Source organism: Microcoleus sp. PH2017_34_RAT_O_A (assembly GCF_020737885.1).
Taxonomy (GTDB): Bacteria; Cyanobacteriota; Cyanobacteriia; order Cyanobacteriales; family Microcoleaceae; genus Microcoleus.
Genome location: NZ_JAEQDD010000011.1, coordinates 1 through 57671 on the forward strand (window position 1 = coordinate 1; position 57671 = coordinate 57671).

A 57671-nucleotide genomic window follows, 5' to 3' on the forward strand; every position below is an offset into this window, starting at 1 on the left:
CTTGTAGGGCAGATAAGATTGTCAAACTCACCAATTATCGGGAAATTATCTGCGTCTATCAGTGTTTGTTTCAAAAGTATCTGCGGTTAGCCGATTCATAGATTTATGTAGCGCGATCGCCAATGGTTGGCATCAAAAGGTTTATCATGATTTTTGGGTTAGCACGGGAACTCTCCCAAAAATTCTATTGACTCTCTGACCACTTTTGTATATATGACCACATTTATTTCCATTATACAAATAATGCATACAAAAAGCAGAGTGTCAAGCAAAAAAACATGAAAATCATCGAATCTTCTAGGCGAGTTCTTGTTTGCCAAAACCGCACTTGTCGCAAGCAAAATGCAGCCAAGGTACTGACAACTTTTCAGCAATTGTCCGGTGCAGAAGTGGAAGTTGTCGCTAGTAGTTGTTTGGGACAGTGCGGTAACGGGCCGATGGTGTTGGTGCTACCAGAAGAGGTTTGGTATAGCGGTGTTTCTGCTGAAGAAGTTGCGGCAATTACCGATCGACATTTGCGGGGTGGAAAGCCGATAGAGGCGATGCTTTATCGTAAGTTTCACCGCCATTCTGTAGGGGCGGTACCCCCGAACCCGCCCGCCGATGTTTAAGCTTTTTTGCCGTGTACTTGAATGCGTTTGTCGGTTTTTTGTTTCTTCACCCAAGAGAGAAATTTCTGGAGTTGGGGGTCATTTTTGAGCTTTTCTAGGGTGTTGAGTTCTTGGGCGAGGTGTTTGTTGTCGAAGAGAGAGTGAATCTGGCGGTGACAGGCCGAGCAAATGTCGATCGTCGGACTGGGATCTTCGTTCTTCCGCTTGGTGTTTTGTTTGGGGATGAGGTGGTGGGCGGTTAATGCTTCCATTTGTCGATCGCACAATTCGCACTGCATAATTTCCTCAATGCTGGTGGATGGGAGAATTGCTTCTTTTAATTTAGCGTAATTTAGGGCGATCGGCTTTGAGATCGTGGCCGGGTTTGTAGTGAGGACTTTAGTCCTTCTTTTGATGAGGACTGAAGTCCTCACTACAAACTGTCGATCGCACTTCGCAAACAATAAAAAACCCCCAACCGGGGGTCTTAATTTCAGGTGGGACAGACCTCTTGCCTGCCCGCTAAGTACAAAAGCCTACGCTCAAATTATGTACAGCAGCACAAACAAAACAATCCAGATCACATCGACAAAGTGCCAATAAATCTCAGTCGCTTCGATGCCGAAGTGGTGTTCGCTGGAATAGTGATCTTGTACGCGCGATCGCCAAACGACCCCAGCCATCAGCACCACTCCAAACGTCACGTGCAAACCGTGAAAAGCAGTCAAAACGTAAAAGCAACTGGCATACAAATTAGTCGTCAACCCAAACTCTAAATGAGTATATTCGTAAACTTGACCGCACAAGAAAACGACGCCCATAGCGATAGTCACGAGCAACCAATTTCGCATACCCGTCGCATCATTCTTTTTGATCGCAGCATCCGCATTGTGAATCACAAAACTACTAGCAATCAGAATCACCGTGTTAATTCCCGGCAGCAATAACTCGCGATCGGGTGTACCTTCAGGCGGCCACATCGGGGCCATCGCCCGATAAATCAAATACGCGGCAAACATACCCATAAATATCATGCCTTCAGATCCCAAGAACACAAGTACGCCTAGCATTCTGTGGTCGGGATGCTCTTCGCCGTGCGCTTCTATTTCGGCGCTGTGGTGGTAATTTAGAGCCGTTTTTTCTGGATCGATCGCTGGAATTTGTTGCATAATAAATTGCTAGTTGGTAATGGATGTTGAAGGAAGAAGGAAGAAGGAAGAAGGAAGAAGGAAGAAGGAAGAAGGAAGAAGGAAGAAGGAAGAAGGAAGAAGGAAGAAGAAGGAAGAAGGAAGAAGGAAGAAGGAAGAAGGAAGAAGGAAGAAGAAGGAAGAAGGAAGAGAACATTCGTGCCAACAATTGTCTGAAAATCTTTGTATCTCTCGTTTATAGCGGAGGCTCGATCCCCCTAAATCCCCCTTAAGAAGGGGGACTTTGAGTGTGTCCGGTTCCTGCATTCTCAAGGGGGGCTTTGAGTATGTCCAATTCCTGCATTCTCAAGGGGGGTTTTGAGTATGTCCAATTCCTGCCTTCTCAAGGGGAGCTTTGATTGCTTCTTGTCCCCCCCGACCTAAGGGGGGCTAGGGGGGATCGAGAGCTTAATCGTCAGACAGCAGAGCGGTACTAGGTTTGACGTGTTTGTTGACTGATGACTGATGACGTTCGCGAGCGGGGACGCTCGCGCTAATCACTAATGACTAATTGCTATCTTGACTTTCATCACCAGGAGAATCAACGTTTATCTCTGATTCAGGCTCGACCAAAGTAGCAGTCCCGCCAAAGAAAGTGGAAACTTGAGCCTCCGCAATCGGAATACCCCGTTTCTGGGCGTTGCGTGTCGCATTTTCCCTCAACTTCAGCCTGAGACGTTCGCCAGTGTTCTGAATTTTTTCCATGCCGTAATCGTAAGGCCCGGTTGCCAATACCGGTATTCCTTCAAAATTTTCGATCGGCGGTGGCGAAGTCGTCATCCATTCCAAACTTAAAGCTTGCCAAGGATTGTCACCTGCTTTCGGGCCGTACCTCCAACTCCAAATCACGTTAACAATAAACGGGATTGTCGAGACTGCCAGCATATAAGCGCCCACAGTACAAATGACATTAATTGTCGTAAATTTCGGGTCGTACATTGCCACCCGCCTGGGCATTCCCTGCATCCCCAAAGCGTGCATCGGCAAGAAAGTTACAGTAAAGCCCACATAGGTTAAAACAAAGTGAACTCTACCCCAAAATTCGTTAAGCATCCGCCCCGTCATTTTGGGGAACCAGTGGTAAAAAGCCGCGTAAATTCCAAACACTGAGCCGCCAAACAGCACGTAGTGTAAGTGAGCGACGATAAAATAAGTATCGTGAACGTGAATGTCGAAAGGTACGGAAGCTACCATGATCCCGGTGATGCCACCGAGGAGGAATGTTGAGATAAAACCCATCCCAAATAACATCGCACTCACTAGGCGGAGTTTGCCGCCCCAAATAGTTGCCAACCAGCTAAATATTTTGATCCCAGTGGGTACGGCGATGATCATGGTGGTGATCATGAAAAACATCCGCAGCCAGCCGGGAGTACCGCTGGTAAACATATGGTGCGCCCACACGATTAAGCCCAAAAAGCTGATGGCGAGACTGGAATAGGCGATCGCCAAATAACCAAAAATTGGCTTGCGCGAGTGCACTGGCAACACTTCTGAAATCACCCCAAAAAAGGGCATGATCATAATGTAAACAGCCGGGTGCGAATAAAACCAGAATAAATGCTGGTAGACGACCGGATCGCCGTTACCAGTCGGGTTAAAAAATGCCGTTCCCGCTAACAAGTCAAAGGATAGCAAAATCAAGGCTGCTGCTAGCACTGGAGTAGCAACTAAAGTCAGCGCTGAAGTCGCAATCATTGCCCAGCAAAACAAAGGCATTTCATTGAGACTCATGCTCGGAACCCGCATCGTGAATATGGTAACGGCAAAATTTACCGCCCCCAAAATCGAAGAAGTTCCCAGGAACAAAACGCTGAGAATCCAAATTTCTTCCCCCATTTGAGCAGTAACTAAGCTCAAAGGCGGATAGGAAGTCCAACCAGCCTGGGGAGCTCCCACCAAAAAACTGCTCAACAGCAATACGCCGGCTACGGGAATCATCCAAAAAGCCAGGGCATTGAGCCGGGGAAATGCCATATCTTTTGCCCCAATCATCAGGGGAATCAAAAAGTTAGCAAATCCGGCGCCTGCGGGGACAATCCATAGGAAAATCATCACCGTGGCGTGAACAGTAAATAAACTGTTATAGAGTTCCGGGGCGACAAAATCGGAGTCGGGTGTGGCGAGTTCGGTTCGCACTAAGGTAGCCATCACGCCGCCGATTAGATAGAATCCAAAAGTTGTAACTAGGTATTGAATACCGATGACTTTGTGGTCGGTATTAAATGTGAAATAATCTCGCCAATGTCTATCGGCGGGTGCTGTTCCGCGAGCATCTATGTTGGCAGTTTCTTGGAACTGTGCTTGTGTCATAGTTATTAGTCATTAGTTATTAGTCATTAGTTATTTGCTCTGGATTAAATATCCATTGCCAGGAACTAATGACTATTTTTTGTGATGAGTTGGATGAAGTTGTTCTAGACTTTCGGGATTAATTTTTATTTCCCTGACGTAGGGAGCTAAGAATTCCCCGTCTGACATTTTTTCGGGATTGATGGCAACTGCTTGCTCTAAGTTTTGAGCGCTAGCAACTTGCTGTTCTTTCACCCAAAGGTCGAAGTCTTCGGGTGTGTGAACGAATGCTACAGCTTTCATTGCTCCGTGATATGCGCCGCACAATTCAGCACAAACAATTCGGTATTCGCCGACTTTGTTTGGTATAAATCTTAGTTCGCTTCCTCGCCCAGGAATTGCATCTTGTTTGAGCCGAAATTCGGGCATCCAAAATGCGTGCAGCACGTCTTGAGCTGCAAGATTTAGCTGTACGTCGCCGTTGAGTGGCATATGCAGTTCACCGGAACTAACGCCACTTTCTGGATAGCTAAAAATCCAGGCGTACTGCAAACCCATGACATTTACTACTAAGTCTGCTGGTTTTTCTTCGTTTTCTGGGGCAGCACCTACGCCTAGGGCAATTTGTTTTTCTGGCTGAATTTGAGGTGCTTTTTGTGGTGTATCTGACAGGGTGCCTGCGATCGCACTTCCGCGCATTTTAGAGTGCGATTGCATTGTACCGTGATCGTGATTACCCATCGGATCGAGGCCACCCATTGAGTTGTAAATCTCAAAACTGTAGACTCCGATACCTAAAATAATCACCGCTGGTAGGGCTGTCCATAGAATTTCTAAGGGAAAGTTATCATGCCAAGCTGGCCCGTCTGTATTGTCTCCTTCACGACGGCGATATTTAATTACAGCAACGACTATCACTCCGTGGACTAGGATAAATAATCCTATGGAAAGTGTCATCATTGTGTTGAATAGTCCGTCTATCTGCGATGCTTGAGCCGAGGCGGCGATCGGCATTAATCCATGATTCTGGCCGTACCAGAGACTGATCAGAGTCACTCCGATGCCGACGAGCATGGTGAGGATGGAACTTGGAATGTTCAAGCTAGTACCTTTTAGTAGCGACACTTCTTCGCTGGAATAATTAGGGAAGCGCCTCTGGGTTGTCAATTTTTAATTGTAGATTGACATTTTGAACACAATGCCTATCTTAAGGCTTACTTAATGCTTAGTATTTTTGGGCGATCGCTCCTTCGCATGAATACGGCTTATGTCCCTTGACAAAAATCAGAAAAAATGGTAACAAATTTGTTTTCTTTGCTACTAAATTTGAGATTGTTTTTCAAACACCATTAAATGCTGCTGGGGTAACATATCTTTTGTCTCTTTCCATACTAAACCGACGGCGGCCATTTCTTTTTTCACCTGTTTCTGGGTCATTTTGTGCAAACCTTTAATGGGAAGCAGCGGATTTTCGCCCCGATACTCGATCGATACTGTGCGGCCTCCTGGTTTCAGTGCTTTGACAATTCCTTGCATCATTTCTCTGGGATATGCGAATTCGTGATAGGCATCCACCATCACAACTAAATCGACGCTGTTTTCCGGCAAATTGGGATTGTCGATACTTCCCAAAACTGGCTCAACGTTAGCGATATTTTTTTCTTGTTTATTTAATTCAATAAAGTTGAGCATTTCCGGCTGTACGTCAACGGCGAAAACTTTTCCTTCGGGAACTAGGGGGGCGATACGAAAGCTAAAATATCCGGTTCCGGCTCCAATGTCTGCTACAATGTCGGTTGGTTTTAAATCTAGATTGTTGACTAATCGAGCTGATTTTTCTTCCATGCCACGAGATGGTCTTTCCAGCCAACTAGCGCCTTGATATCCCATGACTTGGGCAATTTCTCGACCCATGTAAAATTTGCCGGTGCCGTCGGGATTGTGGATTGTTCGCTGCTGATAGATTGTATCTTGGTTGGCGATTTTATTGGCTGCTGATGCGCCGAGATTGAGCGGAAATACGCAAACTATTGTCAGGATGATTGCTGTTAATAATTTAATTAATTGTGGGATTTTATTCACGGTATTTATGATTGTGTATTTGAATGGTTACTCGCGATCTGCCCATTGGTGACGACTTAATGTTAAACGTAATTAGGTACGTAGTTGCGCTTGGGCGCTCTTTATAATATAAGCTAAGAGCGCTGAAGCGCAACTACGTACCTTAGGAATATTGAGAATAGTTCAAGATTTAGCTGACGGCGGATGATAATAATTTGATTGTACCAGCAGTTGCGTCGATTTCGACTTCTTTGCCGATCGGCAAAGTGAACTTATCCCGAATGTGTCCCACCATCGAACCGTACCAGGCGGGAATATTCAAGGGGCGAATGCGATCCGTCAAGACTTGAGACAAGGTGAGGGACTCTTGCGGTTTTTCGGCCTCGCACTTGGTGCACTGTCCGAAAACAAAACCGGATATTTTATCAAGAATGCCTGCTAATTGGAGCTGCGTCAACATTCGATCGATACGATAAACCTCTTCGCTAACTTCCTCGACAAACAAAATACTGTTTTCCCAATCCGGCAAATAAGCTGAACCGATTAGTGTTGAGATTACTGATAAATTGCCGCCGATGAGTTTTCCCCTAGCTGTGCCGCGCCGGATGGTCTCTACAGGCATAGTTTTGGAGTTTTGCATGGTCACAGAACCTCCGTCAAACAAAACTTTTTTGACGTAATCTACTGTAAAGGGACTCCAACTTGAGACACCTAAAGGGCCGTGAAAAGTAACTATATTAGTTTTAGCATGAATTGCCAATAATAGGGCAGTAATATCGCTGAATCCCATAATAATTTTGGGATTGTTGCGGATTGTATTGTAATCCAAGAGCGGCAAGATGCGACCGCAGCCCCAGCCGCCCATCCCGGTAAAAATAGCTTGCACTGAGTCGTCGGCAAAGGCTGCGTTGACATCGGCGGCGCGATCGGCATCTTTGCCTGCTAAGTAGCCGTAGCGGTCGTAAAAATGCTCTCCTAGCTTAACTTTTAAGCCTAGGTTATCCAGCACTTTGAAAAATTGCTGCACTTCTTTTTCGTAGTTGAAAGCGGCAGGATTGATTAAGGCTACTGTATCGCCGACTTTGAGGCGGCGCGGCTCGATCGCACTTTTCGACAATAGGTTGTTTTGGGCGATGGGTAAAAGCTGAGTACCAATAGCAGTCAGCCCAAAAGTTCTGAGCAGGTAGCGGCGGGCGAAAGTCATAACTGTTAGGTAATTTGTGCTATAATTGTATAGCAAAATTTCTGCCAGCTCAGCTAAAAATTGCCAGTTGCGAATGAAAACAGACAGTAAAATCTCAGCTAAAAAATCCTGGGCCAAATCTTTAGCCCGTCCTGCTGCGGAGTTTCCGCTGACTCAGCTATCGGTTAAAAGTGGTAAAATTCCCGACGGATTGCGCGGCAGTCTCTACCGCAACGGGCCGGCACGTTTGGAACGCGGCGGTGTTGCTGCGGGACACTGGTTTGATGGCGACGGTGCAATTTTGGCAGTACATTTTACTGATGTCGGTGCTGCTGCTGTTTATCGCTACGTGCAAACAGCGGGATATCTAGCTGAAGAAAAAGCCGATCGATTTCTCTACAGTAATTACGGCATGACAGCGCCGGGCCCTGTGTGGTTGCGGTGGACGAAAACAGTTAAAAATGCTGCGAATACTTCTGTTTTAGCTTTGCCCGATCGCCTTTTGGCACTATGGGAAGGTGGGCCGCCTCATAGCCTTGATTTACAAACCCTAGAAACTCTGGGAACGGACGATTTAGGCAATTTAGATAAGGAATTTAGTTATTCCGCTCACTGCAAGTGCGATCCGATTACTGGGAATATTTTTAATTTTGGAATTACACCGGGTCTGAGTCCAAAATTGAATGTGTATAAAAGCGATTTTACTGGCAAAGTCGTACAAAAATCAACTGTTTCTTTAGATGGAATTTCCCCGATCCACGATTTTGTGTTTGCGGGAAAGTATTTGATATTTTTTATTCCGCCGGTGCAAGTCAATTTGTTGCCATTGTTAGCGGGAATTAGCAGTTATAGCGAGTCCTTTAAGTGGAAACCGGAATTAGGAACGCAGATATTAGTTTTTGAATCGGAAACTCTGTCTTTAGTTAGTCGCGGCGAAACCGATGCTTGGTTTCAGTGGCATTTTGCTAACGGTTTTGTCAAGGAAGATGGTTCGGTGGCGGTAGATTTTGTGCGCTTTGCTGATTTTACAACTAATCAGCGACTGAAAGAAGTAGCGACTGGTGAAACTCACACCGATGCGGAGGGTATTCTTTGCCGAGTGCATCTCAATCCTTTGACAGGGAAAGTGACAGGAATAGAAGAATTGTTGGATAAACCTTGTGAGTTTCCGGTTGTACCTGCTTCAGAAGTAGGACAAGACTCGCGGTATATTTATCTGGCAATGTATCGGCCTGATGTTGATATTGTAGCGGAACGTTACGGCGCGATCGCCCGTTTGGACACGCAAACCCGCAATCTCACAATTGCCGACTGCGGCGAAAATCGCTATCCCGCAGAACCCATCTACGTTCCAGATATTTCATCGGAGAAAGGTTGGATTTTGACAGTTATTTACGACGGCAATTCTGATAGCAGCGAAGTGTGGATATATGAGTGCGACGGACTTTCGCGCCCGCCTGTTTGTCAGCTAGAATTGCCTGGTGTCATACCTTTGGGCTTTCACGGTACTTGGAAATCGACCGTCTGAGAAGATTGTAAAGAAGTGTTGCGGAAGATTTATTAAAAATTGTTGCAGCTTTGAGGTGGAGTTGTTAACGTGTGTGTAGATAGGAGATTCTCATATCTAGGAGGTTTCATCAGTTGACAGTTGACAGTTGACAGTTGACAGCTACCTATAGCCGTCGATAGAAGAGGATTGGAGCAATGAATCATTTTGTTTGATTTTCCCCTAAATGGGGAAGCTTCAGACCCAATTTTAAGGTATGGAATTTATGCTCTGTATTGCTCAAAAATCCCGGCGAAGGTCATTCGCGACTACACAAACAAAGTCTGCCTTCGCAGACTAAAGAAAGAGGGAAATTAAGCCAAAGTCGGTATGATTTTCCACCTGGTTTTCCCATCTCAGGTTTGTCTGCTTGAATGAGGTTGAGTAGCCAGATTTACAACCAATTTCTGGCAAACCAAAAGTTTAGTTCAACTCACGCGCCCGTTGGCGATTCAAAAGTTTTGAGTTAACTCCACAAAATTCATAACTCGCAACTTATAACTTCGCGCGCGGTGAGTATCAAAATCAGAGGGTTTTATCTATGCAGCTTCAAGGAAAAACAGCTCTAGTTACAGGGGCTTCACGTGGAATTGGGCGATCGATCGCCCTGGAATTAGCCAGACAAGGAGTCAAACGCTTGCTGATTGTAGCGCGCAACCGCCACCAGTTGATCGAATTGGCAGAGGAAATCGATGTTTTTGGTACAGAAGTAGTGCCGTTAGCTTTAGATTTAACTCAGTCAGTGGCGGTGAATATTGCGATCGCCCAAGCTTGGCGAGATAACGGCCCGATTCACCTGCTAGTCAACTGTGCAGGCGTCGCGCACCAAGCATCATTCTTGCGATCGCCGCTACCGTTAATTGAGGAAGAAATCGCCTTAAATTTGCTCGGAACCTACACAATCACCCGGTTAATAGCGAGGCGAATGGCTGCCCAAAAAGACGGAACAATCGTCAATGTTTCGAGCTTGATGGGCAAAATTGCCGCTCCTACAATGGCAACTTATTCTGCTACTAAATTTGCCATTTTGGGCTTTACCCAAGCATTACGCAGCGAGTTAGCCGCCTACAATGTCCGAGTCACAGCTTTGCTACCATCTCTCACAGATACCGACATGGTGCGAGACTTAGAACAATTCCGCTGGGTAGTGCCCACAACTCCCGAAAAAGTTGCCCTAGCACTTGTCGCGGGATTGCACAAAGATGCGCCGGAAATCTTGGTAGGATATCAAAGTCATTTAGCAGTTTGGTGTCACAGAATTGCGCCTTGGTTGCTGGATTTGGTGTTGCGGATGGCAACTCCTGAACTTAGGGATAAATCCCAGCGCGATCGCAAATTGCGATCGGTTTTAGCTGGCGGGCGATAAATCTGTTTCGGCTACGTAGGGTGCGCTTCGGCGCACCTTACGGTTACTCGGCGGTTGAAACCGCGTCTACACAAACGATGTCCGCCTCCGCGGACTAAGAAATAAAGCGATCGCAGGGTGTACGTTTCTGTTAAAGTTAATATTATTCTAAATAATATTAAGCTTGCCAGAATGAACAATATAAAATCATTACTGAATTACAAGAGTAGCCAAAAACAAAAAATTTCAGTTCCTCCAAGTCCTCTGGTTGAATTTGCCTCAAGTTGGCGGATAGCTTGGGGGAAAATAGACGCGATCGCAGATGATGCAGCGTGGCGAGAAGGTCAAATTGCGATTATTTGCTCTAACCCAAGTGTTCAGCTAATTCTCAGTCCCTCTGAAAAATTTGTGATTGTAGGCGATATTTGGCTCAGCAATCGATCGCAATTGCTGGAAAAATTGGGCATTTCTGCGAGTAGTTGGCAGGGGTGCGATCGCCAATTAGTGGCTCAACTGTGGGAACGCTGGGGCCCTGAATGCTTGCCGCTGCTGGCGGGTATGTTTGCGTTTGCGGTTTGGGATCGTCAATCGCAGGTTTTGCGGCTGGCGCGCGATCGCACGGGCGCGCGCACTCTGTACTACACTACTGTTGGCGCGACTCGCTGGATTGCGCCTCAACTGCGGGCGATCGCAAAATACCACTCAAGGGCGATCGACCTCACAGCCCTGCGAGATTACCTCTGTTGTTCGTTCGTTCCAGGCGATCGTACCCTGTGGCAGCAAGTCCGAGAACTGCGCCCAGGAAGCATTTTAAGCATTCCTGACGAGACAATTTCGGCATACTGGGAACTGCGAGAACAAGTTGTCGAGGCGGAACAATCTTTAGAATGGCACGGCGCGAGATTGCGAACTCTTTTAGATGAAATTGTCCGGGAATATTTGCCAGCAAATCAACCTGTAGGCGTCTTTCTTTCCGGCGGGTTAGACTCTAGCTGCATCGCGGCTTTAGCTGCTCAATTTTGCGATCGACCAATTCACACTTACTCAATTCATTTTGGCGAAGAATGCGCCAACGAATTAGAGTTTTCCAGTTTAGTCGCCCAACACTGTCAAACTGAACACCACATTTTAGAAATTAGCTTTCGGGATATGTGGGAAAAGTTGCCAGAAACTATGGGTTACTTAGACGATCCGATCGGCGATCCGCTGACAGTGCCAAACTTGCTATTAGGAAGAATGGCGCGGGAATCAGTCGAAGTAATTCTGAACGGCGAAGGTGGCGATCCTTGTTTTGGTGGCCCCAAAAATCAACCAATGTTAATGAACAGCTTGTACAATTCTGTCACGAACTTGGATTCACTGCCAGCATATTTGCTTTCATTTCAAAAGTGCGCTGCGGATTTACCTCAACTGTTAAAACCGGAAATTTGGGCAGCGATGCAAGCAGAACCTTCGGTATTTAGTGCGGATTTGAATGCAAGCGGCAATTATCTGAATCGATTAATGGCATTAAATATCAAGTTTAAGGGGGCTGACCAGATTTTGACCAAAGTGAACAACTTGACTCAAGCTGCGGGCTTGCACGGGCGATCGCCTTTGTTCGATCGGCGAATCGTGGATTTGAGTATGACGATTCCGCCTGAGTACAAATTATCCGGGGTTGTGGAGAAAGCTGTGCTCAAACAAGCGGTGGCAAATTTGCTGCCGGCTCAAATTTTAGACAGGCCCAAAAGCGGGATGCTAGTTCCCGTACAGCAAGGGTTTAAGAGGTTTTGGCAGCGGGAGGCTAGGGGTTTGCTATTGTCAAGAAGAGCTGCTATTGCTCCTTATTGTAATCAATCTTTAATTGCTCAATGGTTAGATTATGAAGGAGATACTTGGGGGCGTTATGGCGTTAAGCTGTGGCTATTGACAAGTTTAGAGCTTTGGCTGCAAGGTAATAAGTAAGATCATGTCCGAGCGATTGCACATTATATTTGTAGGGACTTAGGCAGTGCCCATTAGTGTCAACTTAAGCCTGAAACCCCTGAGAATTCTCGCTTTTACCCCAGTCTAGATCCCCCTAAATCCCCCTTAATAAGGGGGACTTTGAGGATATTTCTTGTCCCCCCCTTATTAAGGGGGGTTAGGGGGGATCGAAACTTTGATACCAACAAGAGAGACGGCCGGTTTGACGTTAAGTTGACACCAATGGGCACTGCCGTGTCCTTTCCTCGTAACCCCACAAACCTCAACCAAAACTGTCAACAACATAGATAGAACTCTCCGTGCCACCTAGCAGAATCAAAGTGCTATCATCGCCACCTAAATCTCGACTACCCGCAATTCCTCGATTCAAAATTTGAATCAGTTTTTGAGGACTAAACGATTCCAATTCTACATAATTACCTAATTCCAACCACTGCAATTCCTCAGCAGATAAATCTTGGCGAATCTCTGGTCGCAATTTCACAGCATCTCGTGCATTTTTTTCGGAACTCAAAACAAACATACTGCTGCCACCCGCCAGAATTTGCTTTGGTAACAATCCAATATCAATAATTATCGCACTGTTATCTGGGAACCAATTAGGACTCGTGCGTAGCTGGTTAACTAAACCAATTCCTTTGGGACTGCAATCGTGCAAAGCGTACACTTTTAAGTCGGGATTGCGGCGCAGCATTTCCATCGTTGTATCGAAGATACTTTGAGGATATCCGGTAACACTGAGGACTGCACAGTTGTTTTCAAAGTGAAAATAGTTGGCGATTAAGAATTGGGCAATTTCCGGGCGATCGCACACCAGCAATCTATCGAAACTGTAAGCGCTGACATCAGGACTGACGGTGACATTTGCATTTGTATCGCGGGGAGGTGGTAGCATTTTAGTCATAGAATTAATGGTTGTCCAAGTATTAATCCAACCTTGAAACTGATTTGACTCAATCGTAAAGTCTTGACTATTTGCAGGTTTATTTTCATTTTTTAATCCACCCAAATAGATAGATGTTATTCCGATAATGCAGCTTGCTAAAAACAGCGAAAAGGAACTTGATAACAGATTAAAACCAATTCCGAATACCAGAACTATTACTCCCCTAATTTGCAAATTTTTTGCAAATTTCTGGCGTTGTTGATACAGATACTTGCTAGAACGGCTAGCAGTAAAAGTTTTTGCAATCAATAAACTATTAATCGCAAACATTATGAGACTCCAAGCTATACTCGATTCAGGAAATAGAATCAATGTGCAGAAAAGAGCCAAGATACCCGAAACTATATTAATAATTAGGTATCCGGGGATTGTGTGGGACATATCATCAATTATTGGTTTCGATCGCTTGTCTAAAAGGTAAAATAACTGTTTAGGGGTAAAAAACAGCGTATCGTTAACCGAAATATCTGCGATCGCCTTGGCAAACATCGGGTCAGTTATTTTGACACCAGTCATTGCAGTCGGTTCAAAAGCAAACTTATGGCCGCACTTGAGACAGCGGCCGCGCCACGCTGTGCGGTCTTTTAACTTGTTTTCAGTTCCACATTTGATGCACTTCATAAAAGTCTCCTATTGATTATTCAAAAAACTTGATTTGCTAGCAAAATGCTGTAATCTTCTCTTTGGCGAATTAGGCGATGTTGGCTATTTTCTAACAGCACTTCCGCAGGTTTTGGGCGGTGCAAAAAGTGCGACGACATGGCATAGCCGTAAGCTCCCACATCTAAAATACCAAGGATTTCGCCAATAGTCAAAGCCGGAAGTTGACAGTTTTTCCCCAAATAATCTCGCGAATAAGTCGTATTGCCACAAACATCAGTAAAATGTAGAGCATCCCGACAATTCCAGGTACAAATTTCTCGATAACCACCATGAACCGACGGTACTGAAAGATTAGCAACAGTCGTATCTACACCGACAATTTGTTTAGCTTCCTGCCATTTTGTGGAAACAACTTGAGCCAGCAAAGTAGCACATCCTGCTACAGCGGCTCTTCCAGGTTCAATTATTAATTCAATTGCGCGGTCTAATTGACTAATTCTACTGGTCAATTCTGCCCCAAATAGTTCCCAATCAAAGGCTGTACCGCCACTGTGGTAAGGATAGCCAAAGCCCCCGCCAAAGTCGAGATATTCCCAATCTGGCAATTGCTGGGCTGCGGCAATTATGGTATCAATTACTTGAGTAAAGGCTGCGGTAGAATTGGTGCCGGTACCGCGATAGAAATGTAAGCCACTCAGCTTTAATCCGGCTGTTTTGGCGATCGCAATTGCTGCGGGAAATTCGGGCGATCGCACTCCAATGCGACTTTCCCCCGTTAATTCGGGCAAATTCAGCCTCAAACCCAGACTGGGCGGTTCTAAAGCCTGCTGGTTTTCCCTGAGAGATTGGTACACTTCGCAGCACAACTGCAACTGGCTAAGACTGTCGAAATTCAGAGTTTTGACACCCCATTTGAGAACTTGTTCCATCTCATCTCGGTGCAAATTGCTGCCGCTGTAAACAATATTTTTGGGCGCAAAACCAGCCTGAATTCCCAAATAAATATCTCCCGGTGTATTGGCGTGCAATCCCCACCCGCTATCCCGAAAAATTTGCAGCAGGGCGATGCTACCATTGGTGACGCTGGCAAAACAAAATTGAGTTCGCGGATAGTCAATTGCCTTAGTAATGCGGGCAATGGTTCGACGCAAAATGTCGCTTTGATAAACGTACAGCGGCGAACCGTAGGTAGCTAATAACTCTTGGGCTAGGGCAAGAGTGAAAGGCGGTTGTTTGATGATTGATTTGCGATCGGTAATTGTTTGCATAAGTGTAAAGTATGTATTTAGTCTCGCGTTGCGCGGACTTGGTTTGTGTAGACGCGGTTTCAACCGCCGAGTAATCAAGGGAGTAGCTTTCATTCTCCCCACCGCTGACGGTAATTCCAAACCTGTCGAGGCAACCAAAAGGGATGATTCCAAGATTTATTTTTCACATTTTTACCTAAAATTTGCGATCGCCAATTTTGCCACATCACCAACAGCCAAATCATTTCCCCAATACGCCGCCCTTGAATTCCGGCTGCGAATTTGCCGGACATAATTTGAGCCGCTAAATCTGGTTTCCAGTGTTTCTCCGATCGCAACACGGCAGGATTCAACCAATCGCCGATGTCATGCCAAAATTCATTAAAACACCACGAAGTTAAGGGCACGCCCATACCGCGCTTTTCCCGCCACACTATGTCCGCAGGTAGCCAATTTTCTACCGCCCGTTTGAGGATGTATTTCTCGCAAGCACCTCGCAAACACAGTTCTCCCGACAGTTGAAATGTCCAGTCTGTGAGGGCAAAATCGCAAAAGGGCGATCGCACTTTCAGACCAAAAGCCAAAGCCAAATTAGCAGCCCGCGGATGGATGTTCTGCGCGCCTTTCAGCATCAAACCCGCGCGGCGGAGGCGGTGCAGCAAAGACGCGCCCACAGAAGGATTAAGAGCCTCTAACAGCCAATTTTGAGGCTGCAAATCCTGAATTTGAGTGTAAATTTCCGGCTGATAAACTTTAGATTCGTATCCCCAAAGGCGGTGAAAAGTTCGCAAATATTGCAAGGCAAAAGTTTGGTCTCCGGCGGGATTTGCTGCTTGATAAACAGCCGCTGCAATCAGGGGTTTATTCGTCCAGCCTGCAAATAACTGATCGCCACCTTCGCCGTTAAAAACGATCGCACATTCTTGACTCGCAGCCTCATTTAACAGGTACAGCGGGACTGTAACTCCGTCACCAAAGGGCAAATCTAAAGCTTTCACCGCAGAATGCAAGACTTGTTTAATCCGATGTGGCCTAGCATCTACTTTTACCAAGGGAATGTTCAGCGAATCGGCAACTTTTTGGGCCCAAGGATATTCAGGAATTCCGGCCTCGCCGAAGTCGAGAGTATAAGCGCGGACTTTGACTCCGGCTTTGACTAATAAGGCTGCGACTACTGAGGAATCTAAACCGCCTGATAGAAATACTCCGACATTTTCATTACTATTTATATCAGAAATTTGACGTTCTACAGCATTTTTAAGTAAGTTTTGTAATTGTGTTATTGCTTCTGCTTCGTCTTGTATTTTTTCTGAACTTTCTCGCCATTCTAACAAGCATTTGGATGGATTGTTCAGAATGACACCGCTCTCTCGATCGCACTCCCATGTCAATTCGGTTCCGGCGGGAACTGCGAACACATTTTCTACAGGAGTTAAGGGAGTTGGAACGTAGGAAAAACAGCTATAACCGTACAAACTTGGAATGCTGATATCTGGTTTTTTGCAAATATTTAACAGCAGTTGTAAACTCGATGCAAACCAAATACTCTGCCCGATTTGCGTCCAGTAAAGTGTTACTCGCCCAAAGGGTTCTCGTCCCAAAATTAGGCAATTTTTGCGGACGTTTGCCCAGGCATCAGGTAACAGCAAACCGTTGGATGATGGATAAGTCGATAGCCCAGATGCTGAGAGGGCAGCGATTTGCCAAGTTTTAGCGCTTTTTTGGGTTGGCAAGTGCTGCGGGCGATCCTCTTCGAGGGCTTCGCTAACGCACTCCGTACTGACAACATTCCAAATTGGGTAATTTTCGTCGCCTGTGGTGGCGAAACTGGACAAATTATCGACTTTTTGGACTGGGATTTCTGTTGCAGATTGGCTAACTATTTTGGCTAGCAGTGCTTCCAATTTATCGCGGGAATCGCTGCCCCAGTATCCTATAAATTGACGCTTTTTGTTTATTTTTACCATGTTAAAATGAATCCATAGGCGAGTTTTTGATGATTATTTAACTTCAAAGGATGTACTGCCGATCGCCCGACTTTCAAGAAACATTTTAACTTGCCACTTTCCGGTAGCAGTAGCACTACCAATTTTGTAACGACATTGAGTATTCCAAATGGATTTGTCGATTTCGCGAGTTTGATAGCGGTTTTGTTTGACAACTTGACCGCTGGGATCGATCCAATCGCAGGATATCGATAGTTTTTTGCCTAATGGTGCGTCTTTTAAGGTAGTACGGTAAAAGATTTCGGGATTGTTTTGGCGGGAAATAACAGTCAAATTGCCGCCATCATCCTGCACCGAAGTTATGCGATTTTGTTGCATTGAAACGCGGGCGATCGCTTGTTCATTTTGGTAAATGTAGAATCCGGTAATTGCGATCGGTACCACCCCAACTACCACCGCTAACAATCCAAAAATCCACCGATTGCGTTGCTGCTTTGCCAGTGCCTCCCGACGCTGTAACTGGATTAAAGCCTCATCTAGCAACTCAGTCGGCAAGCCCAATTCCTGCAAAACTTGTGTGACTTCTTCGGAACTAAGTTCAGCCTCCCGGACGTTAGAAAGGCGTTCTACTTCAGCTACTATTTGCGTTAATTGAATTTGAGTCAGTCGATTTTCCATATATTAAGAAGCTGTAGGATTTTTTCATGAATGTGGTTTACTAACACCTGTCAATTAACATTATGAAACAGGCTGAGCTTCAAGTCAATTCATAAACATCATAATTTTGAACTCATAAAAGTCATAATTAATCGTTGGCGCTGTTGAATTTTGTTCGGAATTTCCCCAACCAATTGCTAAACTGAGCTTGTAGTGCGATTAAGAGCCCGATAGCTACGCGCACGCGTACTTTTGCCTAAAATGAACAACAGCCTAATCGAGTCCAATCCGATAAACACCCACTGGGATTGCCCTGAGTGCGGTGGCACAGGTACTGTCAACGGAGAAACTTGCTCCGAATGTCTCGGAGCAAAATACATTGATATTGATGCGCTAACTAGCTGGATGCTCGATTTTATGGAATCTCGCGGCTGCAATCCTGATGAAATCGACCAATTGCGAACCGAAAACCCAGATGCGCTGACATTAACATTTTGCCTCGAACTTTGTATCGCCCTTAAATAAACAACGATATCAAGTCTGCTTAATTGCTTATAAATCATTTACGGGCATCGGCCAAAGAGGGCATCGGGCATCGGGCAAACAGTCGGAAAAAACGCACTCTACAAGTTGATTTAACTGAAACGAAATAATGCCCAATTCCCTATTCCCTATTCCCAATGTCCTATTCCCTAGATTCAGTGTCCCTGCACGGGATGTTGCCCGTAATAAGGCAAAGCATCCCACCAATCAGGGCGACTTCCTTGTTTCCACTCCAAATAAGCCAAATCCAAGACGCCAGAAACCGACGCACCCAACTCGCTGCCAACTTCAATCAACTGATAGGAATTTTCCCTACTTTCGAGCTTTTCCTGCCAAGACTCCGCGGTCATTACCGCATCTGAAAACAACTCAGTTACACCAGAATTACTGTTAACTGCATAAACAGCCCCAAACAATTGCCCCCGCTGTGCAGGCATTTGCAGCGCAATATCCTGAGTTGACATAGATTTTTTACTGATATCATAAGCAACAGCCGCCAAAGTTGAAATAGTAAAAACCGGAATATTCAACTGTTGAGCCAAAGTCCGCGCCGTCACCATACCCATGCGAGTCCCCGTAAAACCTCCGGGCCCCTTTGCTACTGCAATAAAAGCCAAATCTGCCCAAGTTTGCGGCGCGATAAACTCTACTAAATACTGGTGTAAATCCGTTGCTAAACTGCGGCCCAAATTCCAAGTTTGGCAGCGATTATCGCCGGAAAAATTGCTGATTGCTAAACCTAATTCGGGTGTTGAGGTGTGCAACGCTAAGCCGTATTTTTTAACTAATGTTCCGTCTTGGGGATTGCTATTCACGATTACTGATAATTTTCCTTCACAAAAAACAGCGGCAATGCCACAACCAAGCAACCCAATAGAATGCCAAATATTCCCGTGTTTAAAATCCTTGAATTGCCCATGCCACCAGTTATCAAAAACAGCACTACCAAACTTGCAAATAAATTCTTGTTCGCAAATTCTTTGTCTTGAGAAACTTGATGTTTGACAACCATAAAACCGGATGCAACTATAAGCGCGAACCAAGAATTAAAAATGACTATTTGAGAGCCAAAGATAAACCAAACTAAAGCAAACATGAGCGAATCGAGCCAGAAATCCTGAGTTTTCAACTTCGGAAGCCAAAATTCTTGGGTAACAACTGGGGCGATTTTCTTGGCTAATTGATTGTGTTGCAGCCGCAGGAGTTTGTTTTTTAATTGAATTTTGGGATCGATTTGCAATACTTCCTTCCACTCGGGGACGCGAGAATTGTTTACTCTTCCCAACAGCTTAATGGCTGTGACTTTATTTAACTGCAAAGCGGTGAGTTTGGTGGCAATTATTTGGGATAAGTGGGGATAGTGAACGGGATTGTCTTCGGTTCTGTTGATGACGATATTGAGCTTTTGCTTGGCTTGACTGATTTGGATTGTAACATTGTACGGGGCGATCGCCTCTTGTAAAGCTTGCTGAATTTCGGCTTGCTGTTCCCGACCCAAAAGCGCAGGTGCCGGGGCCAGTGCAGGCTTCGATTCTGCGCTTGTTTCCGGCGCATCCAGCACGGGCTGCGCGTCTAAATAGACCGGCTTGGGGTTCAACTGCCGGATGACTGCGGATGCTGAATTGTAGCGCCGGTTGGTGGCACTTTGGAGCATCGTGTCGAGGATGCGGCCGAAATCGTCGCTAACAGCACTCTTCAAATAATTGCGCCAAGCCCAGGAATCTTCGGCGCCCTCGAACAAGTCGAAGGGAGGAATGTGAGTCAGCAAGTGAATGCAAGTAACACCCAAACTGTAGATATCGCTAGCAAAAACTGCTTTTCCCATCAATTGTTCTGGGGCTGTATAAGCAGCGCTGCCGATAATTGTACCAGTTTGTGGCAATCCGGTTGCTGTTACTTTCTTTGCTGCACCAAAGTCTACTAAAACTATATCTTTTTGGAAAGGAGAGGGTTGATAGGAATTTTCTAAGGCGGGTAAAGGGGCGGGAGATAGGCGGCGGCGAATGATATTTTCTGGTTTGATATCGCGGTGAATAACTTTGGATTTGTGAACGAAGTGGATTACGGGCAATAAATCGTTGAGGATTTGTCGAATTTGGGTTTCGGTGAATGCTCCTTTTTGTTCTAATTCTTGAGCTAAATTTTTGCCGTCTATAAATTCTTGTACTAAATATTGTCTTCCCTCTTGTTCAAAATGCGCGATTAATTCGGGAATTTGGGGATGTTTTCCCAAGGTTTCTAGCTGGGCTGCTTCTTGGTGGAAGAGTTGGGCGGCTTTTTCGGCTGCGGTGTTTTGCGGGAAAAATTGCTTGATGACGCACTGCCCAAAAGTCTGGGGTTTGGTTTCATCAACTGCTAGGAAAGTTCTGCCGAAGCCTCCTTGCGCGATCGGCTTTATGGTACGGTAGCGAGATGCTGATGGCGATTGTTCGTTAGTTAACAACAATTTTGAGCCGCAACTTTGGCAAAATTCTGCATCACCGGGGTTTTGCGGATTCTGACAAGTTGGGTTTAAGCAATAGGACATTGGATTTTAGATTTTGGATTTTAGATTTTAGATTTAGGAATGGGGAATTGGGAATTGGGAATTGGGAATTGGGCATCGGGCATCGGACATCGGACATCGGGAATTGGGAATTGGGAATTGGGAATTGGGCATCGGGCATCGGACATCGGACATCGGGAATTGGAACTAAAAAATACCAACTGTTAACGAAGAGGGCGGGCACGGGGGCACTGCCCCTACCACAGGTCAAATGTCTACGGTCTACTAACAACTAATAACTAATAACTAACAACTAACAACTGTCAACTGTCAACTGTCAACTGTCAACTGTCAACTGACTCAAGTCGGGACGAGTTCGCCCGGCCGCAATTTTGCCCATTTGCCGGTCTCTTGTTTGAAACTTTGACACCCGACTACATCCCATTCCATTTCTACTTCGTCTTGACGGGGGCGGATGTTGACGTTGATGGTGGGTTCTACGGGGTCGAAATCGGGTGTTTCGGTGAGGTGGATTTGTTCGTGCTGTCCTTCTACGGCGTGGTATGTGAAGCAGCGGTCTACATAGTGGCAGTTAATACAAATACACATTCTTGATATCCTCTGTGCATTTCAAAAAGATTGGTGAATTTTGAGCTTTCTGTTAATCTAGCGTAGCAAGAGTTTTATTGTTTGTAAGGAAAGTAGATTTTTGTTGCGATGCCGATGAATTTGCCACCTGCGTTATCTCCTGAGACTTGGCCGTTCGATTTGGAACTGCTGACACCGCCTGTTTATTTGGTGGGCGGCGCGGTGCGGGATGCGCTGCTGGGCCGCCGATCGCACTATTTTGATTTGGATTTCGTTATGTTAGCACGGGCAGTGAAAACTGCTAGAAAAATTGCCGATCGCACGAAAGGCGGATTTGTGTTGTTGGATGCGGAACGACAGATTGCGCGGGTGGTGTTTGCGGGCGGTACGGTGGATTTTGCACAGGCTTTCGGGGGGAGTCTGGAGGAGGATTTGCACCGCCGCGATTTTCGGATAAATGCGATCGCCTGCAATCCTTTTACCGGAGAAATCATCGATCCTTTGGACGGTCAAACTGATTTGCGGTTGGGTTTGCTGCGGATGATTTCGCGATCGAATTTAGAGGACGATCCGCTGAGGTTATTAAGAGCTTACCGCCAAGCAGCACAGTTGGGTTTTGCGATCGAACCGGAAACTTTGCAGGCGATTCGGGAATTGGCGCCGTTGTTGAGTCGGGTGGCGGTGGAACGGGTGCGGACAGAATTGGGTTATTTGTTGAGCAATAATAACGGTGTTCCTTGGATTTGTAAGGGTTGCGAAGATGGGTTGTTTTCGATTTGGTTTGAAAGTGCGATCGACCGTTTCGATATCTTGACAAAAATTGACTCGTGTGCTGCTGATTTGGCGGCAATTTACCCGGAGTTGGAGAGAGAGTTTGGGCGATCGATTCGAGATACAATTAAAACGCCGTTGTTGGCGATCGGGAAGTTGGCTGTTTTGGCAAATTCCGACCCGACAATCGCTGAAACCGAGTTGCTGCGGTTGAAGTACAGCAATGCAGAGATTAAAAGTGCGATCGAGCTTTTGAAATATTTGCCACAACTTCAAGCACAACCGATTGCAGAAATGTCCTTACGAGAACAGTATTTCTTGTTTCGCGACGTGGGAATAGTATTTCCAATTTTAGCAGTTTTAGCCATGGCAGCGGGAATTGCGGTTGAGGAGATTGCACTGTTAATTAATCGCTATCTCGATGTCGGTGATATAGTCGCCCATCCCACACAATTAGTGAGCGGCAATGAGTTAATGGAATCTTTGAATATTCCCAGAAGTCCACGCATCGGTCAATTGTTAATGGAGATTCAATTAGCGCGGGTGGAAGGGAGAATTGCGACTCGCGAAGATGCCCTGAAATTGGCGTCAGACTTTGTTGCGGTACAGCCAGATTTGATATAAATACAAATCCCTAAAATGTATAGCGGTTATCAGAAAGATTAGGTACGTTGTTGGGCTTTAGCCCTCTGACTGCCGCATACAAAATACGACTTTGAAACCTCGTTGACTCCTAAATTCGCCTCGGCAGATTAAAGATGAGGTATGAGGTACGTTGTTGGGCTTTAGCCCTCTGACTACCGCATACAAAATACGACTTTCAAACCTCGTTTATCCCTGAGCCAGCCTAGTTTGTTGAGGATAAGTTTAAACCGCCGATTTATCTTTGAGCTCCGTGCTGTTTGAGTAACTTAACAATCTCCGGAGTTGATGATTTGTAAGCAATACTTAAGGCAGTTGCACCATTTTTATTTCGAGCGTTCACATCTGCACCTTTTGAAAGAAATAACTTCACTAATGCAGGTTTTAATTGCGGAGAGATACCAGTATTGGATTGCACAATTCTCATCAACAGAGTAGTATTATCGTAGGGATCTGGAGCGTTGACATCAGCACCGCGATCGATCAATAATTTTACAAGCTCAATATTTCGATGGGAGACAGCGCTGTACAGTAAACCTGATGGTACTTGGGCTTTATTCTTGAGAAGTAATTCAATTATCTCTTGCTTCGTTTTTTCAGACTCAAACCTATTGATTACAGAAAAAAAGGTGTTATCATTCACCTTGGCGCCTCGCTCGATCAAGGCTTTCATTGCTTGAGAATTGCCGCTTTCTGCTGCGATGTTGAGTGCTGTTTGTCCGTATTCGCTGCGATCGATCGCCTCCATGTCTGCACCGCTGGCGATTAAAAGGTCGATCGCCCCGCTACCCCGTCCAGCAGCCGCCGCGTGCAGGGGCGTTTGTCCTGATTTGTCGAAATCCCTTACATCCAATCCTTTTTGGAGAAACAACTGTACAATTGCCTGATTTGGGCCAAAAGCAGCCGCGTGTAACAGTGTTTGGTTTAAATAAGTCTTGAAATGGATATCTGCATTTTTTGCCAAGAGCTTTTCGACTGCTGCGCGATCGCCCGTGTAAGCAGCACTAAACAGCAAAATGTTGATATTATCTATTTTCGGCAATTCCCATTCATCTAACATATCCCCAATTCTCACCCGATCGCCCTGCCAACTCACAGACACAAGTTGCACCATGTCAACACTTGTACTATTCAACTCTTTTCCAGCCGCATCCAACAGAAATACATCGCAGGGGGCATCACTTCCTCCACCGGGCATAGAAAACAGCATCGGATATCTGAGAATCGCGATCGAATATTTGCCATCAGGACTAAATTCGGCCGTGCGAATACCCAATTTCATAATTTGTCGGGGGGCAACGGAGAGGATAATTAACAAGCCTAAAATACCAAGACAGCCAAAACGAAAGAAACGCATAATTATCTTAAGGTAGCTTATGCGATCGACTATAGCAGTGCTAAATGAGTCGTAAAGTTTTTTACCCCACCCCAACCCTCCCCTTATTAAGGGGAGGGAGTAAGAAATTTACAAATGATTTAGGATTGCTATATAACTTTTAACCTATGTCGGTCGATCGCACTTTGGGAATTAGCAAACAACGATCGCGATCGCACCTGCAAATCTTTGAGCAGCATGGTGACGCCAGATAGAGCGACTTTTGGACGATCGGCAAAATTTACTGCAAGCTAGACTAGAGTTGTAATGGTCGTTCTCGATCGACAATTTACAACAACTCAGGAAAAAACATTCATCCAGCAAAGCCCGGGAATTCCCGTTGGAGCTTGTGCTGGTTGTTCCCTTCGTGTTACTACTGAGTTACGAAACTTCCGCATATCCTCGGCGAGGAACTAAGCTTTTCCCAAGTCTGAGCAATTGCTGCATTCCTATCCGCTGTTTCCGTTAAACTTTGGTCAGGAACCCAACTCTAAAGAGATTGGGCTTGCAAGAGAAATCAAGTAAGCCATTCTGACCAGCCTAAGTCTTCACTGACTACGTTATTTGGGTCACGACACCCTGTGGATGCGACGCCAGTCTCCTGCTCTGTCGCTAGTGGTTAAACAGTTTTAAGGTCACTGAAACAGTGCTGCTAGCCCAACAAGCCCTTATAACATTGGCGAGGCGAACATTACCCCGCAAGGGAGGCTCCACAAGAGCAAACATTATGCGTACAGGGTTGCAAGGTTTGAAACGGTAACTGTCCCGTTGAAAGTGCATTACAAAAGTACACCAAACCAAGCAACTCCAAGGCGGTAATGGCAAGAAAGATTCAAGGCGGTTGAAACCGCCCGGGTTGTTTCCCTCTCAGGTCTAAAGACTCTGAGTTTCTCACTTACCGAATAGTTTGATGATTTTTGAGCGCCTTGAAATACTACAGCCAACATCCTAACGCTTTCTCGATCGACTATCTCAACGACTTACGAGGAGCAATTCTCGCCTCACCTTACTTTGCAACCAACAACCTCAACCGCGATTTCATCGGCACAAAAGGCTTTTCCGTGGTATTTGGGCGCGCTCAAATCGCCGAAGTCGAGCGCCGATTCCCGTTGTTCAAACCCTATCTAGACCAAGCATTACAGCCGGAATGCAACGCTTTTTACCTCAATCCCCTGCTTCTGGGCGAAGGTTCCCGCGTCGATCCGCATATCGATCGATCTTTGCGATCGTACTGCAAAACGGTTGAACCTCCCGCCGCCGTCAGCGTTTTGTACGTACAAGTTCCCCCAAATTTGCAAGGCGGAGAATTGATACTCCGGCGCAACAAACAGCAAGTCGGACAGATTAAGCCACAAGTCAATTCACTGATCTATTTTCAAGGAGATTTGACACACTCAGTCAACGCCGTAAAAAGTAGCGGGACTCGCTTAAGTTTGGTTTGCGAACAGTACAGTTTGAGCGCCACAGAATTACAAGATATTCCCGGATTTACAATCGAGTCTCGGGCCGCGAAAGCAAAGAATAAGTGAAGTTTATTCGATAATTGATATCTGATCCAGTGAATGAATCAAAATGCTTGTAGGGGCGGGTTAACCAACAATTTATGGCTCAAACCAACAATCTCATAAACCCGCCCCCACCACGCGACAAAATTAGCTCGCGCGCAATTCAACGGACATGAAATGAGCTAGTAGCTAGTAGGGTGCGTCAGCTTTGAACTCTCAATTATTGACAAAATAACCCGCTGCTGACACACCCTACAACTCAAATTCTGCCGTTATGTGCGATCGGGCGATCGCCCCTTCGCCAAAAAAACTAAATTTTTGTAGCCTACGATACATTTATTTTCTTAATGATTGTTTACAATTTCCAAGTGTAGATTGTGTACTCTCCATAATTCCCCAAAACCCTAAACAAGTGCGTTGTTTGGTGGACAGCGATTTATCGATCGTCGAACCATTAAAAACCATAAGTAGTTTTGACCAGAATTCATAGGAATTAACTCGCACAAAATTTTTGAGCTTACCAGGGTGAAAATTAGCCAGCAAATCTGTGCAGCGCCGACATCTACGATGTTGACTCAAATTAGTACAGTCTCCAGTCATCTATTTGCTTGCTAATAATCGAAATCCAACCGCATCTATGGAACACCGGATTCTCACCAACACCGACGGCGAAGAGATTCCGCCTCGCTCCTCCAATCTTTGAGAGCCAGCCAAACAAGGCATTCTCCAAAAAGTTAGGTCAGACTAAAAATGTTGGTAAATCCAACATATTCGTCAACGGTTAGAATTGCACTAACCTATATTTTTTCACAGCTACTCGTCCTTAATTCGCATAAAAATAACCATGAGTGGAAACGAATCGCGCATTCAAGCAATTTCTCAAATCGTCAACCGCCAAATAACTCCTGCAAAGCCTCCCAAGCGGTTAGAAGAAATGTGGGCAACAGACGTGTTTAGTCTGAGCAAAATGCAAGAAAGCCTGCCCAAAAGCATTTTTAAATCAGTCAAAAATACCATTCAAACAGGTACAACACTCGATCCTTCCGTAGCCGATGTAGTTGCAGTAGCAATGAAAGATTGGGCTATTTCCAAAGGAGCCCTCTACTACGCCCACGTATTCTATCCACTAACAAATAGCACCGCCGAAAAACACGACGGTTTCATCTCCGTCCAAAGCGACGGCTCCGTCATCTCAGAATTTGCAGGTAAACTGCTAGTACAAGGCGAACCCGACGGTTCATCCTTCCCCAACGGTGGCATTCGCTCCACCGCAGCAGCTCGCGGATACACAGCCTGGGATGTCACCAGCCCCGCCTATGTCATGGAAACAGACAACGGCATGACATTGTGCATTCCCACTGTTTTCATCTCCTGGACAGGTGAAGCCCTAGACAAGAAAACCCCGCTTTTGCGCTCCATTGCTGCCATGAACAAAGCAGCAACCAGAGTCTTAAAACTGCTAGGAAATACCGAAGTCGCTCCCGTAAATTCCAGTTGCGGTGCCGAGCAAGAATACTTCCTGATCGATTCCAACTTCGCCAACAGCCGCCCCGATTTGTTATTAGCAGGTCGCACCCTGTTTGGCAAGCCTCCTGCCAAAGGTCAGCAATTTGATGACCACTATTTTGGAGCAATTCCAGAGCGCGTTCAAGTCTTTATGCAAGAAGTAGAAGAAAGAATGTACCGCCTGGGAATTCCTGCCAAAACTCGCCACAACGAAGTAGCACCAGGCCAGTTTGAAATTGCACCCTTTTTTGAAGCAGCAAACGTCGCCAGTGACCACCAACAATTAACCATGACAATTCTCCGCAACACCGCGAAGAAACATGGTTTTATGTGCTTGCTGCACGAGAAGCCTTTCGCAGGAATCAACGGTTCCGGCAAACACGTCAACTGGTCAGTCGGTAACGCCACCCAAGGCAACTTATTAGATCCAGGCGATACACCACACTCCAACATACAGTTCCTAGTTTTCTGCGGCGCTGTAATTCGCGGCGTTCACAAATACGGCCCCTTGTTGCGCGCCGTAGTTGCAACTGCTAGCAACGACCACCGCTTGGGCGCCAATGAAGCTCCGCCAGCAATTATCTCTGTCTATTTGGGATCCCAATTAGAAGATATCTTCGATCAAATTAGCAAGGGGGGTATTAAGGATTCCCAAGGTCGCGGAATCATGAATTTAGGCGTAGAAACACTGCCTGTTTTCGTCAAAGATGCCGGCGACAGAAACCGGACTTCGCCCTTTGCCTTTACTGGAAACCGCTTTGAATTCCGCGCAGTAGGTTCGGGTCAATCTGTTTCCGGCCCGCTGGTCGCGATGAATACAATTCTTGCAGATTCTTTGGACTGGGTTGCTAACAAATTAGAAAGCGCTTTGACCAACGGAACTGACTTGAATGCTGCCATCCAAACACTCTTGAAAGAAGTGATGGACGAGCACGGCGCTGTGGTATTTGGCGGCAACGGCTATTCTGAAGAATGGCACAAAATGGCCGTTGAAGAACGCGGTTTAGCTAACTTGCGGACTACCGCTGATGCTTTGCCCGTATTGAAGGCAGAATACATTGAGGACTTGTTTGAAAAGACAGGTGTTCTCACTCCGGTTGAATTGGAAAGCCGTTTTGATGTGTATGCAGAGCAGTATATACTGGCTATTGAAGTCGAAGCAAAATTGGTCGGCAGCATTTCCAAAACAATGATTTATCCGGCAGCGGTGAGATATTTGTCGGATCTTTCTAACACAATTGCTGGCTTGAAAGAGATTGGCATTGAATTAGAAAAGGCAACTGCTCAACAAGTCGCGACGCTGGTTAAGTCGATGATGGATACTGCGAGCAAGTTGAGTGATGCTTTGAGCAAGCACGATTTTGCTACAACTGAAGAGCATATGCAGTATGCTTCGCAAACCATTCGTCCTTTGATGGATGAGGTTCGTCAGTATGCTGATGCTTTGGAAGCTGAAGTGGCTGATGATTTGTGGCCGCTTCCTACTTATCAAGAAATGCTGTTTGTTAAGTAAGCTGTTGGGCATCTAAATTGTATTTTTGGGGCGGGCTTTCTGGCCCACCCCACAAGACTTTTCTTAAACTTGACTATACAATTTCAATGCACTTGTGCTTAATCGCAAACCTGGTTAATTTCTGGTGAGATTTGTGGGGACACGGCAATGCCGTGTCCCTACAATATTATTTTGGGGTAGGGACACGGCACTGCCGTCTCCTTTGATGTTATGGTTAAAAACTTTATTTTAATCAACGCCCTACAGTTGCTATCAACCGGATTTCAGCGCTCCCGGCAAACAGGCAAAGCAGGCTTCGATCGCTGCGGAACTTGAGCCATTTGATTGTATGCTACAAGCGTTACTTGTCCATCAGCATTTATCACCCAACCTTGAGCGGGAATCACTGGCTGGGGCTGAATTTCTATTTCTGCTTTTGTACCCTGTAGATTCTGACTGCTACCGACGGCCGGTTCCACCCAACTAAACAGGGTAGAATCGCTGCTGAGCAAATCATTTGGGTTCGCAGGTATTCCTCCTTTACCAGTAATAGTAAACTCACTTCCCGCCCCTTGAGTGCAAGGATTAGCTACAATTAACGCCTCTGGAGAGATAACATTTTGTGGCAATTCTACCAATCCTTGAGCCGGATTGACACCAGAAGTGCTAAACGTTACTGCCCCTTGCAAAGCCGGGCCAGCCTGTTGCGAAATAGCCGCGATGTCGCTAGTGGGAATTAAAGAAGTTGGATTCACTTGTAAGTTAGCAAATTCAGCATCAGTCAATCCTAAAGTGCTTCTAGCTGCTTCGCGATTAATGCTCGTAAAACCAAATATATTCGGGACATTCACCGCAACTTGTCCGCCCCTGGCTGTGCGAGCATTGGCTGTAATATCACTATTTTCACGCGGGAGGGCTAACAAAATATCGCTATTAATTCTGATGTTGCCGCCATCAGAATTACCTGCATCGGTGGTAATTCTGCTGCCGCGCCGCAACTGGATGTCTCGCGATCGCAGATTAATATTTGCCCCAGTACCAGATACGGTTGTACCATCAATGCTGGCTTTGTTATCCAGGGCGATCGCATCAGCAACAACGTTGATATTGCCAGCGCGTCCCGATCCAATACTTGCCACATTGACCGTTGCCCCATCCCTAATAATCAATTGATTAACATTCAGATTCAACGAGCCCGCATTCCCCGTAGCGTTGGGATTGACAAAACTAAACGCCCTGCCAGCCGAAGCCTCAATTCTACTGCTGAACCGACCGTTATTCCCACTGCCTTGGACTTCTGTGCGATCGGCATTAATCGTAATATCTCCCGCATCTGCTGCACTCAAAGAACCCGCAGTAATAATGCCCCCATCCCGCAGAGTGAGCCTGGGTGTAGAAAGGCGGATATCTCCACCTCTACCAGAGCTTGTAGTTTGAGTGCCAAGAACACTCGGTGCGAAGCCCGCATTCCCCCCTGTCAAAACTCCAGACACGCCGCTCACTTCGATCGAGTCTGAAGCTCTGATAGTTAAAGTTCCTCCTGGCCCCCCACCGGTAGAAAACACATTTTCACCAATAATCGTACCCGTCGATAAAGTAATTACAGCTCCATTAGAAACAGTCAGCCGCTTAGTGTCGATCGTAATATCCCCAGCTTTCCCCTTTCCATCGAAAGAGCTAGTAGCCAGAGTAGTTTGCCCCGTACCTCCACCCAGACTCCCCGACAATTCTACAGATTCATTCGTTTTAATCGCGATATTCCCCGATGCTCCATCACTACGGCTGATGCCGATCAGACTGGCTCCATCGCGCATGATTAACCGTTGTGCGTCAACAGTGATACTTCCGCCTTGGCCGGTACTTCCACGAGTTGTGCCGCTGTTGAGCACTGAACCGATCAATTCGACGGTGTTAGCACGGATATTCAGATTTCCGGCATTTGCAGCAGTAAAGGTACTGGTACCGCCCAGTGCCCCATCGCGCAGCAGCAGCCGAGGAGTGTCAATGTTAATATTTCCAGCGGCTCCACTACCAGCAGTACCAGCACTCAGCATAATTTGCGGGTCAAAAGGGTTGAACGCTCCAGAGGCTAGATATTGGCTATAAACCCGCTGATAGCCTTCAATTCCCAGCCCGCTCATTTCTACTGAGTCAGTAGCGTGGATGTTTAAATTGTTCCCCTTCCCATCTCCGAGTGTGGCGCTGAGAATTTGCGACCCTTTATCTACTCGCAAGTTTTGGGCATTAATATCAATACTTCTGCCATCAAGATTTCCGAGTGTTAGGCTATAAATTCCTGAACTACTGACGGTGACATTAGAACCTCTGATGTCAATTTTTCCACCGCCTAATCCGCTGGTATTTATCAATGCACCGTTCATTTCAATGTTGCCAAAGTTCTGAATATTGCTGTAGTTTAAATTCAGACCTAAAGCTGTTGGTTCAAATTGCACTAAACCTGGAGTTTTCACACTTCCTAATAATATTTGTCCGGTATAAGCTGTTAAATTGCCGCCGTTTAGTTGAATGTCTCCACCAATTAAGGCTAAAGTTTGACCGGGGTCTACGGCTAAACCAAGTTTGTTAGAAACAGGAACCTCTATCGGTAGTGGTGGTAAGCTTGGTGTTGGGCCAATTGCTTGGGAAGTGTTGACAATTGTACCGGGATTGTCTCGAAATCTCAAGCCCACAGGAATATTAATCGCTAATAACGGCACGGCGCTGGGGTTCGCGCTGCTAAATTCAAAGCCGTTATTAAAAACAATACTATCAGCGGTTGAACCGATAAATGAGCCGCGTAAATCTAATCGAGCATTGGGGCCGAAGATAATTCCTTTCGGATTGAGTAAGAATAAGTTGGCGTTTCCTTGTACTCCTAATGTTCCTAAAATATTGGAAGAATTGCTACCTGTGACGCGGGTAAAAATGTTAGCAATGCCGTTAGGATTGGCAAAATATGCGCCTCTACCTTCACCGACGTTGAATTCGCGGAAACTGTGAAATAAGCTAGAACCGCGACTTGCACCGCCTTCTATGCGGTCTGATGGTAGGTTATTGATGCTGTCGGAGACTGTGCGGGAGTTTTCAGTTGCTAAAGTGCGATCGGGGATGATTTGAGCAATTGTGGCAGTGGGAAATAGCAATAAGAAAGCAAAAAATAGAGTAGAAGATAGGCGGGGCATTGTTTAACCTCTCTTAGAAGTTACGCTGCTGAATAAAATTGGACGATCGACATTAGATATCTGGCGAAAAACTAATCTCGAACAGGCTTTCCGGCCTGTTGCACAAGAATTATACCAGATGTCTAATTGTATTTTTCAATCAGCCGATCGCCCTGAACTCAAATTCCCCTAAATCAAACGATTTGTTTGCTCGCGGGTTCCCCCGTACCAGGAGGTACTACTGAATCGCCAAAAGCAATCCGCAGAAAAGGCGGAGCCAAGAAAGTCGTCAGAATCACCATGATAATAATCGAGACTTCCAACGGCTTATCCAACACCCCACTCGCCGAACCAATTCCGGCAAAAACCAAACCGACTTCGCCCCGAGGAATCATCCCAACTCCGATCGCCAATCGATTGATTCCGGGCACACCAAACACCACCCAACCTGTAACAATTTTGCCAATAATCGCCACCACAATCAAGAAAGCCGCAATCAAAAGGCCCGCCCGATTATCCGGCACTGCTGGGTTCAAAACTCGCAAATCGGCCCTAGCTCCCACTGTCACAAAAAAGATGGGGACAATGACATCTGAGATGGGTTTCACCAATTCATCCAACTCTGTGCGCGCATCGCTTTTATCCAACACCAAACCAGCCGCAAACGCACCCAAAATCGCTTCCAGATGAATTGCGTTGCCCAGAAATGCCATGAATAAGGCGAAAATAAAGGCCGGGATAATAATATTGCCGCGAGTTTTGAGTTGGCCCACCACCGCCGAGAAGGTTTTGTCGAAGACACCGCCCAACAGAATCGAACCTAACAGAAATACAGTGGCGCTGACAATCAAATAGATGACATTAACAACATCAATTTCACCAGTTTTAGCTAAGCTAGCGACAACAGCTAGGACAATAATTCCCAGCACATCATCAATCACTGCCGCACCGACAATAATTTGACCTTCTTTAGATGTCAGTTGTCCTAAATCAGACAACACTTTCGAGGTAATTCCGATGCTGGTTGCTGTCAAAGCCGCACCTGCAAAAATTGCCGGAATTGCTGGAGTGTGGAAAATTACCATCAAGCCAACAGTACCTGCGGCAAAGGGAACAGCCACGCCTACACAGGCGACAACGACGGCTTGAACTCCGACTTGTTTTAGTTGATTGAGATCGGACTCTAAGCCAATTTCAAACAGCAGAATAATTACGCCTAATTCGCCCAGCACAGAAATGATTTCACTCTGCGATTCAAAGACACTGGTAAGGGCGGCAGGGGATAGATGGTTGAGCGATTGTAGAACACTCATAATCCCGGAGTCTGAAGCTGACAGCCCGCTTTCGGAAAAAACGATCAGGTGTAAAGCAGACACCCCGACAATTACCCCTGCTACCAATTCACCCAATACGGGCGGTAAATCGAAGTTTCTCGCTACTTCTGCGCCTAATTTACTGGCGATATAAATCACTACTAAACTGAGCAAAACTCCGCTGAGGACGATCGGCGAATTTTCGGGATCGACTGTTGCTAGCAAAGGTATGGGAGCAATTAGCGATGCTATCCCTGAACTGAAAGCTGTAATTGTAGGGTTCAAAAACATGGTATGATGATGATAAGAAAGACATTCAAATCAGATAGTTCCGGACGCAGACAAACTCAAAGGTTCCGGTTTTGTTAAGGATGGTTTTGCCGATTCAGAATATCATGCAAAGGTGGAAGAACCCAAATCTGGTGGTACATCCTGCCACCGCCCTTGTCCAACGGCTTGAATGGCTTCTTTTAGCAAGATATCGCCGGTATAAATTGCTCTACCAACGATCGCACTTTTGACACCAATTGGTTCCAAAGCCAACAAACTTAACAAATCTGCGATCGAACTGACGCCGCCGGAAGCAATCACCGGAATCGAGATGGCGCTAGCAATTTCCCGCAAAGATTCCAAATTCGGCCCTTCCATGGTGCCGTCGCGGTGAATGTCGGTGTAAATAATTTCAGCCGCCCCTAATTCTGCCATTTTTTGCGCCAATTCTGTCGCTAAAACTTCGGAAGTTTCCAGCCAGCCTCTGGTAGCAACTTTACCGTTTCTGGCATCGATTCCGACGAGAATTTGACCTGGAAATTCGGCACACAATTCACCGACTAATTGCGGTTGTTCGACGGCGACAGTGCCGAGAATGGCGCGCTGAACGCCTAATTTGAGAATTGCCGCGACAGAAGGGCGATCGCGCATTCCGCCTCCTAATTGACAGGGAACGTCTACTGCGCGGACGATCGCCTCAATGGCTGCTAAGTTTACAGGATGACCTGCTTTTGCCCCATCGAGGTCTACCAAATGCAGCATTGTGGCGCCTTCATTTACCCACTGTCTGGCGACTTCGACGGGATTTTCGTTAAAAGTTTGGGACTTGGCGTAGTCTCCCTGATAGAGTCTGACGCATTTTCCGTCCAAAAGGTCGATCGCTGGAATTACATTCATAATATTTGGGAATTGGGGAATTGGGGAATTGGGAATTGGGAATTGGGAATTGGGAATTGGGAATTGGGAATTGGTAATTGACTGCTGTCAACTGTCAACTGTCAACTGTCAACTGTTTAAATACCTTCACAACCGCTATTTAAATGAAACATAATCGATGACGATAGAGTTGACCACAAAGGAGTATCAATCTCAGCTTCTCGCAAAGCTTCAGCCGTCCAGTCATTGCAAGTTCTCAAAATAGAGTAACTGCCTTTTGCTTCATAAAAACTGTCAGTGTTGTAGTAGCCGTAGCTGATTTTTATTTTATTACCTGCTGCGTCTAATTGGAATGTATTTTTAAGGAAATTTACCAGCCTCCGATAATTTTTCCCACTAATTTTAACACATTTGGTTTCTATATCTTGAGGAAAAACTCGATAACCTTGAACGTGGAGGGTAGACGGAGTAGGGAGAAATAGAGCATTGAAAGCTATAACTGGGTTGATGGTTGCTGAGGTGGGACTTTCCAGCATAAAAGCTCGATCTCCCCAGCCAAAAGACAAATATTTATAATCATAATTTGCCTCTCGTCCTATTTGTGTAATTGGTAAATATTGATTCCAGTCAAAGTATTGATTTTTAACTGGAACGATGATTTCGGTGTGGATGCCTTGGTTAGAAACTTGTACGCTAACTGTGCAATTTTTTTGCGAGGATTGTTCCCACTTTCGGGGAGTCAGGTAGCCGATTGCAGCAAGGATAGCAATCAGACATAAATTAAGAATACAAATGCGGTAAATTAATTTAGTGTTAAACATTATATCTATTTTCAAGGTTCGTAGTGAGGACTTTAGTCCTTAATAATCTTAAGAAGAAGGACTGAAGTCCTCACTACGAACGAAGAAGAAGAAGGACTGAAGTCCTCACTACGAACGAAGAAGAAGAAGGACTGAAGTCCTCACTACGAACGGTTTTAAACAGGCGGGCGTTGCATCTTTGTGGGAAAGAATTCTTGCAGGGCAGAATTTCGCTGTTCGGGAGTTTCGCTGGCCCAATTTGACAAGCTTTCATAGAAAAAGAAGGAAACCCCTGCAAAATTTCTCTTTCGGACTGCTTGCACTTGCTCTTGAATTTGTGACAGCGGAATAGAACTGTTTTTCAAACCTGTTAAAATACCGATCGCAGTTGGAATGTGCTTTTTGGCGAGTTTGACTTCTTCCCGTTCCAGTTCGGCATTAAAACGCTTGATATCGCTGCGATACACCTGTACTATAAGTTCTTCGATGTAACCGCGTCTTTCCCAGGTAAACCAGTCCTGCAAGTGGGCGGGTAAAGCAAAGTGCAAGGGATTGGGAGATAAACTAATAATACATTTTTGTTTGCGGGATTTGATGGCGCGGGAAATTCGCCCCATGAAGTCGTTGATTTTGTCGGCGCGCCAGCGGATCCAGAAGGTTTCGCGGGCGTCATTGGAGGGAGGACTTTTGATTTGTTTTTCATACATTAACACTGTTTGCGGCTCGTAGCCAAACTCTACGGGCAAACCGAAATGGTCGTCAAATTGAATGCCATCTAGATCGTAATTATCGACGATTTCTAAGATTAAATCTAAGATAAATTTCTGAACTTCCGGATGAAAAGGATTCAGCCAAACTCGATCGTGCGTGCCTTCTTTCCAAATAGTTGAACCGTCGCGTCGCGTCGCCAGCCAGTCAGGGTGAAGTCTGGCTAATTCCGATTCGGCGGGAGCCATGAAACCAAACTCAAACCACGGGATTACTGCTATACTTTTTTTGTGGGATTGTGCTATAATTTCTTTGAGAATGTCTCGGTCTTGCAATCCTGGTGATGGGTCGATCGACTTTCCGAATACTCGTTTGGCTACAGCGCTGGGATAAAGCGTATAGCCTCCTTGCCAAACCGTAGGATAAATGGTGTTAAAGTTGAGTTTGTCCAGTCGATTTACAGCGTCAATGATGTTGTTGCGGGAGAAAATAACGTCGCTGTCAATATTAGTCAGCCAGATGCCGCGCAATTCGGTGGTTGGGGTTTTGGGTGCAGTTTGAGCTTCCATTCGGGGGGAGAAAATTGCGGCGGAGGTAAGGGCGATCGCAAAAACAACTATTAAAGCCAGTATCCGCCGCCATTTGTGCAGTTTAATCATCAATTTTTCGCAAACACCACAATCTAATATCATACTGTAACGTTCGCACTGCAAACCTGACTTTCTTGAACCCGCGGAGGCGGGTTTTGTCTGTATAGTCGCGGTTTCAACCGCCGAGTCTTTCTTCAACCCGCCTCCTCGGGTTTTGTCTGTCTAGTCGCGGTTTCAACCGCCGAGTGGCAATTTCATCACTTGGCGGTAGTGCGATTCAATCTCGCCCACCATCGGCGATTGGCGCTTGCTACTCCACTCGCTGCGATCGAATAATTGCCGCCTCAAACCATCAACATCAATGGTTTTCACCTTACCTTCAGCGACAATTTGTTTGCCGTTTACCCAAACGCTATCTACCGTATTTGTCGGGCGTCCCAAAATTAGCAAACCAATCGGATCGGTGCGCGGCAACAATGATAAACTGGTTAAATCGTACAGCACCAAATCCGCTTTTTTGCCGACAGTTAGCGAACCAATTTCATCGCCGAGATTCAAGCCTTTTGCTCCCCCCAGCGATGCCATTTCTACAGACTGGCGCGGTGTAATCCAGTGGCGGTAATCCAAATCCGTAATATTGTGCAGAATTGAACCCATTTTAATCGCTTCCAGCAAATCTTGAGAGTCGTTGCTAGCGGCGCCGTCGCAGCCAAAAGATACGTTTACTCCAGCTTGGCGGTATTTCAAAATCGGTGCAATCCCGCTTCCTAAGCGCAGGTTGCTGAGGGGATTGTGTACAACAGTCGATTGAGTTTCTGCCATAATTGCAATGTCGGCATCGTCCAGCCACACGCAGTGCGCTAAGGAAGTGCGCGGACTTAAATAACCGATTTGTTGCAAATGTTCGACAGCGCTACAGCCGTATTTTTCGCGAGCTAACTGTTTTTGAGCGGGCGTTTCTAAGAGGTGGGCGTGCAGGCAAAGATTGTAGCGATCGCCCAAATCGATGCAGCCTTCAAACAAAGCATCAGAACACAGTTGAATTCCCGTCGGTGCCAGCAATATATTAACACCTTTTTCTGGATAGTGAAACTGTTTGATAGCTGCTTCCATGAGTTCCAAAGTTGCATTTGTCGAGCGAATGTAAGCCGCGTGCTCGATGCCACTCTCGCCCGCAGGCATTCCCGCTGTCAGGGATTCATCTTGAATTAACGGCCCGATAAAAGCGCGGATGCCGATTTCTTGATAAGCGCGAACTGCCGCAGCAATTGTCTCTAATTCTTGCCCCGGAATCAAAACTAAATGATCGACTACACTTGTACCGCCCGAGAGCAATGTTTCTACCGCAGTTCCCAAGGCACTCAAGTAAACTTGTTCCGGATCGAGAGGCGTGAAATCGTACAGTTCGCCAATCCACAACTCCAGCGGTAAAGGCGGAATAATCCCGCGCTGCCACATTTCAGAAGAGTGCGTGTGCGCGTTGACAAAACCGGGCAGCAGCAGCTTATTTTTGCCATCGATTGCTGTTTCTGTAGGAGCTAAATTTTGGGCGATCGCACTTATGCAATTATCGGCCACTTGCACGTCTGCGGTTTCATAACCACTCTCAACCGGAATCAAAGCATTTTGGATTGTAAAACTCATATATTTACCCTTTCTGGTGAATTCACATCTCTTTCTATTTTAGGACTAGATCATCTTCTTTTATCTCGTTCTCAGCCTTTTAAATATCGTTTAATCTCGTTCCCAGGCTATGGCTGGTAATGCATATAAGCGAGAAAGAGCCTCGCCTGTGGTTTACTGGAGGTAGAGCCTCCTGCAAGGAATTTCCAGGCTATGGCTGGGAACGATAAAATAGCCTGGAAACTAGAAACTTTTTGCCTAAATTTGGTTAATTTCAATAAAGCATCAAGTAGATCGAAACAGTTACGTTTGATACTGAGACTTAATCTTAGCAAAGATTTAAGATATCGCAAGTTAGCAACAATCAAAGAGTTATAAAATTGAAGTGGTTTTTCAGTCGCAATCTAATATGAATCCAGATAGCCTCCGCACCTTGGGCGTTGCGCCAAATGCTTGGAAAGTTGATGCTAAAATTGCCGACATCACCCGATCGCCGATCGCGCCTCAACCTGTTACCCTAGAAACAGAAACGAAAACCCTGCGATTGGACTTAGCAAAAGCAGCGATGCTAGTGATAGATATGCAAAACGATTTCTGTCACCCCGACGGTTGGCTATCACACGTCGGCGTCGATGTAACACCTGCGCGCACTCCAATTAATCCTTTGCAAAATTTGCTGCCAAAATTGCGATCGCACGCAGTACCCATTATTTGGATAAACTGGGGAAACCGCCCCGATTTGCTCAATATTAGCGCAGCTTCGCGCCACGTTTACAATCCCACGGGCGAGGGCGTAGGTTTGGGAGATCCGCTACCCAAAAACGGCGCATCTGTTTTGATGGCGGGGAGTTGGGCGGCCGCGGTTGTTGATGAATTAGAACAGAAACCAGAGGATATTTGCATTGATAAATATCGCATGAGTGCCTTTTGGGATACTCCTTTAGATAGTATCCTACGGAACCTGGGAAGAACTACACTTTTCTTTGGCGGAGTCAACGCCGATCAATGTGTCATGGCTACCCTACAAGATGCTTGTTTTCTAAACTACGACTGCATTTTAGTCAAAGATTGTACAGCTACCACATCTCCAGAGTATTGCTGGCAGGCTACTCTTTATAACGTTAAACAATGTTTTGGGTTTTTGTCTGATTCTCAGGCTATGTTAGAAGCAATTAAATAACTAGGGAATTAGTCATTAGTCATTAGTTATTAGTCATTGGTTATTGGTCATTGGTCATTGGTCATTAGTCATTGGTCATTAGCAATAAACTGGGGAGGTTGAGCCACGGACTAATGACTCTGAATGCTCACTAATGACAGCAGAAACATAGGGTGCATCTCATTTTGGCAAGGGCGAAGCATTTCGGCACATAATTTATGAGTGAGAATCAGAGATTTACTGCCGAAATGCTTCGCCCCTACGAGTATATTTGCATTCATTGAGATGCACCCGAAACATATAGCAACCGTCCGAGACGGTTAGGAAGTTCTTAATTGCTAAAATCCTGGGTTCTGCTTCCCTCTTCTCTCTTCCCTCTTCCTTCTTCCTTCAGCTATAACAACTCACAACTAAGAATAAAAAAATGACAAACCAGTGCATGATTCCGGTGATGAAATCGCCTCAAGACTACCAAGCATTTCGCATCAGCCCGGGGGATACTAATAGATTAGCCATAGTTTTCGATCCGGCAACCGCGAATGCCTCATTAACTGTTTGCATCGAGATTTTCGATCCGGGCGGAAAAACTCCTCCCAACCGCCATCAATTTGCGGTAGAAATGTTTTTTGTACTCAAAGGAAGAGGGCAAGCGACTTGCGACGGCAAAACAGTTAGTATTAAACCTGGTGATAGTTTGTTAGTGCCTCCAACTGGCACTCACGTCATTGAAAATACGGGCAGCGAACGTCTTTACACTTTGTGCATTATGGTGCCGAACGAGGATTTTGTGGAACTAATTCGCAGCGGTACACCAGTCGAACTCGATGAGGAAGATATGAGGGTTCTCGGGCGGTCGGATGTACTCGTGCCGTGCTAGGTTTGTAGTGAGGACTTCAGTCCGCAAAATAAACAGCTAAACGCGCTAAGTTAGATCGTTCGGACTTCAGTATACCTCTTGCAAAAATAGCTAGGAACGGCCAATATGCCAGTTTCACAATTCAATGCGCCTGAGTTTGAGTGCCGCTTGTTTTCCAGCTTATGACGTGAATCCGGGAACTGGCGCGCCTTCGGGTGCAGCGCGGTTAATTGATGCTAAAATTATGACGCTGACAGTAAGTTGTGGCGGGAGTTGTCCTTCTCAGATTTTACTGCCAATTGGCGATCGCACTTAAAATCCATCAAACTATGAGCGTTATCTTTCACATCACCCGCAGCCAACAGTGGGAAGAAGCAAAACAAGTGCAATCCTATCGCGGAGATACGCTAGATACAGAAGGATTTATCCACTGTTCGACTCTGCCGCAAGTTTTGAAATCTGCCAATAAATTTTTTGTAGGACAAACAGGATTGCTGCTGCTGTGGATTGACTCGGAAAAAATAGAATCTGAACTTAAGTATGAATTTGCCGCCGGTGAGGATTACCCGCACATTTACGGGCCGCTAAATGTGGATGCTGTGTTGCAAGTTTTTGAGTTTGAACCCGGTGCCGATGGCAAGTTTGAATTGCCGGCAGAGTTAACAGCAACTATCAACGAACAAGCTTAGTATCCTGTGAAGATACTTCAACAAACATCACTTATTAGTCAAGGTGTTTGATGATATTACTTTGGTGGTTATCGAGCACATGAATGAAGAGATAGCATCTAAGGATCGCGAATTAAATAATTTACACATATTTGTGGGATGGGCGTCCCGCCCGTCCTTTCGTGACGGGCGGGACGCCCATCCCACAAGAACAATAAAAATTGTAAGTTATTTAATTCTCATTCCTAAGTATTGCCGATAAATCTTCTAATCTGCAAATTATTAAGCTATTAAAACAGCATGGTGCTAAAATTTGACCGAGGATATTTTTTCAATATGATGCTTTTCAAATTATTGCCGATCGCCCTGCTATTATTAAGCTCTGCCATCAGTGGCGGTGCACTAGCACAATCGGCGAAACCCAGCAGACAGATCATCGGGCCGGCGATTGATTGCGATCGCGACGGACAACAGGACGACATCCGCATGGATGATGATGGTGATGGTATACCCGATCGCTGTTTGCTAAATCAAATTAAGCCTGTCATGAATCGGGAAAATTACGATCTAGAATTGAAACAACTTCAGGCTCAACCCTGTCAAAAAGCCACAAAAACCGTCAAAAATATTAGCTACATCATGTGTTCTACCAATGGCGGTAAAACCATTGTCAGTGCATCGGAAGCCCTGGTGGAAGTGGGAGATGGAGTGGGATTTTGGCTAAAAGGCGATCGGGTAAGGGCGATCGTCTTTTTTGGTACGGGTGAAGTTGTTTTCTTCAACCGTGGAGTGTTGGAAGCACAGATGTCAGATAAAGAAGTGACAACTGTTTTTAATGCTGATGAACGGCAGCAGTTTGAGAGGCTAGAAAAGAACGGAGTGCAGAGGATTTTGCAAGTATTTGGGAAGTAGATCGGGTTTTTAACAGGGAGAGAGTTTTATGTTTGATGAGGTTGATTTACTTGTTTCTTCCTTTTGCCAGATGACAACCCTTAACTCATCAAACGACAATTTATAATATTTCGAGTCATAGTATATGCCGCAATACTTCGGAAAACTCCAAACTACCGAACAGCCTTGGTCAATTATTGGCTCTATACAATCGATCGACAAAACCGATCGCACAATTCACTTCAACTGTACCAACTCCTCTCTCAAAATCAGCATCCTCGCGCCGAATTTAATTCGAGTGCGAATGTCCCCGACAGGTGAATTTAAAGATAGATCGCACTCCGTAACTCTCCCCGACGAAGAATGGCAAATTGTACCTTTTGAAGTGCGAGAAACAGCGGAAAAAATCGAAATTGAAACAGCACAAATAACAATTTCTGTCAAGCGCGATCGCCCTGCCATCGAATGCTTTGACAAATCAGGAAAACCCTTTGCTAGCGACTGCGATCGCCCGATGGGATGGCGCACAGGTGCAACCGCCGCCTGGAAGCGCATCGAAACAGACGAACACTTCTACGGTTTCGGCCAACGCACCGGCTTCCTCGACAAACTCTCCGAAGTCAAGACAAACTGGACGATAGACTCCCTCGACTACAATTCGCAGACAGATGAAATGTACCAGGCGATCGCATTTTACATCGCCCTGAATCCCGATCGCGCTTACGGCATCTTTTTCAACACCACATTTTGGAGTCAATTCGACATCGGCGCGGAAACACCAGGGGTTTTGCGGATGGAAACCAGAGACACGGAACTCGACTACTACATCATTTACGGCCCGGAACCCGCCCAAATTCTCGCCACCTACACGCAGTTGACCGGCCGGATGCCGATTCCGCCAAAATGGGCGCTGGGATACCACCAGTGCCGCTGGAGCTACGAATCCGAGGACGTTGTGCGGGAGTTGGCGCGGGAATTTCGCGATCGCAGCATTCCCTGCGATGTCATCCACCTCGACATCGACTATATGCGCGGCTACCGCGTTTTTACTTGGAGCCCGAAGCGCTTCCCCGATCCGGCGAAACTGATCGCAGATTTGAAAGCAGCGGGCTTTAAAGTGGTGACGATTGTCGATCCCGGTGTCAAGTACGAACCGGAAGCAGATTATCCAATATTCGATCGCGGTGTGGAAAACGACTATTTCGTCCGCACCGCCGACGGAAAGCTTTTCCACGGTTACGTTTGGCCCGACAAAGCCGTGTTTCCCGACTTCATGCGCCCCGACGTGCGCCAGTGGTGGGGCGAATTGCACAAAAGCCTGACAGATATGGGCGTTGCGGGGATTTGGAACGACATGAACGAACCTGCGATCGCCGATCGACCTTTTGGCGATGGTGGCGAACACATTTGGTTTCCGCTGGATGCACCGCAGGGCCCGGAATTCGATCGCACAACTCACGCCGAAACCCACAATTTGTACGGGTTGATGATGGCGAAAGCTTGTGCGGAAGGGTTGCAAAAAGTCCGAGGGGGCGATCGATCTTTTGTGTTGACGCGATCGGGATTTGCGGGGGTGCAGCGCTACTCCTCCGTGTGGATGGGCGACAATCAATCGCAGTGGGAACACTTAGAAATGTCGCTACCAATGCTTTGCAACATGGGGCTTTCCGGCGTCGCCTTTGTCGGTTGCGACATCGGCGGCTTTGCGGGGAATGCAACGGCTGAATTGTTCGCGCGGTGGATGCAGATGGGGATGCTGTATCCGTTGATGCGCGGTCATTCGGCGATGACGACAGCGCAACATGAACCGTGGGTTTTTGGCGATCGCACTGAGCAGATTTGCCGCGAATACATCAATTTACGCTATCAGTTATTGCCGTACATTTACACGTTGTTTTGGGAAGCTGCGATCGCGGGAACACCGATTTTGCGACCGCTACTTTATCACTTTCCGCGCGATCGTACAACTTATCACCTTTACGATCAAGTATTGCTCGGCCCATCGCTGATGGCTGCACCCGTTTACCGACAGGGAGTTGAGCATCGCGCCGTGTATTTGCCGGAGGGGACTTGGTACGATTGGTGGACGGGCGAATGCTATCAGGGCCCGACGCACATTTTGGCTGATGCACCTGTGGAGAGAATGCCGTTGTACGCGCGCGGTGGGGGGATAATTGCGTTAGCGCCTGTGAGGCAATTTGTTGAGGAAAGGGCGATCGATTCATTGAAAATGCGAATTTGGCCCGGAACTGGTGAATGGACGCTTTATGAGGACGATGGACACAGTTTTGAGTACGAACAAGCTGTCTGGGCTACGACTAATTACAAGGTGTATTTGGAAGGGCGAAAAATGATAGTTGAAATTGCGGCGCGGGAGGGGGAATTTGCGATTTCGGAGCGCGAAATTACTGTCGAAGTTGTGGGGATTGGGGAACAGCAATTTACAGATGATGGCACGGTGCGGCGTTTGATATTTTAACTAATACGAGTGGGAAGTCCCGCACTCTATCCGTTTACAGGATGAGTGACGGGATGAAAACGAGCAGCAAAGAAATTGAGCGATAGCGAATCCATGATAGGATCGAACTAACCGGAGATGACAAGAGTAGCCGTGGTGGGCGAACTTTCCGTTGTATAAAGGCTAGACACCACCTATCAGTTTCTGACTGGTAGCCCCAATATCCCGCTAAGCCATAAAAGAGCTGATGGATGGGTGAAAAAATCAACAATTCTACTCCTTGGGACACAGGGAGTCTGCCGGAAAAGATAAGTAATTATCTTGCTAGTAAGTACCACATAAAATAAAGGTGAGTAAAACCTACGGAGGGAGGATAAGACCAGCTTAGAGATGGCTCGCGTCGAGGCTCTCCCGTTGAAAGAGGAAGCCTGCACTCTATTTGTTTACAAAATGAGTGCCGGGTATGTCACGCAAGGTTCTCAACCATATCCGCAGGGACACAGCACTGCTGTGTCCTCCTGTCTCAACCATATCCGTAGGGACACAGCACTGCTGTATCCTCGTATTGCGATCGAGTTGGCCTGTCCTGGCAATCTTATTATACTAAAAAGACTTTTGCTATAATAAGATTCCGCGACCGCCGTCTTATTTCACTGGAATAACATAAGATAACAAGACCTCAACCTTTGTCCCTCCGTCACCCAATGATGCGATCTGGTCGATACGTCCAACAAACTGAAGGATACAGCGCCTTCATTCCAGCGCCCCTCCCTCCCGAACCGCCCATTAAAATGGACGCAGAGCTTCATCGCTTGCTCTCCAATGCCGATCGGGCTTTAGGAAGACTAGACGGTGCTACCTCTATTTTGCCCAACCCTGACCTATTCGTAGCGATGTACGTCCGTCAGGAAGCCGTTCTTAGTTCGCAAATTGAAGGAACGCAAAGCACCCTAGAGGACGTACTTCAATATGAAATTGATGTCAAAGGTCAAGAACGCTTTAAAGATGTGCAAGAGGTTGTTAACTACGTTAACGCCATGAACTACGGTTTAAAGCGGCTTCAAGAATTTCCACTTTGTCTGCGCTTGCTGCGAGAAATTCATACAGAATTACTCAAAGACGTGCGAGGAAGCGATCGCACACCGGGAGAATTTCGGAAAAGTCAAAATTGGATTGGCCCTCAAGGTTGTAACCTGGGTACTGCGGCCTATGTACCTCCAACAGTTGCAGAAATGCACCAATCTCTCGACAACCTAGAGAGATTTTTGCACGATACCAATTCTTTACCTGTACTGATTCATTGCGGATTAGCTCACGCTCAATTTGAAACAATACACCCATTTTTAGATGGAAATGGACGGATTGGACGATTGCTAATTACTTTTCTGCTTTGTCAGCAAGGAATCCTACAAAAGCCTTTACTATACCTCAGTCATTATCTAAAGTTTCACAGAATAGAGTATTACGATCGCCTGATGGCAATTCGCACTCATGGAGATTGGGAAGGATGGTTAAAGTTTTTTCTTCAAGGTATTTTTGAAGTCAGCCAGTCAGCAACAACTACAGCCCGTTCTATTCTGGAAATGCGCGAAAATCACCGCGAAATAATCGGTCAGCAAATTTCCAGTAGCAGTTATGGTTTGCGCTTGCTAGATATACTTTTCCAGCACCCAATCGTCAATATTCGTTTAGTAGAAAACGAATTGCAATGTAGTTACGCAACAGCTAGGAAAATAGTCGATAAATTTGTAGAAATTGCTTTGCTTGATGAAGTCACAGGTTGGCAACGCAACAGACTTTATCGTTACAAACCCTATCTGGATCTTTTTGAAAGCAGCTACTCACTAATCAATCCTGACAATTCTGATTCTCACTAAAACGCTAGTAAAAATTAACTCTATGATTAAGTATTTCTTGATTAGGTTAAAATAATGATTATCTCCCATATAGTTCTGCAAAATTGGCGCAATTTTCAGTCAGTGAATGTTGAGTTGCGCGATCGCGTTTTTCTGGTAGGCCCGAATGCCTGTGGTAAGTCAAACTTTCTCGATTCATTGCGCTTTTTGCGGGATCTGGCCAAAGCAGGAGGCGGATTGCAGAAAGCCGTGAGCGATCGAGGCGGCGTCTCAAAAATTCGCAGTCTTTATGCACGTCGATATCCCGATGTAGAAATAGAAATTCACCTTTCAGAATCTAATTCCGAACAGCCATTATGGAGGTATGGGCTGGGAATTAAACAGAAAAAAGGTGGGAAAAATGAGCCGATTGTTGCCTACGAGCGAGTTTGGAAGGGCGATCGGCAAATTATCGATCGCCCTACTCAAGAAGATGAGAACGATGAGCTACGTCTCACCCAGACTTATTTAGAGCAAATTAATGCTAATGCAGAATTTAGAGAAATTGCTAAATTTTTAGAATCGATTTTATATTTACATTTAATTCCTCAGTTAGTTCGTCATCCCGAAGCTTTTGCTACTCCTGGACTTTCCGAAGATCCTTTTGGTAGAACTTTTTTAGAGCGAGTTGCTAAAACTCCCGAAAAAACCCGAAAATCACGATTAAAAAAAATTGAAGATGCTTTAAAGTTAGCTGTACCACAATTGAAAAACCTCACAGATACCAAAGATGTGATGGGAGTTCCGCATTTAGAAGCTGTTTACGAACATTGGCGGCCCGGAGCGGGGAAACAACGGGAAGACCAATTTTCTGACGGAACGTTACGGTTAATTGGTTTGCTTTGGTCGCTGTTAGAAACTGATTCATTATTGTTACTAGAAGAACCAGAACTCTCCTTAAATTCGGCGATTGTTAGCAATCTACCGTCTCTGATTTATCGCCTTCAGCGTCCGAGAAAGCGACAGGTTATTCTCAGTACCCATAGTGCCGATTTGCTCTCAGACAAAGGCATTGGCGGCGAAGAGGTGCTGCTAATGACACCGACTGCTGAAGGAACTCAAGTAAAACTTGCCTCTAGTAACGAACAAATAACAATGCTATTAGAAGGAGGTTTAAGTATAGCTGATGCTGCACTTCCTCTCACAGCACCGCCCGCCATCGAACAACTCAGTTTATTCAAATGACGGATATTCCCATCAATTTAGTGTTTGAGGATGTACTGAGTGAAGCAGTTCTTAAAGAAATGCTTAAACAGTCTCAACGTCGATTTTCAGTGGGAAATTGCTTGAACCAGAGAGGATATGGCAAAATCAAAAAGATTCTTCCTGGATTAAATCATGCGGCGAAGGGAATGCCATACTTAGTATTAACTGATTTGGATAATGCAGACTGTCCGCTAGTAATTCTTTCCGAGTGGCTAACTCAACCAAAACATCCTAATCTGCTGTTTCGGATTGCGGTTAAAGAAGTGGAAGCGTGGTTACTTGCACATCGGGAGGGATTTGCCGAATTTCTGGGTATTTCAGTAGACTTAATTCCTGGCGATGTGGATCGAATTTCCGATCCCAAACAGCTTTTAATCACTCTGGCTAAAAAGTCAAGGAAGCGAAATCTGCGGGAGGGGATTGTCCCCGATCGTAATAGTACCGCAAAAATTGGTAAAGACTATAACGGTCAACTCATCCAGTTTGTCAATCAAAGTTGGCAGGTTGCATCAGCACAGACTAATTCCCCCAGTTTACAACGAGCTATGAATGCACTCATAAATTTTCAACCAACCTGGGAAAATTGAGAAAAAAAAAGAGAAATTATGCGCTCGCCAACGACAATTAATCAACCGATCATCTATAATATAACGGGAGGGGATGAGTAGACCCGACACCTAGCCACAAACTATGCAACCCATCCAAATTACCACATTCCAAGCTTTGCGGCGCAGCCTAAGCCTGATAATCAAAGCCGCACCGATCGAACTCCGCAATTTAATCATACTCAACATCATCCGCGGTGCCGCCCCATCTGGCGTGCTTGTTTTAGATAAACTAATCATTGATGAAGTATCTCGGTTGCTGTCACGAACCCAAACGGCACAACCTTTAGCTTTGATGCTTTCCCACCCAATCTTGCTGTGGAGTATTGTCGGAGTCTTAACTCTCAAGTTAGTCAGCGATTCAATCGAAACCATGAGTTCTTTTGCAGCAACATCTTTGCGCGATCGCGTGCAAGGCGGAGTTGAAGGACAAGTCCTCGAAAAAGTCGCCAATTTTGACGATATCGCCCTGTTTGAAAACCCCGAACTATTAAACATATTAGAACTTGCCAAAACCGGAGTTAAACAAGTACAGCAACTAGCCTTCACCATCAGCATGACAATCACGGGAATTTGTATCTTCATTCCCTCGATCGGCCTGGCTGCATCAATAGCTTGGTGGGTTCCTGTGGTGATGGTGGTGTCATCACTTCCCTCAATTCACATTGAAAGAAAATATCTCAAACTTATCTGGAGAGTTCAAAAAAAGCAAGCTAAAATCACTCGCGAGATGAACTTATCCGCTACGGTATTGACAGGGGAAGAATATGCTAAAGAATTGCGTTTGTTTGGGTTGCAGGAACTTTGGCTCAAACGCTGGAATGGTCAGTATTTGCAGTTTTTTAGCGAGATGCAGCAAGTGCGAAAAAAAGGAGCGATTGTTGTACTTTTGTGGTCGATATTTAGTAGAATAGGTGTAGCCTTGCCATTTGTTTATGTGGTGATGGGAGCTTTGGGAGGGCGCTACACTTTGGGAGATTTGGCGCTGTATTCTGGTTTGATTGTCCAAGTAGAGACGAGTTTGCAATTACTGATTGGTAATTACACTAATTTGTACGATATTTCCCTCGGCGTCAGTCCGATTTTTCAACTTTTGGATCTCAAACCCGAGTTGCAGTCTCCGCTGGTGAATGTGGCATCTCGCTTGCCTAGTTTAGAAGATTACGGGCAAGATGCCCGTGCCACAAATCAAGTATCAGATCACGGGCAAGATGCCCGTGCCACAAAAGATAAAATTGGTATCGAGATTAAGGATTTATCTTTTTGCTATCCCGGTAGCACTAAAAGCACGATCGCAAATATCGACTTAACCATTAATCCGGGTGAAATGCTAGTGCTTGTCGGGGAAAATGGCGCGGGTAAGACGACTCTTGGCAAACTCCTCGGTCGCCTGTACGACCCGACAAGTGGTACGATCGCCTGGAATGGCAAAGATTTGCGATCGTACCCTCTAGCATACGTGCGATCGCGCATCGCCGTTGTCATGCAAGATTACGCCCGTTTCCCCTCCACAGTGCGCGAAAACGTCGGTTTTGGCGACTTGCTTTCACTGTCGGATGACACCGCAATTAACGAAGCTATTTCCGAAGCAGGAATTAGCGCAAAAGTCAATAGTCTTTCCGCAGGTTTAGAGACACCGTTGGGGAAACAATTAGAAGACGGCATAGACTTATCGGGGGGACAGTGGCAAAGAATTGCGATCGCCCGCGCCTTAATGCGGCTTGATACAGCCGAAGTCCTAATTTTTGACGAACCAACCGCCGCCCTCGACCCCAAGACAGAACACGAAATTTACAGCATCTTCCGCCAAATCGCCGCCGGGAAAACCACGATTGTCATCAGCCACAGGTTGGGATTGGCCAAAATTGCCGATCGCATCGCCGTGATGGAAAATGGTAAAATAGTCGAAATCGGAACTCACGACGAATTGATAGAATTGGGCGAAATATACCATTCAATGTTTACCCGTCAAGCTAGCAGCTATATTTAGATATTGGTTATTGGTTGCTTGTTATTAGTTATTGGTTATTTTGTATATCAAATCGGGTGACATCCGAATTATGTAGTGCTGTCCCCGCTCGCTATTGGGGTAGCGAGCGGGGACAGCACTGACTATTCCGATGCAACCAGAAACGATATTATTGTTATTTTTTGCCTGCTACGAATAACCAATAACCAATAACTAATCACCAACTGTCAACTGCCAACTGCCAACTGCCAACTGCCAACTGACTATCTCCCAGTCAGCGTATCCGCATAAGGATCGGGCAAAGCTTGCTGCACCTCCAACACCGACAAAGAATCTCCACTTACAGGTTGGCTAATTGACTTTTTTTTTAGTCCGTCTCCCCGCATATCGCGCTCTTGCAACTTCACCAATTCCTCCTGATAAACAGCAACAATTCGCCCCAAACTGATTACCAAATCATCCCAATTCTCATCTCCGACCAACTTCTCAGAAATCCCCTCAAACAACTCTCCAGCCTGCCGTTTTTGCACGTAAGCCTTCAACAGCTTTCCCGACTTTTGCAAAACCGCCTGATAAATCTCTCCATCCGACCACCACAGCCCCTGTTGACTCAGCAGCCAAGTCAAAATATACTCCCGAGCGTGTTGCTCCTTCACCCAGGCTGCCAGATACTGCAAATCTTCCATAATTACAACAGTCTCCTAAATTTTCCTCAAAATGTCCGCTTATCTGTATCTATCGTTACTGCGATCGAATTAATATCCGTCTCATTATCCCTCACCGCTCTCTTTAATATCGCTAATATCGCTTAAATCTTAAAAAAACCCTAGTGATTCACCAAACATCAATTTTTTGAATATAAAAATACACTTAAACTGACATCTTGCATCATGCTCGCTTAACAGGCTTTCCGGCCTGTTCCACAAAGAGTAAATTCCCTCTCAGGTCTAAAGACTCTGAGTTTCCCACTTACCGAGTATTTTTATGGCAAAGCAAAATTTTGGTTTAATCGGTCTAGCAGTTATGGGCGAAAACCTAGCCCTCAACGTCGAAAGCAGAGGCTTCTCCGTAGCGGTATACAACCGCACAGCAGCCAAAACCGACGAATTCATGGCAAAACGGGCCCAGGGCAAAAACATTGTAGCCACCAAGACTCTGGCGGAATTCGTCGAAGCTCTAGAACGTCCTCGAAGAATCTTAGTCATGGTACAAGCTGGCAAAGCCGTAGATGCGGTAATTGACCAGCTCAAACCCATGCTAGACCCCAATGACATGATTATTGACGGCGGCAACTCCCTCTACGATGACACCGAACGTCGCACCAAAGATTTAGAAGCTGCCGGACTGGGATTTGTCGGCATGGGCATTAGCGGCGGCGAAGAAGGCGCACTGAATGGCGCTAGCATGATGCCCGGTGGCACGCTGGCAGCCTACAAGGAATTAGAGCCAATTCTCGTCAAAATAGCGGCTCAAGTAGATGACGGCCCCTGCGTCACATTCATCGGCCCTGGCGGTGCCGGTCACTATGTGAAAATGGTGCACAACGGTATTGAGTACGGGGATATGCAGCTCATTGCTGAAGCCTACGATTTGCTAAAAAACGTCGGTGGACTCAGCGGCCAGGAGTTGCAGGAAGTTTTTGCCGAATGGAATACAACTGACGAACTCAACTCGTTTTTGATTGAAATTACGGCTAATATTTTCAAATACATTGACCCGGAAACTAAGCAACCCTTAGTTGAGGTAATTATGGATGCTGCCGGTCAAAAAGGTACTGGTCGCTGGACTGTAATGAGTGCTTTGGAATTGGGCGTGAGCATTCCCACAATTATCGCTGCTGTGAATGCCAGAATCATGTCTTCTTACAAAGCAGAGCGCGTCAAAGCTTCGGAACAACTGACGGGGCCTACCACCAAGTACGAAGGCGATCCTAAAGAGTTTGTGAACAAAGTTCGGGATGCTCTTTACTGCTCGAAAATTTGCTCCTACGCCCAAGGTATGGCGCTGTTGAGCGCGGCCTCAAAGTCGTATAATTATGACTTGAGTTTGAGCGAAATTTCCCGCATTTGGAAGGGCGGCTGTATCATTCGGGCTGGATTTTTGGACAAGATTAAAAAAGCTTTCAAGGACGATCCCGCACTGCCGAATTTGCTGTTAGCGCCAGAGTTTAAACAGAGCATTCTCGATCGCCAATCAGCTTGGCGCGAAGTGTTATCTACGGCTAGCCTGCTGGGTATCGCTGTACCGGCCTTCAGCGCGTCCCTGGACTATTTCGACAGCTATCGGCGCGATCGACTCCCGCAAAACCTGACGCAAGCTCAGCGCGATTATTTCGGGGCTCACACCTACGAGCGCACCGACAAACCGCGCGGTGAATTCTTCCACTCAGAGTGGACTCAGGCTGCTAAAGAGTCGCTGCAAACTGGTACTGCTGATTAATTAGTTTTTGTAGGGTGCGTTTCGGCGCACCTTACTAATTAATCTGGGGTTGCAAATTGTTTTGACGTTTGTTTTTGAGATAGCTTTTAATATATTCGTCGTTAAAGAGCGATCGGGCGATCGTGAGTGCTTTTTGTCTTTCTGCGTCTGTCATGTAATCATCGCCTTTTAAACCTGATGGCGGGTGTCGGGGATCGCCGCCTGCATCCAGGAATCGCTGACGGACGTTAGCGAAGCCCTCGAAGAGGATCGCCATTAATTCTCCCAATCTCCGGTCTTGTTCTCGAATGATATCATGCGATTTCGTCATAGTCTTCAACCTCGTCTATACGAACAACTCGCCACTTTGTATTATAAACTATAGATATCTCTTTAAAGTAAGTGTAATTTTATGAAACCTTTTCTAGTAAGAGCCGCTGCCATTATCGGTGATATTGCAGCATTGGTATTTGATACAATTAAAGAAGAAGAATCAAAAAAACTTTTATCAGACAGCGGTATTCTCGAAGTGGATGCAATGACTGGCAAAGAGTTTGAAAAATTTCTAGCTGTCCATTTTAGAAACTGTGGTTATAGCGTCACTTTAACTCAAGACAGTCAAGATTATGGAGCAGATTTGATTTTGTACAAAGACGGATCGAAAACAGTAGTTCAAGCAAAAAGAAGCAAAAATCCAGTTGGGATTAAAGCAGTTCAAGAAGTAGCAGGAGCCGTCAGACATTACAACGGAAATAAAGGCAGAGTCATCACCAACAACAGATTTACAGAAAATGCTTGCAAACTTGCCAAATCTAACGACGTAGAGTTATGGGATAGAAAAAAACTCATCGAATTCATCCTGACAGCTAAGAATTATCAATAAATCATGATAGAAATTTCCAACACAGTATTTATTGCCGATCGCGAAATTGAGATTAGCGCCATTCGCTCCCAAGGCGCGGGCGGACAAAATGTAAATAAGGTGGCGAGTGCTATTCACCTGCGCTTTGATATCCCAGCTTCTTCATTACCCGATCGCTACAAAGAGCGTTTATTGCAACTCAACGATGGGCGAATCACCTCCGAAGGTGTGATTATCATCAAAGCACAGGAGCACCGCAGCCAGGAACAAAACCGCGAGGAGGCTTTGAGGCGGCTGCAAGAATTGATCAAAAGTGCGATCGTCATCCCGAAAAGGCGCAAACCCAGCAAAGCGACTCGTAGTTCCCAGCGCAAGCGTCTTGACAGCAAAACCAAGCGAGGGCAGATTAAGGCTCTGAGAGGGAAAATTACCGATTAAGGGATCAAAGGGCTCCCAGGTACGTAGTTGCGCTTCAGCGCTCTTTTTGGGATATCGGAAAGAGCGCTGAAGCGCAACTACGTACCTAAGAATTAACCCCTGCGCGTTATTTGTCCGATCGCCCTCGCGATCTACTGGATAAGTCATCGGGAATTTTAGTTACGTCTAATCCTAAAAGCTCAAACATAGTTTTTAGAGAAACTTGGTATAGGTTAGCCAGTGCAGCCACGTTTTCAACAGTTGGCATAGACTTTCCTGATTCCCAGTCAGCTTGCATCCGCTCAGAAACGCCGATATGTTGTTTGACTTGAGGGCGGGTTAGCCCAGCTTGTTCTCTGAGAAGCCTTAATGGAGACTTTTCCTTTTCTTGCGAATTTTCTTCCCTAATACATGAAGCTTGTTTCAATGATTCTGGCTTCTTGACCTCCGTCGAAAGATGAAGTACACTTAATGCTTGTAGGTCATCGGGAATTTTGGCTACGTCTAATCCCATACATCTAGCAAGTGTTTTTAGAGGTACGCCTAGCTCCCGCGCCAGAGCAATGACGCGATCGAAGCGAGGAATGGCTTCTCCTCGTTCCCAATCACCAATAATGCGAATTCCTACCCCCATTCGACGACTAAGTTCGGGTTGGGTCAAATTTGCACTTTCTCTCAGGTTTTTCAAGGTTATCGTTTCTCGGTCTTCAGCTTCCATTAACTATAGCAATTAATTGCTAGCAAAATAGTGCTTGACAAAGTTGGTATCTGGCACTAAACTGCTAGTAGATAGGCAAAACAAAGGCGGCCTGGCAAGCCTCCTTCGATCAAAATGCAGGTTTGAATAACCGCCTCACTTGTAGTGTCTATCAATTATGCACCTGCATAACCCTTAGTATTTTTGGGGCTTGAGTGCATACCTCAAGCTCCTTTCCCTGAACTCCGAGGAGGTGATGCGATGTCAATCGTCGATCGACCTACAACACAGCCCAACTCAAAATTGTACCAAAGATTCCGACCATGACTTCCCTGTGCTTGTTAGTTGTCCGATCGTGAGGGCGATTTTACCAAAGGGATATCGTCAGGAATGTTGGAGATATCGATGCGTAGCAATCTAGCGACGGTTTTGGGCGAAAGCTTTAACTCCCTGCATAGGGCGAAAAAATTATCCGCCCGTGGCATTTTCCGACAATTAACCCAGGAATTCACTGTATTTAGAGAAACTCCTAGGTTTCGGGCTAGTTGTTCCTGCGTAGCTTCAGCCAATTGGATAGCTTCTTGAATAGTTTCTGGTTTGAGATAGTCTATATCTTGATTCATTTAAACTAAAGTTATACAACTTTAGTTGACAAATTAGAATTGTCCAACTAAAGTTGTAAGTGACGGACATGGCAGAAGGTGGTCGGCGAGCCTTCAAGTTCAAAACGTGCAGGTTTTAATAACCGCCTTGCTTGTGCTGTCTATCAATTGTGCTGGCATACAAGAGCCTATTTTTGGGGTTTGAGTGCATACTTTAAGCCCCTTTCTCTGAACTCCGAGGAGGTGGTGCCATGTAAAAGGTCGATCGACCTTACAACACAGCCCAACTCAAAATTGTACCAAAAATCCCGACCAAAACTTCGCTCTGTTGGTTAGCTGTCCCTCGGCGGCACGTAATCATCAACAAGTCCTGACACATCTAGCCCGATCGAGTGACAGAACTGTTTCAAGCTAATATTTAGGGCTGTACAAATGGCTATTGCAGTATCAACTCTGGGTTTTTGTTTTCTTTTTTCTATGGAATACAAAGTATCTTCAGAAACTTTCCCCGTCAGTTGCAGGCTAAGCTCACGGCGACTAAAGCCCCTGTATTCTCTAATTTCCGCAAGGCTCATTTCGTATAAATCCCGTACTTCTTGATTCATTATGCAGAATGTTTCGTAGTTTACCCTTGACAAAGACAGGAAGCCTGACTAAACTACGAATAAAGGCATAGCAAGCAGCCGGCAAGCCTGAAAGCACAACCCAACTCAAAATTGTATCTGTTGGTTTAATTTAATTGCTAATTCGGCCCAAAGCTCTCTGGAAGTTCATCTATTTTTTCTATTTTTAGTTCTCGGCAAATAGCTTTCAACTGAAAGAGAGAAAATTTTGGTTCTGTGGCTCCAGATATCCATCTATGATATGTGGCCCGCGGAATCCCGCATCTAAAAGCAAACTCATCTTGTGATAAGTCTGTTTTGTTGATTCTTAGGGCTTCCAATGGTGAATTGCCCTCCTGTCTTCGTTCTTTTCTTGATGACATTGTAACATAAAATCTCAAATTGAGATGTCATACTTGACAAAATTAAATCGACATCTCATAATGAGACAAAAGCGACATAACACAAGTCGGTCGGTCAGGCCGAACAGTCCAAACGTCCAAGTTTGAATAGCCGCCTTGAGGTGATGCGATGTAAAAGGTCGATCGACCTTACAACACAGCCCAACTCAAAATTGTACCAAAAATCCCGACCAAAAATTCCACTTTGCGATCGCCCAACTTCCGTGCTATCGTTCCCTTTCTCGACCCCTTCCCGATCATGACCACATCTACCGACAACTTCTACCTAGGCGATATCGCCTCCAACTTTCACTTCGCAGGCCCGCTGCTAGACTTTGAAGAAGAAATCCAGAATCAATCGCCCTTTCACGATTTAGAGTATCTGACAGGCGAAATAAAAAGAGGATTCCTCGACTACGTGCGACAAGGGATCATGCTGGACGCGATCCGAAAACTGCGCTTGTACAAAGACAAGTTCAAAACTTTCAAAATTTACTGCGAACAAGCCTTAGGCAGACAGTATTTTTATTGCACGCAAATTATCAAATCTGCGGCAATTTGCCTGCGCTTAATAAAAGCCGGATTTGAGATTTTGCCTAGCTGCGTCGCTCAAGTTGTCCCCTTGTTCAAACACGCAGTCACAGATCAATACGGCGACTGTGCTTTACAGGAAAAGTGGCAAGAAGTTGTGGATGTCATCCCCAAAGAAAGGATTACAGCAATAACGATAGCCGAAACAGTTGACAACAATCCCAACCTCAGGTTAAAACAAATTCGGATTAAAACCGACACCTACGCCCTGTTGACCAAAAAAGCAGCCGCTGCGGGAATGTCAATTTCGGAATTTTTGGGGCGGCTGGTTGACGAATACAACCCCAGAATTGTAGAGCAGCCGGCGGAACACACTCCCGAACAAGAGGAGATTTTAGACCAATTGGACGCGGAGTTTAAGAAGCCCGCAGCGGAACAGATTTCAAATTCTGCTCCAGCCAAAGTTAAATCTAAAGGTTTTGGAGTAAAAAATGAGCCAAAAGGTGGTAAAAGGGAGGTGAAGGCGAAAAGTTCGGAAGGTAAAGTAAAAGCGAAAAGCTCTCCAAGTGAAAATAAGCTGAAAAATAAGCAAACAGAAATTCCAGTCGAGAAACTATCCAATTTATTTCAGGAACAAAATAATGAAGTCATCTGCCCAAAACCCAATCATGCGTCAACTGAAGCTGATGGAGGCTCAATTGACCCAGATTCAGTGCCAACTGATTAAAGCCACTGTGTTGAATTGGTGGCAAATCGTTTTGCCTGACGGACAGAAGATTGCGATCGAGCACGCGGGCGGCGGACACTGGATTTTTCGGGCTAACGGCCTTGAAAAATCGCATCCTGAAGTGCGGCTAGCGGTGTTAAGGGCGATCGCCGAAGGCTGTCGTCGATAAGCTACGATTAAGGACACGGCGCTGTGTCGTGTCCCTACTGGGTTATGGGAGTTGTCATGATTTGCGGATGTTGGGGCGATACCTTCGGTCTGCTTCGCTTACGACATTAGTATCGAGATTGGTTAAAAGTGCGATCGGAATGTCCCAACTGTGGGGCGAAGTTTAAGATTCCCGCGTTGTGGGCGGATGGCTGGTGTCAAGGAGGTTTTGTGAGGTTTAAAAAGATGGCGGAGTATCAGAAATATTGCTGATTCCTTGAGACAATAAAGTTCTGTATGCTTGCTGAGGATGAGTTGGTTCATCAGGATATTTGAGTTCTAGTAATTTTTCTGACAACATTGGATTAATAAAATGAGTCCTAATTGTTTCAGAACTGCGATTCAATAGTTCAGCTAATCTTTTGACAGTTAAATATCTTTCCGAGCAAAGTTTCAGAATCGTGTTTCTCATCAACTCTGGACTTGCCCGTTGCTTTTCTCGAACCGGAGCAGCTATTTCTAGTAAAAAGAAATTTTCATCATTATGCACGGAGCTTGACTCATTATGCACGGAGCTTGACTCATTATGCACGGAGCTTGACTCGTTATGCACGGAGCTTGGCTCATTATGCACGGAGCTTGGAATCAAGGAAAGTAAATCAGGTTGACTTTTATTTGGTAGAGCGTACTGAGTTCCGCGACCACGACCAGAGCGCTCTAACCAACCATTATTTACGAATT

General features: G+C 45.8%; 52 protein-coding genes (1 of these 52 running past the window's edge). 25 read left to right on the top strand and 27 right to left on the bottom strand.

Annotated features, from left to right (window positions below; translation table 11 throughout):
* Nucleotides 1-278: 278 nt before the first annotated feature.
* Nucleotides 279-611: a (2Fe-2S) ferredoxin domain-containing protein gene (locus JGK11_RS05735; protein WP_293176941.1), complete on the top strand. Its 333-nt coding sequence runs from the start codon at nt 279-281 to the stop codon at nt 609-611.
* Here the strand turns inward: JGK11_RS05735 and JGK11_RS05740 are convergent.
* Together JGK11_RS05740 and JGK11_RS05745 are read right to left on the bottom strand one after the other, a co-directional pair.
* On the bottom strand, nt 608-1024 hold the full coding sequence (locus JGK11_RS05740) for an HNH endonuclease (protein ID WP_366053435.1): 417 nt from the start codon (nt 1022-1024) through the stop codon (nt 608-610). The two genes, JGK11_RS05735 and JGK11_RS05740, sit on opposite strands and share 4 nt — an antisense overlap.
* Nucleotides 1025-1132: 108 nt before the next feature.
* Nucleotides 1133-1759: a heme-copper oxidase subunit III gene (locus JGK11_RS05745; protein ID WP_293176940.1), complete on the bottom strand. Its 627-nt coding sequence runs from the start codon at nt 1757-1759 to the stop codon at nt 1133-1135.
* A 19-nt stretch (nt 1760-1778) separates the two neighbouring features.
* On the opposite strand from JGK11_RS05745, the gene JGK11_RS05750 reads away from it, so the two are divergent.
* Nucleotides 1779-1979 carry a hypothetical protein gene (locus tag JGK11_RS05750; protein ID WP_293210935.1) on the top strand — a complete coding sequence of 67 codons (201 nt, stop codon included), beginning with the start codon at nt 1779-1781 and terminating at the stop codon, nt 1977-1979.
* Between the two features lie 305 nt (nt 1980-2284).
* Here the strand turns inward: JGK11_RS05750 and ctaD are convergent, their stop codons facing one another.
* From ctaD to JGK11_RS05770, 4 genes are all read right to left on the bottom strand, one after another.
* The gene (ctaD, locus tag JGK11_RS05755) at nt 2285-4090 is read right to left on the bottom strand and encodes a cytochrome c oxidase subunit I (RefSeq protein WP_293176938.1); all 1806 of its coding nucleotides are present in this window, start codon (nt 4088-4090) and stop codon (nt 2285-2287) included.
* A gap of 72 nt (nt 4091-4162) precedes the next feature.
* Entirely contained in the window at nt 4163-5170 is a 1008-nt protein-coding gene (locus tag JGK11_RS05760; protein WP_293176942.1) for a cytochrome c oxidase subunit II, read from the bottom strand.
* A gap of 219 nt (nt 5171-5389) precedes the next feature.
* Complete coding sequence (locus JGK11_RS05765; protein ID WP_293205564.1) at nt 5390-6151, bottom strand: class I SAM-dependent methyltransferase; 762 nt, start codon at nt 6149-6151, stop codon at nt 5390-5392.
* A 169-nt stretch (nt 6152-6320) separates the two neighbouring features.
* Nucleotides 6321-7334, bottom strand: coding sequence for an LD-carboxypeptidase (locus tag JGK11_RS05770; RefSeq protein WP_293193197.1), 1014 nt, complete (start codon nt 7332-7334; stop codon nt 6321-6323).
* 73 nt (nt 7335-7407) lie between these two features.
* Here JGK11_RS05770 and JGK11_RS05775 point away from each other — a divergent pair, with 73 nt between their 5' ends.
* The 3 genes from JGK11_RS05775 (at nt 7408) to JGK11_RS05785 (ending at nt 12151) form a co-directional block, all read left to right on the top strand.
* Nucleotides 7408-8841, top strand: a complete 1434-nt coding sequence (locus tag JGK11_RS05775) for a carotenoid oxygenase family protein (RefSeq protein ID WP_293176935.1) — start codon at nt 7408-7410, stop codon at nt 8839-8841.
* 559 nt (nt 8842-9400) lie between these two features.
* Nucleotides 9401-10225 carry an SDR family NAD(P)-dependent oxidoreductase gene (locus JGK11_RS05780; RefSeq protein ID WP_293193195.1) on the top strand — a complete coding sequence of 275 codons (825 nt, stop codon included), beginning with the start codon at nt 9401-9403 and terminating at the stop codon, nt 10223-10225.
* Between the two features lie 171 nt (nt 10226-10396).
* Complete coding sequence (locus tag JGK11_RS05785; RefSeq protein WP_293193194.1) at nt 10397-12151, top strand: asparagine synthase-related protein; 1755 nt, start codon at nt 10397-10399, stop codon at nt 12149-12151.
* A gap of 283 nt (nt 12152-12434) precedes the next feature.
* On the opposite strand, the gene JGK11_RS05790 is transcribed toward JGK11_RS05785, so the two are convergent.
* The 4 genes from JGK11_RS05790 to JGK11_RS05805 all read right to left on the bottom strand — a co-directional run bounded on the left by JGK11_RS05790 (nt 12435) and on the right by JGK11_RS05805 (nt 17592).
* Nucleotides 12435-13739: a hypothetical protein gene (locus JGK11_RS05790; protein WP_293176932.1), complete on the bottom strand. Its 1305-nt coding sequence runs from the start codon at nt 13737-13739 to the stop codon at nt 12435-12437.
* Between the two features lie 20 nt (nt 13740-13759).
* Nucleotides 13760-14989 carry a decarboxylase gene (locus JGK11_RS05795; RefSeq protein ID WP_293210937.1) on the bottom strand — a complete coding sequence of 410 codons (1230 nt, stop codon included), beginning with the start codon at nt 14987-14989 and terminating at the stop codon, nt 13760-13762.
* 89 nt (nt 14990-15078) lie between these two features.
* Entirely contained in the window at nt 15079-16935 is a 1857-nt protein-coding gene (locus JGK11_RS05800) for an asparagine synthetase B family protein (protein WP_293176930.1), read from the bottom strand.
* A 33-nt stretch (nt 16936-16968) separates the two neighbouring features.
* Entirely contained in the window at nt 16969-17592 is a 624-nt protein-coding gene (locus JGK11_RS05805) for a DUF3859 domain-containing protein (protein ID WP_293210939.1), read from the bottom strand.
* Between the two features lie 240 nt (nt 17593-17832).
* On the opposite strand from JGK11_RS05805, the gene JGK11_RS05810 reads away from it, so the two are divergent.
* Nucleotides 17833-18096: a hypothetical protein gene (locus JGK11_RS05810; RefSeq protein ID WP_293176928.1), complete on the top strand. Its 264-nt coding sequence runs from the start codon at nt 17833-17835 to the stop codon at nt 18094-18096.
* Between the two features lie 173 nt (nt 18097-18269).
* Here the strand turns inward: JGK11_RS05810 and tsaB are convergent, their stop codons facing one another.
* Both tsaB and JGK11_RS05820 read right to left on the bottom strand, forming a co-directional pair.
* Nucleotides 18270-18929, bottom strand: coding sequence for a tRNA (adenosine(37)-N6)-threonylcarbamoyltransferase complex dimerization subunit type 1 TsaB (gene tsaB / locus JGK11_RS05815; RefSeq protein WP_293176926.1), 660 nt, complete (start codon nt 18927-18929; stop codon nt 18270-18272).
* 2 nt (nt 18930-18931) lie between these two features.
* Nucleotides 18932-20641, bottom strand: coding sequence for a serine/threonine-protein kinase (locus tag JGK11_RS05820; RefSeq protein WP_293176924.1), 1710 nt, complete (start codon nt 20639-20641; stop codon nt 18932-18934).
* A gap of 39 nt (nt 20642-20680) precedes the next feature.
* Between JGK11_RS05820 and JGK11_RS05825 the strand changes: the two genes are divergently transcribed.
* Nucleotides 20681-20827, top strand: a complete 147-nt coding sequence (locus JGK11_RS05825; protein ID WP_293176922.1) for a hypothetical protein — start codon at nt 20681-20683, stop codon at nt 20825-20827.
* Nucleotides 20828-20959: 132 nt separating this feature from the next.
* On the opposite strand, the gene JGK11_RS05830 is transcribed toward JGK11_RS05825, so the two are convergent.
* On the bottom strand, nt 20960-21208 hold the full coding sequence (locus JGK11_RS05830; protein ID WP_293146353.1) for a Ycf34 family protein: 249 nt from the start codon (nt 21206-21208) through the stop codon (nt 20960-20962).
* A gap of 108 nt (nt 21209-21316) precedes the next feature.
* On the opposite strand from JGK11_RS05830, the gene JGK11_RS05835 reads away from it, so the two are divergent.
* Nucleotides 21317-22582, top strand: a complete 1266-nt coding sequence (locus JGK11_RS05835; RefSeq protein ID WP_293176920.1) for a CCA tRNA nucleotidyltransferase — start codon at nt 21317-21319, stop codon at nt 22580-22582.
* Nucleotides 22583-22838: 256 nt separating this feature from the next.
* Here the strand turns inward: JGK11_RS05835 and JGK11_RS05840 are convergent, their stop codons facing one another.
* A complete protein-coding gene (locus JGK11_RS05840) occupies nt 22839-23957 on the bottom strand; it encodes an ankyrin repeat domain-containing protein (RefSeq protein ID WP_293210941.1) in 1119 nt (372 codons plus the stop codon).
* 935 nt (nt 23958-24892) lie between these two features.
* On the opposite strand from JGK11_RS05840, the gene JGK11_RS05845 reads away from it, so the two are divergent.
* Together JGK11_RS05845 and JGK11_RS05850 are read left to right on the top strand one after the other, a co-directional pair.
* Nucleotides 24893-25504 (top strand): 2OG-Fe(II) oxygenase, encoded by a 612-nt coding sequence (locus tag JGK11_RS05845; RefSeq protein ID WP_293176916.1) that lies wholly within the window; start codon nt 24893-24895, stop codon nt 25502-25504.
* An 820-nt stretch (nt 25505-26324) separates the two neighbouring features.
* The gene (locus JGK11_RS05850; protein WP_293192063.1) at nt 26325-28499 is read left to right on the top strand and encodes a glutamine synthetase III; all 2175 of its coding nucleotides are present in this window, start codon (nt 26325-26327) and stop codon (nt 28497-28499) included.
* Between the two features lie 263 nt (nt 28500-28762).
* On the opposite strand, the gene JGK11_RS05855 is transcribed toward JGK11_RS05850, so the two are convergent.
* From JGK11_RS05855 to JGK11_RS05880, 6 genes are all read right to left on the bottom strand, one after another.
* Nucleotides 28763-31660, bottom strand: coding sequence for an S-layer family protein (locus JGK11_RS05855; RefSeq protein WP_293210943.1), 2898 nt, complete (start codon nt 31658-31660; stop codon nt 28763-28765).
* Nucleotides 31661-31833: 173 nt separating this feature from the next.
* Nucleotides 31834-33243, bottom strand: coding sequence for a cation:proton antiporter (locus JGK11_RS05860; RefSeq protein ID WP_293210945.1), 1410 nt, complete (start codon nt 33241-33243; stop codon nt 31834-31836).
* Between the two features lie 102 nt (nt 33244-33345).
* Nucleotides 33346-34119, bottom strand: coding sequence for a 1-(5-phosphoribosyl)-5-[(5-phosphoribosylamino)methylideneamino]imidazole-4-carboxamide isomerase (gene hisA / locus JGK11_RS05865; protein ID WP_293210947.1), 774 nt, complete (start codon nt 34117-34119; stop codon nt 33346-33348).
* 116 nt (nt 34120-34235) lie between these two features.
* Nucleotides 34236-34919 (bottom strand): TIGR02117 family protein, encoded by a 684-nt coding sequence (locus JGK11_RS05870; protein WP_293176906.1) that lies wholly within the window; start codon nt 34917-34919, stop codon nt 34236-34238.
* 155 nt (nt 34920-35074) lie between these two features.
* Nucleotides 35075-36265, bottom strand: a complete 1191-nt coding sequence (locus JGK11_RS05875) for a glycoside hydrolase family 10 protein (RefSeq protein WP_293210949.1) — start codon at nt 36263-36265, stop codon at nt 35075-35077.
* Between the two features lie 165 nt (nt 36266-36430).
* Entirely contained in the window at nt 36431-37840 is a 1410-nt protein-coding gene (locus tag JGK11_RS05880; RefSeq protein WP_293176902.1) for an amidohydrolase, read from the bottom strand.
* Between the two features lie 388 nt (nt 37841-38228).
* Here JGK11_RS05880 and JGK11_RS05885 point away from each other — a divergent pair, with 388 nt between their 5' ends.
* The 10 genes from JGK11_RS05885 (at nt 38229) to JGK11_RS05930 (ending at nt 49547) form a co-directional block, all read left to right on the top strand.
* Nucleotides 38229-38999: an isochorismatase family cysteine hydrolase gene (locus JGK11_RS05885; protein WP_293205528.1), complete on the top strand. Its 771-nt coding sequence runs from the start codon at nt 38229-38231 to the stop codon at nt 38997-38999.
* A 403-nt stretch (nt 39000-39402) separates the two neighbouring features.
* Nucleotides 39403-39855: a cupin domain-containing protein gene (locus JGK11_RS05890; RefSeq protein ID WP_293146325.1), complete on the top strand. Its 453-nt coding sequence runs from the start codon at nt 39403-39405 to the stop codon at nt 39853-39855.
* A gap of 124 nt (nt 39856-39979) precedes the next feature.
* The gene (locus JGK11_RS05895; protein ID WP_293192069.1) at nt 39980-40150 is read left to right on the top strand and encodes a hypothetical protein; all 171 of its coding nucleotides are present in this window, start codon (nt 39980-39982) and stop codon (nt 40148-40150) included.
* Between the two features lie 13 nt (nt 40151-40163).
* The gene (locus tag JGK11_RS05900; protein WP_293176898.1) at nt 40164-40523 is read left to right on the top strand and encodes a DUF952 domain-containing protein; all 360 of its coding nucleotides are present in this window, start codon (nt 40164-40166) and stop codon (nt 40521-40523) included.
* 315 nt (nt 40524-40838) lie between these two features.
* Nucleotides 40839-41414, top strand: a complete 576-nt coding sequence (locus JGK11_RS05905; RefSeq protein ID WP_293192071.1) for a hypothetical protein — start codon at nt 40839-40841, stop codon at nt 41412-41414.
* Nucleotides 41415-41538: 124 nt separating this feature from the next.
* Entirely contained in the window at nt 41539-43872 is a 2334-nt protein-coding gene (locus JGK11_RS05910; RefSeq protein WP_293210951.1) for a glycoside hydrolase family 31 protein, read from the top strand.
* Between the two features lie 683 nt (nt 43873-44555).
* Nucleotides 44556-45728: a Fic family protein gene (locus JGK11_RS05915; protein ID WP_293176892.1), complete on the top strand. Its 1173-nt coding sequence runs from the start codon at nt 44556-44558 to the stop codon at nt 45726-45728.
* Nucleotides 45729-45782: 54 nt separating this feature from the next.
* Nucleotides 45783-46931: an ATP-binding protein gene (locus JGK11_RS05920; RefSeq protein WP_293192077.1), complete on the top strand. Its 1149-nt coding sequence runs from the start codon at nt 45783-45785 to the stop codon at nt 46929-46931.
* Complete coding sequence (locus tag JGK11_RS05925) at nt 46928-47539, top strand: hypothetical protein (protein ID WP_293210953.1); 612 nt, start codon at nt 46928-46930, stop codon at nt 47537-47539. The genes JGK11_RS05920 and JGK11_RS05925 overlap by 4 nt, the downstream gene beginning before the upstream one ends.
* A 103-nt stretch (nt 47540-47642) precedes the next feature.
* On the top strand, nt 47643-49547 hold the full coding sequence (locus tag JGK11_RS05930; RefSeq protein WP_293210955.1) for an ABC transporter ATP-binding protein: 1905 nt from the start codon (nt 47643-47645) through the stop codon (nt 49545-49547).
* Between the two features lie 242 nt (nt 49548-49789).
* On the opposite strand, the gene JGK11_RS05935 is transcribed toward JGK11_RS05930, so the two are convergent.
* Nucleotides 49790-50212, bottom strand: a complete 423-nt coding sequence (locus JGK11_RS05935; protein WP_293176884.1) for a hypothetical protein — start codon at nt 50210-50212, stop codon at nt 49790-49792.
* A gap of 298 nt (nt 50213-50510) precedes the next feature.
* Here JGK11_RS05935 and gnd point away from each other — a divergent pair, with 298 nt between their 5' ends.
* Nucleotides 50511-51965, top strand: a complete 1455-nt coding sequence (gene gnd / locus JGK11_RS05940) for a decarboxylating NADP(+)-dependent phosphogluconate dehydrogenase (protein ID WP_293176882.1) — start codon at nt 50511-50513, stop codon at nt 51963-51965.
* Nucleotides 51966-51999: 34 nt separating this feature from the next.
* Here gnd and JGK11_RS05945 read toward each other — a convergent pair whose 3' ends face one another.
* The gene (locus JGK11_RS05945; RefSeq protein ID WP_293210957.1) at nt 52000-52275 is read right to left on the bottom strand and encodes a hypothetical protein; all 276 of its coding nucleotides are present in this window, start codon (nt 52273-52275) and stop codon (nt 52000-52002) included.
* Between the two features lie 81 nt (nt 52276-52356).
* Between JGK11_RS05945 and JGK11_RS05950 the strand changes: the two genes are divergently transcribed.
* Nucleotides 52357-52827 (top strand): restriction endonuclease, encoded by a 471-nt coding sequence (locus JGK11_RS05950; RefSeq protein WP_293176878.1) that lies wholly within the window; start codon nt 52357-52359, stop codon nt 52825-52827.
* A 3-nt stretch (nt 52828-52830) separates the two neighbouring features.
* On the top strand, nt 52831-53244 hold the full coding sequence (gene arfB / locus JGK11_RS05955; RefSeq protein ID WP_293176876.1) for an alternative ribosome rescue aminoacyl-tRNA hydrolase ArfB: 414 nt from the start codon (nt 52831-52833) through the stop codon (nt 53242-53244).
* Nucleotides 53245-53350: 106 nt separating this feature from the next.
* Here arfB and JGK11_RS05960 read toward each other — a convergent pair whose 3' ends face one another.
* From JGK11_RS05960 to JGK11_RS05975, 4 genes are all read right to left on the bottom strand, one after another.
* Complete coding sequence (locus tag JGK11_RS05960) at nt 53351-53941, bottom strand: helix-turn-helix domain-containing protein (protein ID WP_293210959.1); 591 nt, start codon at nt 53939-53941, stop codon at nt 53351-53353.
* Between the two features lie 320 nt (nt 53942-54261).
* Nucleotides 54262-54543 (bottom strand): helix-turn-helix transcriptional regulator, encoded by a 282-nt coding sequence (locus JGK11_RS05965; RefSeq protein WP_293176872.1) that lies wholly within the window; start codon nt 54541-54543, stop codon nt 54262-54264.
* A gap of 311 nt (nt 54544-54854) precedes the next feature.
* Nucleotides 54855-55127, bottom strand: a complete 273-nt coding sequence (locus JGK11_RS05970) for a helix-turn-helix transcriptional regulator (RefSeq protein WP_293176870.1) — start codon at nt 55125-55127, stop codon at nt 54855-54857.
* A 137-nt stretch (nt 55128-55264) separates the two neighbouring features.
* Complete coding sequence (locus tag JGK11_RS05975; protein ID WP_293176868.1) at nt 55265-55507, bottom strand: helix-turn-helix transcriptional regulator; 243 nt, start codon at nt 55505-55507, stop codon at nt 55265-55267.
* Nucleotides 55508-55784: 277 nt separating this feature from the next.
* Here JGK11_RS05975 and JGK11_RS05980 point away from each other — a divergent pair, with 277 nt between their 5' ends.
* Together JGK11_RS05980 and JGK11_RS05985 are read left to right on the top strand one after the other, a co-directional pair.
* The gene (locus tag JGK11_RS05980; RefSeq protein ID WP_293176864.1) at nt 55785-56783 is read left to right on the top strand and encodes a hypothetical protein; all 999 of its coding nucleotides are present in this window, start codon (nt 55785-55787) and stop codon (nt 56781-56783) included.
* On the top strand, nt 56755-56952 hold the full coding sequence (locus JGK11_RS05985; protein WP_293176862.1) for a hypothetical protein: 198 nt from the start codon (nt 56755-56757) through the stop codon (nt 56950-56952). The genes JGK11_RS05980 and JGK11_RS05985 overlap by 29 nt, the downstream gene beginning before the upstream one ends.
* Nucleotides 56953-57168: 216 nt before the next feature.
* Here JGK11_RS05985 and JGK11_RS05990 read toward each other — a convergent pair whose 3' ends face one another.
* Nucleotides 57169-57671, bottom strand: partial view of an RNA-binding domain-containing protein gene (locus JGK11_RS05990; protein WP_293210961.1) — the 3' end only. The gene runs 1405 nt beyond the window's last position; 503 of the gene's 1908 nt are visible here — the last part of the coding sequence; its start codon lies off the right edge, out of view; it ends in the stop codon at nt 57169-57171.

Bases quoted from the DNA above. Each gene is read 5' to 3' on its own strand.
- JGK11_RS05735 (WP_293176941.1), top strand. From the start codon at position 279: ATGAAAATCATCGAATCTTCTAGGCGAGTTCTTGTTTGCCAAAACCGC.
- JGK11_RS05745 (WP_293176940.1), bottom strand. From the start codon at position 1,759: ATGCAACAAATTCCAGCGATCGATCCAGAAAAAACGGCTCTAAATTAC.
- JGK11_RS05750 (WP_293210935.1), top strand. From the start codon at position 1,779: ATGGATGTTGAAGGAAGAAGGAAGAAGGAAGAAGGAAGAAGGAAGAAG.
- ctaD (WP_293176938.1), bottom strand. From the start codon at position 4,090: ATGACACAAGCACAGTTCCAAGAAACTGCCAACATAGATGCTCGCGGA.
- JGK11_RS05770 (WP_293193197.1), bottom strand. From the start codon at position 7,334: ATGACTTTCGCCCGCCGCTACCTGCTCAGAACTTTTGGGCTGACTGCT.
- JGK11_RS05775 (WP_293176935.1), top strand. From the start codon at position 7,408: ATGAAAACAGACAGTAAAATCTCAGCTAAAAAATCCTGGGCCAAATCT.
- JGK11_RS05780 (WP_293193195.1), top strand. From the start codon at position 9,401: ATGCAGCTTCAAGGAAAAACAGCTCTAGTTACAGGGGCTTCACGTGGA.
- JGK11_RS05785 (WP_293193194.1), top strand. From the start codon at position 10,397: ATGAACAATATAAAATCATTACTGAATTACAAGAGTAGCCAAAAACAA.
- JGK11_RS05790 (WP_293176932.1), bottom strand. From the start codon at position 13,739: ATGAAGTGCATCAAATGTGGAACTGAAAACAAGTTAAAAGACCGCACA.
- JGK11_RS05795 (WP_293210937.1), bottom strand. From the start codon at position 14,989: ATGCAAACAATTACCGATCGCAAATCAATCATCAAACAACCGCCTTTC.
- JGK11_RS05800 (WP_293176930.1), bottom strand. From the start codon at position 16,935: ATGGTAAAAATAAACAAAAAGCGTCAATTTATAGGATACTGGGGCAGC.
- JGK11_RS05805 (WP_293210939.1), bottom strand. From the start codon at position 17,592: ATGGAAAATCGACTGACTCAAATTCAATTAACGCAAATAGTAGCTGAA.
- JGK11_RS05810 (WP_293176928.1), top strand. From the start codon at position 17,833: ATGAACAACAGCCTAATCGAGTCCAATCCGATAAACACCCACTGGGAT.
- JGK11_RS05820 (WP_293176924.1), bottom strand. From the start codon at position 20,641: ATGTCCTATTGCTTAAACCCAACTTGTCAGAATCCGCAAAACCCCGGT.
- JGK11_RS05825 (WP_293176922.1), top strand. From the start codon at position 20,681: ATGGGGAATTGGGAATTGGGAATTGGGAATTGGGCATCGGGCATCGGA.
- JGK11_RS05830 (WP_293146353.1), bottom strand. From the start codon at position 21,208: ATGTGTATTTGTATTAACTGCCACTATGTAGACCGCTGCTTCACATAC.
- JGK11_RS05835 (WP_293176920.1), top strand. From the start codon at position 21,317: ATGCCGATGAATTTGCCACCTGCGTTATCTCCTGAGACTTGGCCGTTC.
- JGK11_RS05840 (WP_293210941.1), bottom strand. From the start codon at position 23,957: ATGCGTTTCTTTCGTTTTGGCTGTCTTGGTATTTTAGGCTTGTTAATT.
- JGK11_RS05850 (WP_293192063.1), top strand. From the start codon at position 26,325: ATGAGTGGAAACGAATCGCGCATTCAAGCAATTTCTCAAATCGTCAAC.
- JGK11_RS05855 (WP_293210943.1), bottom strand. From the start codon at position 31,660: ATGCCCCGCCTATCTTCTACTCTATTTTTTGCTTTCTTATTGCTATTT.
- JGK11_RS05860 (WP_293210945.1), bottom strand. From the start codon at position 33,243: ATGTTTTTGAACCCTACAATTACAGCTTTCAGTTCAGGGATAGCATCG.
- hisA (WP_293210947.1), bottom strand. From the start codon at position 34,119: ATGAATGTAATTCCAGCGATCGACCTTTTGGACGGAAAATGCGTCAGA.
- JGK11_RS05870 (WP_293176906.1), bottom strand. From the start codon at position 34,919: ATGTTTAACACTAAATTAATTTACCGCATTTGTATTCTTAATTTATGT.
- JGK11_RS05875 (WP_293210949.1), bottom strand. From the start codon at position 36,265: ATGATTAAACTGCACAAATGGCGGCGGATACTGGCTTTAATAGTTGTT.
- JGK11_RS05880 (WP_293176902.1), bottom strand. From the start codon at position 37,840: ATGAGTTTTACAATCCAAAATGCTTTGATTCCGGTTGAGAGTGGTTAT.
- JGK11_RS05885 (WP_293205528.1), top strand. From the start codon at position 38,229: ATGAATCCAGATAGCCTCCGCACCTTGGGCGTTGCGCCAAATGCTTGG.
- JGK11_RS05890 (WP_293146325.1), top strand. From the start codon at position 39,403: ATGACAAACCAGTGCATGATTCCGGTGATGAAATCGCCTCAAGACTAC.
- JGK11_RS05895 (WP_293192069.1), top strand. From the start codon at position 39,980: ATGCGCCTGAGTTTGAGTGCCGCTTGTTTTCCAGCTTATGACGTGAAT.
- JGK11_RS05900 (WP_293176898.1), top strand. From the start codon at position 40,164: ATGAGCGTTATCTTTCACATCACCCGCAGCCAACAGTGGGAAGAAGCA.
- JGK11_RS05905 (WP_293192071.1), top strand. From the start codon at position 40,839: ATGATGCTTTTCAAATTATTGCCGATCGCCCTGCTATTATTAAGCTCT.
- JGK11_RS05910 (WP_293210951.1), top strand. From the start codon at position 41,539: ATGCCGCAATACTTCGGAAAACTCCAAACTACCGAACAGCCTTGGTCA.
- JGK11_RS05915 (WP_293176892.1), top strand. From the start codon at position 44,556: ATGATGCGATCTGGTCGATACGTCCAACAAACTGAAGGATACAGCGCC.
- JGK11_RS05920 (WP_293192077.1), top strand. From the start codon at position 45,783: ATGATTATCTCCCATATAGTTCTGCAAAATTGGCGCAATTTTCAGTCA.
- JGK11_RS05925 (WP_293210953.1), top strand. From the start codon at position 46,928: ATGACGGATATTCCCATCAATTTAGTGTTTGAGGATGTACTGAGTGAA.
- JGK11_RS05930 (WP_293210955.1), top strand. From the start codon at position 47,643: ATGCAACCCATCCAAATTACCACATTCCAAGCTTTGCGGCGCAGCCTA.
- JGK11_RS05935 (WP_293176884.1), bottom strand. From the start codon at position 50,212: ATGGAAGATTTGCAGTATCTGGCAGCCTGGGTGAAGGAGCAACACGCT.
- gnd (WP_293176882.1), top strand. From the start codon at position 50,511: ATGGCAAAGCAAAATTTTGGTTTAATCGGTCTAGCAGTTATGGGCGAA.
- JGK11_RS05945 (WP_293210957.1), bottom strand. From the start codon at position 52,275: ATGACGAAATCGCATGATATCATTCGAGAACAAGACCGGAGATTGGGA.
- JGK11_RS05950 (WP_293176878.1), top strand. From the start codon at position 52,357: ATGAAACCTTTTCTAGTAAGAGCCGCTGCCATTATCGGTGATATTGCA.
- arfB (WP_293176876.1), top strand. From the start codon at position 52,831: ATGATAGAAATTTCCAACACAGTATTTATTGCCGATCGCGAAATTGAG.
- JGK11_RS05960 (WP_293210959.1), bottom strand. From the start codon at position 53,941: ATGGAAGCTGAAGACCGAGAAACGATAACCTTGAAAAACCTGAGAGAA.
- JGK11_RS05965 (WP_293176872.1), bottom strand. From the start codon at position 54,543: ATGAATCAAGATATAGACTATCTCAAACCAGAAACTATTCAAGAAGCT.
- JGK11_RS05970 (WP_293176870.1), bottom strand. From the start codon at position 55,127: ATGAATCAAGAAGTACGGGATTTATACGAAATGAGCCTTGCGGAAATT.
- JGK11_RS05975 (WP_293176868.1), bottom strand. From the start codon at position 55,507: ATGTCATCAAGAAAAGAACGAAGACAGGAGGGCAATTCACCATTGGAA.
- JGK11_RS05980 (WP_293176864.1), top strand. From the start codon at position 55,785: ATGACCACATCTACCGACAACTTCTACCTAGGCGATATCGCCTCCAAC.